Origin of the sequence: Parabacteroides sp. HGS0025 (genome assembly GCF_000969845.1) — a bacterium.
GTDB classification, from domain to species: domain Bacteria; phylum Bacteroidota; class Bacteroidia; order Bacteroidales; family Tannerellaceae; genus Parabacteroides; species Parabacteroides gordonii.
The window spans coordinates 4,078,112-4,135,782 of record NZ_KQ033902.1 but is presented as its reverse complement, the minus strand read 5'-3'; the positions used below and the strand labels follow the sequence as shown (position 1 = coordinate 4,135,782).

Below are 57,671 nucleotides of genomic sequence, written 5' to 3'. Positions count from 1 at the left end.
GAAGAAAAGTCGCAGTTCGCTATGGCAGGCGACCATAAGACATTCTGGTTGCCGGGCGATTACGATACACAGGAATACAGTACTATGACCTCTCGCCTGAGCGAGATCCGCGGTTTGATGAAAGAAGCTGTTACTCCCAACTCATCACAAACACCTTTCTCGCAGACCGGTGTACAGACTCCGTTAATGATGAAATCGGATAACGGATTATATATCAACCTGCATGAGGCCGCTTTGGTAGACTATTCCTGTATGCATCTGAATCTGGATGATAAAACGATGACGTTCGAGTCCTGGTTGACACCGGATGCAAAAGGCGATAAAGGATATATGCAGACACCTTGTCAGTCACCGTGGAGAACGGTTATCGTAAGCGATGATGCCCGTAATATCCTGGCATCCCGCATCACCTTGAACCTGAACGAACCGTGTAAGCTGGACGATGTATCCTGGATCAAGCCGACTAAATATATCGGTGTATGGTGGGATATGATTACCAACAAAGGAACATGGGCTTATACCGACGAACTGAGCAGCGTGAAACTAGGGGAAACCGATTATTCAAAAACAAAACCCAACGGCCGTCACTCTGCCAATACAACGAACGTAAAACGGTATATTGACTTTGCGGCAGCCAATGGTTTCGATGCCGTCCTGGTGGAAGGTTGGAACGAAGGTTGGGAAGACTGGTTCGGCAAGAGCAAAGATTATGTATTCGACTTTGTTACTCCCTATCCTGATTTTGACGTACAGGAAATCCATCGGTATGCAGCCAGCAAAGGTATCAAGATGATGATGCACCATGAAACATCCGCTTCCGTCCGCAATTATGAACGTCATATGGATAAAGCCTATCAGTTTATGGTAGACAATGGTTATACCAGTGTAAAGAGCGGTTACGTAGGCGATATCATTCCCCGCGGTGAACATCATTATGGACAGTGGATGTGTAACCATTATCTGTATGCCGTGAAGAAAGCTGCCGACTATAAGATCATGGTAAACGCCCACGAAGCAACACGCCCGACCGGCCTGTGCCGCACCTATCCGAACCTGATCGGTAACGAATCGGCTCGCGGAACAGAATATGAATCATTCGGCGGTAATAACGTGGATCATACAACGATTCTTCCTTTCACTCGTCTGATCGGTGGCCCGATGGATTATACGCCGGGTATCTTCGAAACACATTGCAGCGCGATGAATCCGTCGAACACTTCACAGGTTCGTTCGACACTGGCACGCCAACTGGCACTTTATGTAACGATGTATAGTCCGCTTCAGATGGCAGCCGATGTTCCCGAACATTACGAACAGTATGCCGATGCCTTCCAGTTTATTAAAGATGTCGCTCTCGATTGGGACAAATCGCTTTACCTGGAAGCAGAGCCGGGTGATTATATCACGATTGCCCGCAAAGCAAAAGGAACAGGTAACTGGTTCGTTGGCTGTACGGCCGATGAGAACGGACACGAGTCCCGCCTGTCTTTCGACTTCCTCGATCCGGGAAAGAAATATGTGGCCGTAGTTTATGCCGATGCAAAAGATGCCGACTGGAAAAATAATCCGCAGGCATATACTATAAAGAAAGGTGTGTTGACAAGCAAAAGCAAATTGAATTTGAACGCAGCCAGTGGCGGCGGCTTTGCCATCAGTATTCAGGAAGTGAGTGACCCGAAAGAATTAAAAGGGTTAAAAAATCTATAAGGTAAAAGGATTGTTTAGGTTATTAAGTAAACTTGTAAAGAACTTAAATTTAAGTACATGAAACATTTAAGGTTTAAAGCTCTGTTGATGTTGATCACAGGCTTATGTATGTCCCTTTCTGTTTTTGCCCAGCAGATAACAGTGAAAGGTGTTGTGAAAGATCCTACAGGAGAGCCGGTTATCGGGGCGAATGTTATTATAAAGGGAACGACGAACGGGACCGTTACCGATATAGACGGCCAATTCATTCTGGCTGCATCCAAAGGGGATATCCTTTCGGTTTCGTTTATCGGTTATAAGGCAATGGAACTTCCGGCTGCCGCCAACATGAATATTTTGTTGGAAGAAGACTCCCAGATGTTGGAAGACGTAGTGGTGATCGGATATGGTACGGTAAAGAAGAATGATGCCACCGGATCTGTTACAGCCATCAAACCGGATGAAAAGAACCGGGGATTGCAGGTGAGCCCGCAGGATATGTTGATGGGTAAAGTGGCTGGTGTGTCGGTTGCTTCTTCTACCGGACAGCCCGGTTCATCGTCGACGATCCGTATTCGTGGCGGTTCCTCTTTGTCTGCTAAGAATGATCCGTTAGTGGTTATCGACGGGGTGATCATGAGCAACAGTGCCCCCGATGGGTTAAGCAACCCGTTGAGTACGATCAATCCGGCTGATATCGAGTCTTTTACTGTCTTGAAGGATGCTTCGGCTACAGCTATCTACGGTTCGCGTGCATCGAATGGTGTTATCATCATCACGACGAAGAAGGGTAAGAGCGGTAGCGTGAAGATCAATTATAGCGGAAATGTATCGATCAGTACGAAACGTAACACGATCGATGTGATGAGTGGCGATGAGTTCCGCGATTATATAACGAATTCACCGAATACGACCGAAGGTATGCTGACTGCATTGAACCTGCATCCGGGTGTCAGCACAGACTGGCAGGATGAAGTGTTGCGCACGGCAGTTTCTACCGATCATAATATCAGTGCCTATGGTTCTGTAAAAGAGTTTATGCCTTACCGTGTCTCTTTCGGATATACCGACCAGAACGGTATCCTGAAAACATCCAACTTCCAGCGTTATACTGGTAGCGTTTCGTTGACTCCGACCTTCTTCAACGATCACCTGCATGTGAACCTGAACGGTAAAGGTGTATATATCAAGAACCGTTTTGCCGATACAGGCGCCTTAGGTAGTGCCGTTTCTTTCGACCCGACCAAACCGGTATATAATAACAGTAAATTCGGCGGTTTCTTCACTTGGACAGGTGATTATACACCCGATGGAACAAGATCCACTTCAGCCGGCGTCAATCCGGTATCCATGCTGGAAATGAGAGACGACCGTTCGACAGCCAAGTCATTTATCGGTAATGCACAGTTCGATTACAAACTGCATTTCCTGCCCGAACTGCGTTTCAATATGAATATGGGTATCGATTATGCCACTGTGGACGGTACGAATTATGTCGATCCGAACGCTCCCGGTTCTTACCAACCGGACGATGATGCCACCGGAAGCAACCGCATCTATGGCAGTTCGCACAACAACAAACTGTTTGACTTCTATGCACAATATGCGAAAGAATTGCCCACCCTTGCCAGCCGTTTCGATATCATGGCAGGATATTCTTACCAGAGTTACCAGAGCAAGACGGATAATGTAACTTATTATCTGTCGCGTAAGCCTGAAACATTCGGACAGAACACAACGGTAAGCAATGAGTTTAAGGAAACCGATACGAAATATGTACTTGCTTCTTTCTACGGACGTATGAATTATTCGTTGATGGATAAATACCTGTTGACATTCACCCTTCGCGACGATGCTTCTTCCCGTTTCGCCAAAGACAAACGCTGGGGGCTGTTCCCTTCACTGGCTTTGGGTTGGAAGATCAATGAAGAAGGTTTTATGAAAGATTTCAGCAAGCTGGATGAACTGAAGCTGCGTTTAGGCTGGGGTGTTACCGGACAGCAGGACATCAACCAGGGCGACTATCCGTATCTTTCTTTCTACCGTGACGGAAAAGGCGGAGCGATGTATCCTTCTTATGATGCGGCAGGAAACGTGACCTGGGTAAATGTAATGGCTCCGACAGCAGCCAACCCGAACCTGAAATGGGAAACAACGACGACTTACAACGTCGGTTTCGATTATGGCTTCCTCAACGGACGGATCACCGGTGCTATCGACGGTTATTACCGGAAGACGAAAGACCTGATCAATGCCGAGGTAAACGTTCCCGCCGGAACGGACTTTGCCGAGTATGTGGTTTCAAATATCGGCTCACTGGAAAATAAGGGCGTTGAGTTCTCTATCAATACCCGTCCGGTCGTAAGCCGTGATTTCAGCTGGGATCTGGGCTTCAATATCGCCTACAACAAGACAAAGATCACGGAACTGACCTACAACGATAACTCGGACTCTCCGGGTAAACGTTACGAGTCGACCGGTGGTGATGGCGGTTTGCGCCTGAAGATACACAGTGTCGGATATGCTCCGGGTTCTTTCTATGTGTTCGAACAGGTGTATGATGACGCCGGCAATCCGATCGAAGGAGAATATGTAGACCGCAATGGCGACGGCGTGATAACAGACAACGACCTGTACCGTTATAAGAATCCGGTGGCAGATGTCCTGATGGGCTTCAACTCGAAGTTTACTTATAAGCAATGGGATCTCGGTTTCAACGGACGTGTCAGCCTGGGTAATTACAACTTTAACGCAACGGCCGCCAATGCAGCATTGGGCGTCAACGAATTGTTCGGTAACAATGCGTTGAGCAACAAACCTGTATCAGCGTTGAAGACCGGTTTCCAGTCGCGCCAGCGTCTGTCGGACTACTTCATCCAGAATGCCTCATTCCTGAAGATCGATAATATCACATTAGGATATAATGTCGACAAGTTTATCAAGACCGGTTGGAATGCTCGCTTCTACGCCACCGTACAGAACCCGATCATTATCACTAAATATGACGGCCTGGATCCTGAGGTAAACGATGGTATGGACAACAACGTCTATCCTCGTCCACTGACTGTATTATTCGGAGTTAACATTAATTTCTAAAACGTATCGATCATGAAACTGAAAAAATATATATCGTTAGGTATTGCTTCATTCTGTTGTGTCTGGGCTACTTCCTGTCTGGGAGACCTCGATCAGGAGCCTATCCTGGATAAATCCAGCAATTCTATTCATAACGAAGCCGATTGCCAGTCGTTCCTGGCAAAGATATATTCTGGCTTCGGCCTGTCGGGTAACTCGTCCGATGCAAGTGTCGAACCTGACTTGCAGGGGGGAGACCAGGGATCGCTCGTATTCCTTCGTGGATTGCTTTCTTTACAGTTGTTCCCGACCGATGAGGCTATCTGGAACTGGGCGGACGAAGGTATCGTGGAATTATGCCAGGTCAACTGGGATTATACGTTGCCCTATGCCTATTCTTTCTACCAGCGTGCCATGCTGAACATTCGTTACTGTAAAGAGTTTCTGGATGTTTATGCCGACGACAGCAACATCCCTGATATTCAGAAATACCGCGATCAGGTACGTGGCCTGCGTGCTATGAACTATTATTACCTGATCGACCTTTACCGTAATCCGGGAGTGGTTTGGGACGACAGCCCTACGGACGACAAATCATGGAAACCGTCACAGATAGGAGCAGAGGCTCTTTTTGATAAGATCGTTGCCGAACTGGTCGATCTGTCAGAGAACGGTAACCTGGATGAAACTCCTTCTATGGCTACTTATGGCCGTGTAACGAAACCGGTTATTAATACGCTTCTTGCTAAAATGTATCTGAATGCGGAAGTGTACACCGGCACTCCGATGTACGACAAGGCAGCCGCTTATGCAAAGAAAGTGATCGATGCGGGCTTCGGTCTGGAAGATAATTACGCCAACCTGTTCTGTGGTGAGAACCATCTGACGGGTACGCATAAGAATGAGATCATCTATGCCATCCCCTTCGATAATGTGAATGCAAAGAGCTTCGGTAGCACAATCATGCTGACGGCTGCTGCTTATGGTGGCGATATGGATCAAACCTGGTTCGGGATGTCTTCTTCATGGACTTGCCTGAAGCCGACACAGCAGATGATCGAATTCTTCAGCGGAAGCCCGGATGCAGGAACCGACAGCCACGGCAGTCTCATCAAGAAAGATAAACGGTATGCCTTCTTCGACGGTGCCGGTACACGTACGCCGGAGTCGAAAATGCAGGACTGGAATACCGGTTACCTTTGCTATAAGTTCACCAATTTGGGATGGGACGGTGCAGCTGTAACGCCCACACCCGATCCGAACACTGACTTCCCGTTGTTCCGCCTGGCGGATATCTATCTGATCTATGCCGAGTGTGCAGCCCGCAATGCGGCCGGAACCAATAAGGAGCAGGCTGTTGAGTATGTCAACCTGCTTCGTGAACGTGCCAATGGCGATAAGAGTGCCAACATCACAGCATCCGACCTGTCTCTGGATTTCATCCTCGACGAACGTGCCCGCGAATTATATTGGGAAGGCCAACGCCGTTCCGACCTTGTCCGCTTCGGCAAATTCACGAAAGATTATGCCTGGGCTTATAAAGGCGGAACACTGGAAGGCGTAGCCAATGTCGATAGCCGTTTCAACATCTATCCGATCAGCGACCGCGACCTGACAGCCAATCCGAATCTGGTGCAGAACCCGGGTTACGAATCATTGAAGTAATAACATCTAAATCTGTAAACAAATGAAGAAACTTAATATATTAGTTCTTCTCCTGACCGGTTCCCTGTTGTGGGCCGGTTGCGGAGACGACAGAGACGATAATCCGGTATTCCAGGAACCGACCGAGTTTAACCTGAATACTCCGGCGCAGGCTACCGATGTGTATGACCTGGAAAATCTTTCAACCATCGAACTGACCTGTACGCAGCCCGACTATGGTTATGTGGCCGCAACAGCCTATAAGGTTCAACTCTCTTTGGAGAATACATTTAAGGAAGCCGACGAAGCTGCCGGAACAACAGCTAATTATGCCACCCTCTCTACCACTTATACGCTACCGCAACTAAAAGTGGATGCCGTAGAGTTCGCTATGGCCATGCTCTCCTTATGGAAAGCATCGAACGATAATGCCGACCTGCCGGAAACACCTATGCCGGTCTATATCCGTCTGAATGCCGCTTTATCCAACAATGGCATGGGACAGATCTACTCCAATATCATCGAGCTGCCGAAAGTCTTGGGATACAACGTAGAGTCGCCTGTGACTTTGCCTGCCCGGATGTTCCTGGTCGGCGACTTTGCTTCGGGTAGCAGCTGGGGCAAATGGGTCGAAATGATTCCGGTAACGGATACGCCGGGTAAATTCTGGTCTGTACAGTATTTCGGAGGTAATAATGTGATGAAGTTCAATGCCCAGCCAACCTGGGACGGTAACCAGGTCGCTTATTCGGAAGGCCTTGTTCCTGCTGCATCGGCCTCTTATGCCGGTGTGTCCGGAGTGGATGACGGAAGCGGCGGACAGAATATCGGTGTGAAGAATGCAGGCTGGTATATCATGGTGGTTACAACCGAACTGGAAGGAAAGGACTTGAATTACACCCTTGAATTCCTTGCTCCCGATATTTACCTGACCGGTGATCCTTCCGGCGGCTGGGACACATTTGACGATGCCCGCAAGTTTACCGTACCTTCCGGTGAAGGCGAATTTGTTTCACCCGCTTTCGTAGCCGGCGGCGCTTTACGCATGTGCATTAAATTACCGTCAACCGACTGGTGGCGCACCGAGTTTGCTATCCTGGCTAATAAGATCGAATACCGTAAAAACGGAGGTGATCAGGAAGCTGTGAATGTTTCAGCAGGCCAAAAGGCTTACCTGAACTTCCTGGATGGCACAGGACGTATCAAGTAAAAGCTCCCTGGTGGGGTGTGAAATTGTCGATAGCCGTCAGTAATGTTGCTGACAGCTATCGACAATTTTGTTTATAGCTATTAATAATAATTTACGAAGGCATCTGATTCTTTCTATCCTCCAAATTAAAAGAGATTAGTAGCGTATCCTGAGACGGATAGGACTTTATGAATAAAAGCAAACAGATATTAAAATGCTGAGTTTCTGTGCTTTTTTTAATTGTAATTAATCAATTGTATGTACAAATAAGCTACCTTTGTATACATTAAGACCACAGTTTTGATTGTAAAATCATAAGAGTGTTTTGTGGATATGACATGGGTAGAGACCATATATAATGAATAATGTTATAGATCACGATTAAAAATTGCAGGTGAAAGCCGGAAAAGTATCAGTGCGTTTTCGTACGGATATGATTAGTCAGGCTCTGTTTTTTATGTAGGCGTCACCGAACGGCTATACGAAATGAAATCTCTCCCATGATTTATGAGGAATAATTATTCATGGCCTTGAGTGGCTGTGTGGAGTAAAAACTATGATGAGAGCTTTAGTTGGAAAGGAGATTATTATAAAAATTATATCTATTAAAAAGGTCGTTTTGGCTATTTTGACAGGAGGACTGATCTTTACATCCTGCTTGGACTATTCCCACGAATATGAGGATAAGGGCAATGCGGGTGATAAAGATGAGCTGGAGGGGTATATCTCCCTTACATTCATCAACGGTAGCGGAACTGGCATGAAGACAAAAGCGGATGATGACCTGCATTATGGAACTGCAAATGAAAATAAAGTAAATTCAGCTCTTGTTGTTTTATATAATGGCGACGATCCTGCTACTAGTGAGGTAAAGTATCAGATTGAATTTACAGATATAGGTACTCCGGCTATGCCTGGTAGTGATATGCACAGTATAACGTTGGGGACGAATACTACAACTTATAAAACAAAGGCCAGGAAAATTAAAAAAGATAATTATAAACTTGCGGTATTTCTTAATCCGCCTGCCGTTCTGAAGGACTTAACGATCGAGGGTCAGAAACTGGGGGTTATGACGGCTGCTGCAAAGGTCACTGTCGACCTGCTTACCAAAGGGAAGACTGCAAGAGACAATTTTCTGATGAGTAACTTTGCGGGATTGGCCGATGTGGCTAGAAACGATATTTACGATACCGAAGCCAAAGCTGAAGCTGCTCCGGTAAAACTAGATGTTGAGCGTGCAGTAGCCAAAGTGACTTTGAGTGTTGCGGATAATCTAGCCGCTGCTTCAACGAGGCTGGGGGCAACTATTGGTGAAATTAAGTGGGATGTCGATGTGGTAAACAAAAAAACATTCTGGATGAGAAACGCGGCTCCCATGCTTGACAAAACTACTATTTCGTCAGGATCTGCTACCCAGACCACCCAGGAAGTAGCAACAGCCGAGAATCGTATCTATATGTATGCCACGGACCCCAATTGGGATGGAATCAGCCATAGCCGCAATCCAACTCTTATAACTTCGCTTACAAATGAGTTTACTTATAAAACCGGAACTATTGCTCTTACTTTAGTACCTTCAACATCCAGTGATCCTGTCGATGCATACGTCACAGAAAACACAATGACCGATTTGGAGCAATGGGAGGATGTAACTACCTGTGTGCTGATCTCTGCGGTCATTACTCCAAAAACAACATATTTTGGAACATCGTTGGGCTTAGGTTCTCCATACTTCTTATTCCGTAATATGGCTTTCACTTTCACGGATATACAGCAGATTTATGCTGCTTATAGTAATCCGGCAACGATTATTACCAGTGCGGGTAAAACATGGGAAGTTCTTACGGAGGAAGCTGCAAATACCAGGATTATTGCTTTACCTGATATTTTAAATGGAATGAAAGGCTCTGAGGATTTTAATGGATATACGGACATTCCCGAGACCTCGAAAGATGTTGTTAAATCGAATGGAACGGTCAGTTTCTTTGCTGCAAACGCCCCTAACTATTACTATGTGCCTATTCGGCATTTCAGAGACGGGCTTCAAAGTAAACCCATGGCATACGGTCGGTATGGCGTTGTCCGCAATAGCTGGTATAATCTATCACTGACCAGTATAAGGAATTATGGCACGGGTGAGATACCGAAAGACAGGCCTGATCCGGATGACAAAGAAGACTCCTGGTTATCCGTTGAGTTTACAATCCTACCCTGGGTGGAGCGGGAGCAGGGGATAGGGCTCTGAGAGCATATTCAGGGAGGTGTCAAATGATTAAATAGAGTATAAGAAGAATGAAGCAGTATATGTATCGTATTTTGGTAGTATGGGGATTAGCCGTATGGCTTGTCTCTTGCACGGGCACAGAAACTCTTATAGATGATGGTCCCGGAAACATACCCGAAGAAAGCACCCCCAACGGTACCGGGAATATCTTTTCATTGGCAATGAGAATACCTCTACCCAAAGATTATATGGATACAAAGGCCTATAATGGGGTGGACAGGGGAAGCATTTCGGAAATCCTGATAGATGGAATAAGAATGGTACTCTATGAAAGTAAAGTGGTTAAATACTGTCTGGATTTGGATATACAGGTACAACCTGAAAACAGTGGCTTTAAAATAACCGGTGGCGACCTCTACAACTGGGCTACTGATGGGAACAGGATATTTATTCAGACAACAGCCCGTACGTTTGAACGGGGTAACTATGATATGCTTGTTGTAATCAATCCGAATGATTCGATCGAAGCCAAAACGGAAGTGGGGCAAGCGTTCACAGCGCTTGATGCTGCATTCAATACTGCCGGTATGTATCGTTCCCGTACGGTAAGCGGCGTAGAGGGAACATACGAAGAACCTGCTTATTTCCTGATGATGAATTCTCAGAACCTTGTCGAATTGGTACCGGGACACTTTTATGCCACCAAAGAAAAAGCAGTGAATAGCCCGGCCTTCATCAATCTGGAGCGTGTTGCGGCTAAAGTCACCTGTGATTATAAGGGAGGAACGAGTACCAAATCTACGGCGGTAGCTCCATACGGACGATTTGTGATGCTACTGGATTATAATAACCAACTTGCCGCTCCCTGGGGAGACGATTACGATATACCGGAAGATTGTATAGACTGTCCGGTACAAGGTTGTAACGGTAAGTTTAACCGGAAAACGAAACAGTGTAGTGCCAAACCTTATCTTCATACGTATGACGGCCTGGGACTTGTTTCCGACCGGGTACGTTACATGGTGGCAACCGACCTTACCTGGGAGGTCGATGTTATCAATAAAAAAAGCTATTGGCTCAGACATCTTACGTATAAAGCCGGAGGTACCGAAATGGAAGAGCAGGGACACATAGATCGGGAGTATTTTTATGCCGAAGACCCTAATTTCTCCGCTCTTTCTGGGACAGGGGAAACCAACCTCAAGAATAATTTCAGGTATATATCAAACAGCAACGAATTAATTCCGGGTGCATCCGGCAGTACGGCCAAAAAGCTGTATCCCCAACTCTCCGGTTATAAATACTATAACTATTGGTCATGGAAACAAGGAGATACCCAACCGGTGTATATCCCTGAAAATACTATGACTCAGAATGAACAAAAGAAAGATGTCGTAACCCGGGTTATCTTTAGAGCGGTTCTAAAAAGAGAACAGTTTGATATGAGTGAAACGGAAGAGAATCCGACACTTCCGTTAAAGTCGGTCGAAGGTTTTTTCGTCTTCAAAGGAGGGAATACGGATATCGAAAATTATAAATACAATAATTATAACAAAGACAATACCACATTTTTTATTCTCCGTCCGGAAGATGTGGCGATCTATGCTTCAGCTACTACAACGGAACACATCCATATATATCTTCGGGATGGTATTCTGGAAGCTATCAACCAATTTAAAGTAGATAATCCGAGCTTTAATTTCTCCGACTGGAAAAACGAGGAGCCGGCACAATCGGCCAATCTTTCATTTTATAAAAACGGTGAAATATATTATGAAGTGCCGATCGAGCATTTTTCCGTCTCCGAAGCACAAGGTGTCGGAAAATACGGACGTTTCGGTGTGGTGCGGAATAACTGGTATAAACTGAATATAGAAAATATGATCTCAATCGGAGCACCAGTCTTGCCGGAACCCAAATCTGAGTTTATAGAGGATGCTACCCGGTCTGCTGTACCGGAGACAAAAAGTAACGCGAATATTCTGATCAGAAATCAGTCAATCATATTCTAAATAAGTATAAGGGCTATGACAAATATTTCAAAAAAGACAATCTGTTATAAGCAGATACAATTCATCATATTCCTGGGACTATTATTGGTAGGTGGACAGGTGGAAGCACAGCAGGCAACCAAAGTAAACGTTGTCAATGAAGATTTTGAGAGACCCGGGTTTAGTGGTAATTATATAGATCCGAATCCGGACATATGGAATTTCTATGATTTCACCTATGCAACCTCTGTACCGATGGCCGATGATGCCGGAAAATGTATCATCACTAAAAATTCAAACCTTGTCGGTCATGGTGAACCTCCGCAATGGCCTCATCCTGATCATACTACAGGATCCGGCTATTACCTGTTTGCCGTAAAGGAAGCAGGCACTAATCCCAAAAAAATCTATGCTGCTACAATACCTTATGTAAAAAAGGGAGAAACTGTTCAGTTCGGTGTTTATTATGATGATGTGGACGGCGGATATAATTTTGAAATACAGGCCACGGGAACGGGACTTGGCGGTCAGACAAAAACTTCGGCTAACTATGCGAACTCGAATGGCGGCTGGGTGTTTTGGTCTCATTCTGTTACGGCAACACAAGATGGAGCCATTACTTTTAGTCTTGTTGATAAATATGGGTATGATAATAAGAAGCACAAATTTGGGGTTGACGATATTACAGTGAGCATGAAGGCTATACAGATGGCTTCGCCTGCTTCTTTATACACCTATACGAAAATCAATACACGGGTTACTGATCCTTTTCAGGCAAAATACAATAATCCTTTAGGTAATGAAGCATATTCCTATGTATGGCAGAAATACAACGGTAGTTCTTGGGTACAGGCCACCGGTACGGGAGTGACAGGAGGGGCTAATGGAACATCTTTTACAGCAGAGTTCGTCCCGGCGGCAGAAAGTGCACCAGGTCCGGTCTATTACCGGCTTGTGGTCGCTGCCGGTAGTAAAACTTTGTATTCGGACATAATAACAGTAGAGTACACTGCGACCGATTATCTGTTTAAAGAGGACTTTGGCGGAAGTTGGCCTTCTACCGATTCGACAAACCAAGCAGGAGCTTCGGGTGACTGGTGGATCACTGCTGGCCCGCACCCGACAATAACAACGGATTTTACTTATGGAGACCCGGATGACAGATTATACAACAGGGACAAAGCCGAGCAAGCTTACGGTGAAAGACCGATCAAACTGGATATAGGAGGAGCAGCCACTTACGCAATCACAAAACTGGCCGGATGGAAGTTGCCTATTCCTGGTTTTCCGGGTATAGAATGGAATTGGGGAGATGGAGATGGTGGTGGCAAAGGAGGCTTTGAGGATCACAGTATCTCAGGTGACAATTCAAAAGGTTATTTTATGTATGCTGTGAACCGTACAAATACAGAGAAGACTGTTTATGAAGCCAGTATTCCGGTAACAACGGACATGTTAGGACAAACCTTTTCTCTCAGTACATGGCAGGTAGCCTTGTGGGGAAGGGTCGATACTCTTCCCTATCAATTTAAGCTGGAGGTTGAAGATGCTGCAGGTGTTGTGATGGACTTCGCTAAGTTTAAGGTTAGCGACGAATGGGAGGAAAGAAAATTGTTGTTTTACATTCCCGGTAATTACCAGGACGATGCTATTAAAATACGTATATCATCCGTGGGCGATAACTTATGGCTTGGATTGGATGATATCTCCCTTACCGGATATGAATCATTTATAACTATCAAATCTCCTGTGTCGGGAAGTATTGTCGGTTTCAATGTGGATTTTACGGTCGATTATAAATATATCAGTCCTACTATCAATTACAGATGGCAAAGAAGTGCCGACGGCAATGGATGGGCCGATATTGCCGGATCTGACGGTACGGCGACAGGTGAAAGCGGGACTTTTACTGTGACTGTACCTGCTGTGGTAGACGGTTACTATTACCGAGTCCTGGCGATCAAGGGAAACGACGATAATGCTGATTTTACAGATGCTTTGGCTTCAGCACCTGTGCAACTGTTTCGGGATGCCAACTACCTGGTCAGAGAAGATTTTGGAGGGTGTGGTTCTACACAGAATTTTATTTATAAAGCCGACAATCCATACGTTATTCCCGGGTATGAATATACTCCGGCATCGGAGGGAACCGTAAGGCCTAACCCCGGTAGTGGTAATTATATAATAACGAATCAGGTATATCTGAATTACTGGACAAATGAGGATCACTCTGAAAGCACGACAAACTGGAATACGGATGTAACAGATCATTCCAGTTGTAAAGACGGTTACTTTCTGCTGGTTCATGCCAGCGGAACGTCGGACGGTGAAAATATGCCATTTTATAAAACGATGCTTTCTAATCTCTGTGGTGGTTCGAAACTTTCGTTTAAAGCCTGGATTGCTAACCTGGAGAAAAACAGCAATACCAAGCAGAATTTCAAATTTCTTGTCAGTTTCGACAACGGGAATATCCAGGAATATACAACCGGAGATATCCGCGGAGGTAGTAATTCTCTTTGGATACAATACGGATTTGATTTTTTTGTACCGCAAGGTGCTACTACCGCCACACTCTCCTTGTTTGCGGAAGGAGCCTGGGACTGGGGGAAGGGGTTTGCGTTGGATGACATTGAAATAAAGCTATTAAGTCCGGCACAGATATTTACACCTGCAAAGACGGAAATAATTGTGTTGTCCGGTAAGAAAGAAACCCTTACAGGATCTTATGCATGTGGCAGTTTGACAGGTTCGCTTACCTATCAATGGCAGCAACGTACCGAGACCGGGGAATGGGTCAATTGTAGTGGAACCGGGGCTACCGGTACTGTCGCAAATGGAAATTTTATGACCGATTATACTACAAATGCCATTAATGAAACTGTCTATTATCGTTTTATAGTAACAGGGGAAAATGGGCCGACCCATTCTGATTGGGTTAAATTTATACCGGAAGATGCATCTAAATCGAAAACCTATTTCGTATGTCCGGACAACATGACGGAGGATCAGGCTGGATCTTACAGAGGAAGCAGTGTGTATCTTCCCGGAATGGTGAGTCTGGGTGAACCTGGCTATTTGCCTTCGCTCATCCATATGGAAGCACCGGAAATAACTGGTGTTACGTATAAATGGTATACCAGTGAATTCGGAGGTTTGGAAGATCTGTTGCCTGATCAGGATGAGTATGATCATGATCAGAAATATTCTTCAGTGGAGGCTATTAAGGATCCCATAATATTGTCCGACGGAATGACACATACTTTATCTGTCCAGAACGAAAGAAATACAGACGGACAGTTTAAAGCAAGAACCTATTGGGTAGAGGTATGCGATATGAATGGAGTTCCTATTTTGGACAAAAGAGTTGCGTACTATTTGTTGCCGGGTTATCTGTGCGGCAGTGTAGATGCTGTTATTTCTCCGGCAAATGCCCGCCGTATTCATAGGGAGAACTTTGGAGGAACAGCTCCCGGAGATCCAAATGTTAAGCAAGAACCAATCGATTATATAAAGATTGATTACGAACTGTATAAATCCGGTGACGGTAATTTACCAGAAGGTGGTTATATGATTACGAAGAAAAGTCCAGCAGGGAGCTCAAACGGATGGATGGCTATGCCAGACCATATTTATGAAGACCTTCCGAATGAGACTCATGGTTATTTGGTAGCTGTGAACGCTACGGAAACTCCCGGACGTTTTTATACTCATCAATTAACGAACCTGGGTGCATGCCGTAATATCGAATTAGTTATTACAGGTTGGTTTACCAGCTTTGTGAAATGGAACGGACTGGAAAAAGTAAATCTTAAATTTATATTGACAAACACAGATACCGGAGAGACATTAGCCGAATATCTTTCCGGTAATATGCTCGATGGGGAAGGTAATAATTGGAGACAGTTCGGATTCAGATTCCCTGTCCCGGATGAAGTAACCGGTATAACTCTGGAAGTCGTTAATAACAATTTTGGCACCGGAGGGGGAAATGATGTGTTAATGGATGATATTGAAATCTATCTGGTTATCCCACCCGTTACCCTCGTACCCTCCGTAAACGGTTATGTTTGTGGAAAAGATGAGGGAGTGCTTACCTTGCATGGTACCTATACCGATGACGGAACCTTGGGTAATTACCTCGATTATCAATGGGAGTACAGCTCTATTGGCAAGGATGGCCCGTGGCAACCCCTTGCCAGTGTTATCGGAGAAGTTACTTCAGGTGTGATAACAACTGATAAATCTAAATTCGAGATATATCCTTTTACTGCAGCCAATAATGGATATTATCGTTTGGTGGTGGGGCAGTCGAGATCTTTTGACGGTACTCCGAATTATGCCTGTATGGCTATATCAGAGCCTCGTGAGCTGCTTTTTGCCGCTTCCGTAGATAAGATTCCTGCTCCTTCACTGTCCGACAATCGAACAGCTTTCTGTTATTCAGATGTGGATGAAGACGGGTATATAACTATTACAAATCAGGATACGCAAGTCAGTGAAAATAATCCTTACGCAAGTTACACCTGGATGGTGGGGGGGACAGTAGTCTCTGATACTACGGCAAAAGCGGTGAAATTGAAGTTGGAAGACTATGCTCCCGGATTCTATACCGTTTCGTTGACAGCCAATAACTCGGTGGGGTGTACCGAAGCTTCCATGCATGAGTTTGTCTTATTTCCTAAAGTAACCACCTGGACCGGTAATGGCGAGACAAACAACTGGAACGATTTCCGTAACTGGGATAACGGAGTGCCTGGTTACTGCACCAATGTAATTATCCCCAATGAATCGATCACTGTGGATCAGACTACCCTGTTAGACCATTATCCTTTACTGATAAAGCCGACGGTAGATTCATTGAATATAGTAAATAATTATACCCGGAATCAGTCTAATCTGAATCTACAGAAAGAAAAGCGGAATGATGGCGGTTTTTCTCTCCGACCTGCTTGTGATACGATAACTTTTAAAATGGGAGGCGGAGTGGCCCGTACGAATTATCTGAATTATAGATTTGCTGAGGTGGATCTAGATGTAAAGCATGGTCGCTGGTATACGGTTTCGGCTCCTTTGCGTGCTATGTATTCCGGTGATTATTTTGTCGAAGGAAGTGTGAAGCGGCAGAATCCGGCAGTCTATATGATGAAATATAATACATCCAATCCACAGACAGGAGAAAATCCGGCAAAAGTGACAGGTGATTTCTCGAACCCTTTCAATACGCTAACCGAAGAGCTGTCTCCGGGGTTGGGATATGCTATCGGAGTTTATAAAGGAGAAGATATTGCTGCCAAACTGCAATCTTTCCGTTTTCCCAAAGACAGTACTGCTTATTCAATTTGGAACTACCATGGTGTTTATCTGGGTAAAACAACGACAATAGACCGTTCCGGTCTGGGGCGGTTTATTTATGAACAATGTATTAGTATGGATGGTAACTTGCCTTTGAACAGGGATGTCACTGGTTTTGATGTGATTGTAAATAATGATCAATACAGCTATACGACTGCCCTGCTGGGTAACCCTTTTATGTCGCATTTGGATTTTAGCCAATTTAAAACAGCCAATCCGGAAATAACAGGCGGCTATTATATATGGTCGGATAATGAGACATTTGAAGCGTATAATCCGGGAGTATTTTCAAGTGATCCGAAGCTTATTGCACCTATGCAATCTTTTATTGTAGAAAAGACAGGTCAGCTATCCCGTCTTCAGTTCGACTTCATGATGTCGACAACAACCTCTGGCGTTACCCTCCGCTCTACCCGGAATATGGAAGAGGCGATACTACAGATGGATGTGTTGCGGGATCAGGTATCCCAAAGCCATATCCGCCTGAAATATGTTCCGTTTGAAGATAATCGGTATAGTGCACGTAAAGATATGTGGACTCTCTTCTCGGAAGAAAAGACGGAACCGGCTGTTTTATATACGTTGTTGGATGGAAAGGCGGCTTCTATACGTACGCTGGGGGATTTGTCGGAACCTGTCGAACTGGGTATCCGTACCGATGTCAAAGGTGAGCTTACTCTTCGTTTGTCAGGAATGGAGACTTTTGATGCGTCTCAGGATATCTATCTGCAGGACACTTACACTGGGACGTTACAAAATATGAGGGAGAACCCTGAATATACATTCGATAACCACTCCGGCCCCGTGAAAGGAAGATTATTCCTCCGAATAGGAGAAATAGATAAGGACGATATTCCGGATGCTGGTATACGTATTACTACCTACAAGGGACGGGTCATAGCGAGCAGTCCTGCGGACGATCCGATCGAGTCTGTAAAGATACATGCTTTGAGCGGTAGATTGATGTATAACAAACAATCCATCCGGCAGAGTTCTGTTTCACTTAATGTATTAATTCCCGAACAAGTAGTTCTGATAACTGTAACTACTCGTAACCGACAAAAAACCGAAAAGGTGATTATACGGTAAGATCGGAATGTTAACAGATGAACTCATTTGAACTTCTATGTAAAATAATTGAATAAAGTTATATCTTAAACTGTAGTAACTATTATATTTGCACTATAAAAACATAAAGATATGATAGTCAGAATGCTTTGTTTGTTGGCATTTGCGTTGATATTTAATTCATGTCACGGCCAGCAAACTGCAAAAACAGAGAAAGAGGATACAACGCCGCGAACCTTTGAAATGGTTCCTGTCCCCAGTATGATCACGGAACCGGGCGAACGTGCTAAATATTTAGTGGAGCATTATTGGGATAAATTTGATTTTACCGATACAGCATATGTTCATATGCCGGAGGTAACGGAACAAGCCGTTTCCAATTATATCGATCTGATGAAGTATGTAACTCCAGAAGTCGCTTCGTCTTCTATCAAAGGGATGATGCACAAGGCAGAAGCCGACAGTACCGTGTTTACTCATATGGCCGGTCTGTATGAGAAATATTTATACGATCCCAATTCACCGATGCGCGATGAATCTCTGTATATTTATGTGTTAGAGTCCATCTTGTCTGCCCCGGTCTTTGATGAGGTGAACAAGATCCGTCCGGCTCATTTGCTGGAATTAGCATTGAAAAACAGGGTGGGAGAGCCGGCGGCGGATTTCACCTATACGCTTGCAGATGGGAAAACAGGTACACTGTATGGGGTAAAAGCTCCTTATGTATTGCTGTTCTTCTATAATCCCGATTGTCATGCCTGTAAAGAAATAACCGGACAGATAGCGGGATGGCCGTTGCTAGACAAAATGCAGGCGGATAAGACGTTGAAGATACTGGCAGTTTATCCGGATGAGGACCAGGAAGCCTGGAAAAAGCATATCCCAGATGTTCCAGCAAGTTGGATAAATGCTTATGATCAGTCGATCTCTTTAAAAAATGATGAAATATATGACCTGAAAGCCATACCCACAATTTATTTACTGGATAAAGACAAAAAGGTCATTTTGAAAGATATTACTTTTAACCAGTTGGCAGAATTCTTACAGATGCAAACAAACTAAGTATGCAATAAACAAATAGAGTATGAGAACAACGTTATTATCATTCATGTTTCTGGCAGGTGTCAGTCTGACGGCGTCTGCACAGTTTAAGATCGGAGGGAAAACGATTAACACCAAAAAGGTGGTAAATGCAGCAACCGATGTTGCTAAAGCTGTTACACTGAGCGATGCCGATATCGTAACTATGAGCCGGGAATATATCGAGTGGATGGATACCCATAATGAAGTGGCCGGTTCCGATACGGAAATGGGGCAACGTCTGGAACGATTGACCAAAGATATCAAGGTAGACGGATTGAACCTGAACTTCAAAGTTTATAATGTCATTGATGTGAATGCTTTTGCTTGTGGTGATGGTAGTGTTCGCGTTTGCGGCGGATTGATGGAAGTGATGGACGACAATGAAGTGATGGCAGTTATCGGACATGAGATAGGGCATGTGCTTCATTCCGATTCAAAAGATGCCATGAAGAATGCTTATCTTACTTCTGCTGCAAAGAATGCCGCCGGAGCGACAAGTGATGTTGTCGCTAAATTGTCTGATTCACAGTTGGGTGACCTGGCAACAGCGTTGGCTGGTGCACAATATTCGCAAAAACAGGAAAATGAAGCGGATGATTATGGTTTTGAATTCAGTGTGGCCAATGGTCTCGATCCGTACAGCATGCATAATTCATTGAATAAACTGATGAGTTTGAGTGAAGAAGCACCGAAGTCATCGAAATTCCGTCAAATGTTTTCAAGCCATCCGGAAACAGCTAAACGCGTGCAACGGATGAAGGAGAAGGCGGATGAATATATGAAGGATAAGAATTAATTGTTAATACACCTTATTAAGCGAGGTGTTTTACTGAAATATTGCTAAATAGTAGTTGTTTTATGCTGCAAAACTATGCTGAATAACATAAAGTGCTTATATTTGCACTGTGTTTTTCATGGTATTAGATTTAAGGTTAGCAATGAAGATTGGTTGTCGGGAGACAACCTTTTCTTTTTTATACACCTTACCAATCATTTTATAACTTTCCCTCTTTTAATTACGAAATAATATTACTTTTGTATAGTTACTATAAAATTATATGGTGTGGATACAAAAATAAAATTACGGGTTCAGGGCTTGACTAATAGTCAGATCCAATCGGGTGCGTATGCACTGATATTGGCTGAAGAAGAAGGAGCCCGTCGTATACCTATTATAGTAGGGACATCGGAGGCACAATCTATCGCAATCGCGTTGGAACATATTACCCCCCCCAGACCTCTTACTCATGATCTGTTTGTCACTTTCGCACAGGCTTTCGGCATTCAGTTGCGTGAGGTCTTTATCTATAAGTTTGAAGATGGGGTATTTTATTCCGAATTGTTATTCGATGATGGAATTACGCAGGTACGCCTGGACTCCCGTACTTCGGATGCGATCGCTATCGCTTTGCGTGTGAAATGTGATATTTATACCACCGACCAGATCGTTGCCGAATGTGGGGTCGTATTGGAAGATGCTTCTTCTATGACCGATAAGGATGATGAAGAATATGCTCTATTGGATAAAGAACCCGAAGATATCGAAGACGCGGAAGAGCTGAAGAAATGGCTCTCTTTGCTGGATGAAGACGAATTGACCGAACGGTTGGACGAAGCCGTCTCCGATGAGAATTACGAATACGCAAAGATGTATAAAGACGAAATTCGTCGGCGGGAAGAGGAGGACGAAGCAGAATGATAGAACAACAGAGTGGAATAAGCCTTGAATCGCTTTTGCGTGGAATATTGGGTATTATAACGGTTCTGGCTGTCGCATATGCCCTGAGTTATAACCGTAAACGGATCGACTGGAAACTGATTGGCGGTGGGCTTTTCATGCAATTAATATTTGCTTTGGCTGTTCTGTATATTCCGTTTATCGGGACAGCACTTGAGTTGATGGGAAAGGCTTTCATTAAACTGATGGATTTTACCCAGGCTGGGGTTGGTTTCCTATTAGGCCCGTATGCCACGAAAAGTAATGGCTTTATATTCCTGATCCACTCTTTGCCGGTTGTTATTTTCTTCTCGGCTTTGGTCTCTTTGTTTTATCATTGGGGGATTATCCAGCGTGTAGTAGGGGCTTTTTCCTGGCTACTGCGGAAGTTTATGAATATTTCAGGAGCGGAAGGTCTTGTGACTTCCGGTAATATATTTATGGGAATGACAGAGTCGCCGGTGTTGATTAAGAATTATCTGCCGGCTATGAACCGCTCTGAGATCTTTCTGGTGATGGTATCTGGAATGGGAACCATTGCCGGTACGGTGATGGCTACTTATATCGGTATGTTGTCCGGTGGTGATCCGGTGGCAAGGGTTTTATTTGCCAAACATTTGATTTCAGCCTCTTTGATGGCGGCTCCCGGATCGATCGTACTGGCCAAGATGCTTTGTCCGCAAACGGAACCGGCTGTCGATCATGCTGCCAGCCTAGAAAAGAAAAGTGCTCATCCGACGGCGTTGGACGCTTTGGCTGCCGGTACTTCGACGGGTATCCGGCTGATGGTGAATATCGCAGCTATGTTGCTGGTCTTTATTGCATTGGTCGCTTTGGCTAATTATATATTGGATGGCCTGATCGGACGGTATACCGGTTTGAACGACTGGATCGTTTCGATAACGGATGGAAAAGCGCAGGGGTTGACATTCCAGTTCATACTGGGAGTGATTCTGGCGCCGTTCATGTGGCTGATAGGTATTCCGTCTTCCGACATTATGCTGGTTGGTTCGTTACTGGGACAGAAGACGATACTGAATGAATTCGTGGCTTATTTCCAGTTGCAGGAGTGGAAGGATGCCGGTATGTTCATGTATCAGAAATCCATATTGATGTCTACCTATATATTATGTGGCTTTGCCAATATCTCGTCTATCGGGATTTTATTGGGCGGAATGGGCGTATTGGCTCCTGAGAAGAAGGAAATGATAACCCGTTTCGGGTTTCCGGCCATGATAGCGGGAGCTTTAGTCTCTGTGTTGTCAGCCACGATTATAGGCATGATATTAGGTTAATTGAATATTGATAATAGAAAACTAAATAGTTGTGCAGATATTTTACACGCCGGATATTGCAGTAAATCCGGAACTACCGGAAGAGGAAGCAGGTCATTGCATCCGTGTACTTCGTCTGACCGAAGGCGATGAAATTTTACTGACTGATGGTAAAGGGGCTTTTTATAAGGCGGCTATCAGTCGTGCCCATCATAAACATTGCGAAGTGTCCATTCTGGAGAGTTGGCAGCAACCGGCTTTATGGAACTTCCGTCTTCATATCGCAGTTGCCCCGACAAAAAATATGGATCGGATGGAATGGTTTGCAGAGAAAGCGACCGAGATCGGTATTGATGCTATTACCTGCCTGAACTGTCGTTTTTCAGAACGCCGGGAGATAAAACCTGCCCGTCTGGAAAAGATCCTGGTCAGTGCCATGAAGCAGTCGCAAAAGGCTACATTACCTCTACTGGAAGGAATGACTGATTTTAAATCGTTTGTGAGCCAACCTTTTGACGGTCGTAAGTTCATCGCTCATTGTGAGGATGGAGATAAAACATTATTGAAACAAACGTATCGCCCGGGTGAAAACGCCTTAGTGCTGATCGGCCCTGAAGGAGACTTTAGCCCTGAAGAGATAGGGCTGGCTTTACAGCAGGGTTTTGAACCTATTTCATTAGGAGAAAGCCGTCTTCGTACGGAGACAGCTGCGCTGGTGGCTTGTCATACGATACATGTATTGAATCAGTGACCGGCGGGAAAAAGGATCCGGTTGTAACAAATAAAATAAACAAGATGACAGAAAAAGAAAAGTGCCACCTTGGCCTGTTGTACGATGCCAATTATGATAAAGAATTGTTGGCAGACCGTGAAAGAGTAAAAGAACTGCTTTACGATTACAACCGTTTGCGTCCTTCTCAGCAGGAAGAAAAGACGCAATTACTGAAATCCTTTTTGGGTAAGACCGGAAACAGTCTGATCATCGAACCGCCTTTTGCTTGTGATTACGGATATAATATTGAAGTAGGAGAGAATTTCTATGCCAATGTAAACCTGGTTATTCTGGATGGGGCTAAGGTCTGTATCGGTGACAATGCTTTTATCGCTCCGAATGTCGGCATTTATACCGCAGGCCATCCGTTGGATGCAGAGCAGCGAAACCGTGGTCTTGAATATGCCCGTCCCGTAACTATCGGACATAATGTCTGGATCGGTGCCGGTGTAAATATCCTGCCGGGAGTAACCATCGGTGATAATACCGTGATCGGTGCCGGCAGTGTGGTAACAAAAGATATTCCATCGAATGTACTGGCGGTAGGGAATCCTTGCCGGGTGGTCAAAGAGATAAAGTGATTTCAAAAAAACATCGTTCCGGTGATACTTGATGATCAGCGGAACGATGTTTTTTTAGATGGAGATATAAAAACTTACAGTTAGCGTATCAGCGGTTGCCATTTCATATAGGTTCCCGTTCGCCACAGCCATTCCATTGGGCCATAACGGAAACCTTTCAGCCAATAATGACTAATTACGATTTGTATGCCTGTATAAGCAAGGCAAACCAATACGCTCAGGAAAACTCCCAAATGACTCCAATCCAATCCGAAACCGGAAAAGATGAAGACACCGGCCACGGACTGTACGATATAGTTTGTCAACCCCATACGGCCGTAACTGACCAACGGTTCTACGGCCCGTTGTACTTTTTGTGAACGATAAACTTCTATTACAATAATTACCCACAGATAAGCGGTCAGCAGATTGATCAGATTGGTGGTAGTTGATCCCATCCATGAATAGAAAGAAACTTCTCCCCTGGCAACTGCCGGAATATAAGGTCTCGCTACGTAAAGCAGACCTAATAATACGAGGGCAGCCAATGCCCAGCGATTTAACCGTTTCCGGAATTCATCCATGCGTTCGAATAAACGGATACGTCCAACAATAAGCCCTAAGATAAAAAGTCCTAAAGTCTGGTAGATACGTCCGCTCGATACCTGGAATCTCATTTTACTGACCAGTCCGTTCCAGGCGTTATTCTTTATCGTTTCAGATAAAGTAGGAACTTGCCGGGGACCAGCCGGACGGGATGCAGGTCTGGCAGTAACCTGTTCCACTTGCTCTATAGCCGGTGCCGTCAGACTTTTATAGACTACCGGTACAAGTGAGGCGCCTCCCAGGAAAAGAAACAAGGTGATACCTGCCAGTAATTTCGTCGGCCATTTATACATTAATACCAACACGAAACCTAATATCGCATATATCAGCAAGATATCCACACGAACAATCAAACCATGCAGATAGCCAATTACCGCCAGCAGCAATAACCTCCATAAGAAACGTTTCCGGAAATCAAGTCCTTTCTTTGCCGCCCGGTCCATCTGGATAAAGAAACTTAAACCGAACAGGCAAGAGAAGATAATGAAGAATTTGCCGAAAACCAGATAATTTATAAACCACCTGAAAATCTCATTCAGCGTTCCTTCCCACGGAAACATTGCTTGGGGGGCCATTGTCCCTATCGCTCCAAAATGTTGCATGGCATGAATCAGGCAGATACCGATCAGTGAAAAACCACGCAGGGCATCAATTACTGTAATACGTCCGCCGGGTGAGGTTGATGTCTTATTTATTTCCATTTTATTCGTTTGTAATTAATTTTCATTGACTCTGTTTGATTCTCAACAACCATGCTTCTACATCACCTGGACCGTTCGGCATATCTATCCCGGCATCATCATTTTGTGGTTCACGGATATTTTCGGGATCGAGATCTTCGGGTAATGTTGCCGGTATATGAATAGCCTCAGGCGTTACCTTATAAATCTTTTGCATCGATTCGTTCAGGTAAGTCGTAGCACCGTAAGTAAAAAACGGAATGATTACCTTATTGCCTAAATCATAATTTTCGAGGAATGTACAGACCACCATTGCCGGTTGATGCCACCAGCAAGGCGATCCGACGAATATCGTGTCGTATTGTGCAATCGCCTCTTTGTCGGGAAGGTTTGCTACACCGGGGCGCAGGTCGTTATATGCTTCGTTTTGTATCCGTTCGGTATCATCATAAGGATTCGTCGCATACGGATCGGCTGCATTAATACGGTATATGTCAGCTCCGGTCAGTTCGGTGATACGTTCGGCTATTGCTTGTGTTGTGCCGGTTGCCGAGAAATAGGCCACTAATGTTTTACTGTTCCCGGAAGGCAGGTCGGAAGACTCCGGCTGTTCCGTATCCGGAAAAGAGATATCATTATTCTCCGAGCAGGCACCTATGGTTGTTGCGGAGAAAAGTAAAAGCGAGATTAATAATAAGTTTTTCATACTGTTCTATTGGGATATTATTTGTCTAATTTATTTTCATGTAACCATTCAGCCAATAAATCGGCTATCTTGACATTATTGAGATCGGACATCATAAAATGTGTATTCCCATAGATGCCGATTTCGGGAAGTTCAACCAGTCTGGCGTTTCCTCCGTGGCGGTTAATTGCTTCAACAAACTTACGTCCCATTTGAAGTCGTACGCGCCAGTTTTCACCGCCCAGTTTATCTGTCATTTCTTCCGGTATGTAATCGCCAAAATAGAGTACGATGGGGATTTTCGTCAGTTTCATAAAGTCTTCCATCGAAACGCCTGTTCCGGAAAGTGTTCCTGTGAGGCTTGGCATAGGGTTGGGGACTTCATTTTCGGGAAAGACATATCCTCCCGGTTCGTAAGAAACGACAGCCTGAATATGCTGGTTCTCTATAGCAGCCAACCATCCCGGAAAACCTCCGGCCGAATGTGTTACGATAATCCCGTTACCGATTCGATCGAATAATGCATCAAGCGCGGTAAGATCGGTTTTCATATCATGTGCACTGATGTCGGGCGTCATTTGACGGAAAAACTGGTCGAGCGATAACGAATCGGTAGGGAACTGTACGCCGGGATTGAACGAAGGCCACTCGCCGATACGGAAAATATCGAACCAAAGCTGTTCGTCGGCTTTCGGTTTCAATACCGTTTCGGCAGTTGTCCGTCCCGAACGTCCCCGACCGGGCATATCAACTACGTAAGAACCGAATCCCTGCCGCAGCATCAATGTCTGAAAGCTTTCCCGACCATCGGGTGTCATCTGCCAGCAACGTCCTGATTGTCCGTAACCATGTACGAACACCAGCGGAAGTTGACGGGCTTCTACCGGAATCTGAAAATCTACGACAGCATGGTCTGCATGGTATGTTTGTCCCTGTTCGACAGGGGTTCCCCAACCGATGAATTTATGGTTGTCGTATGTCCCCGGACGTTGTAAAACTGTTCCGCTGACAGCGAAACTACCTTGTTTGGCGATAGTGAGCGGTCTATCGGTTGTTGTATCCTGTCCGTGAACTCCTATCCATGCAAATGCTGCCAACAAACTTATATATATTCGTTTCATACTATTATTCTTTATAATCATTATATTCTTCATCTGTCACCGGATCATACCATTCGGTCGCACCCAGTGAAACCTTTGTGTTGATGGCAATATGTGTAAATCCGCTGTCGGGGGCCGCACCGTGCCAATGTTTCACGTCAGGAGTAATAGCTATAACATCTCCGGGTTTAAGAACCTGAATCGGTTTCCCTTTTTCCTGATAATACCCTTTACCGGCAGTTGCGATCAGAATCTGGCCTCCCGGATGTGAATGCCAGCTGTTACGGGCTGACGGTTCAAATATAACATCGGACACTACCACGTCAAATGTTTCGCTGTCGGTCATCAGACGTTGCAGATAAGCCGTTCCGTTGAAATTTGCTCCTTCTATGGCATTTCCCTTCGGAAATATCGCTGTCGCCGAAGATGTTTCCAGGACTGCCGTTTTATCGGCTTCATTGCGTCCGACCAGTTTCTCGACAATGGCAAGCAGGTTACGCAGTTCGTCGGGAGTAACGCCCACATTCAAAGCGATATTCATATGTCCTTTCATCATCGGTTCAACGTTGCCGATCGCGGCTAATACCGATACGGTGGCAATCTCCCGTTCAGCATAGGTCAGTACATCCCGTTCAAAGAGATCGGCAAAGAGATGCTCTTTCAGAAATACTTCTATTTCGGGAGCCAGCACAGCGTAATCAGCTTTCGGAGCATCAGCAGGGACACCTGATATTTCGGCAAGAATATCTCGTCCGCGTTCATATTTACTGCGTGAATCGGTTATCGGCGAAGTTGCCCGTCCGGCTTTATCTTCGATACCTTTTGCCTTGCGTTCGTTGAGAACACCGACAAAGGTCTGCAAGCCACGCAATGCCCGTGGAAATCCGCAATAAGCATGTACGTGTACCATCGTTTCTTTGATCTCATTGACGGTCATACCGTCTTCCAATCCGGCAATGAGGGCCGTCTTCAATTTATCGAGGTCGCCTTTGCCGGTCAGGGTGGCAATCTCCACAATGTGTTGTCGTTTCTTATCCATCATTTGTTCTGTTTGGGGAGCTTGTGCTACCATATTTCCCGCCAACGACAGGATATATAATAATGTAGCAGCGAATCCGAGTCTTACTTTCATTTATTTCTACTTTTATTTATCTGGTACAAAATTACTAGGTGTAAACCATCCGGAACAGGCATAAATTACTGATTCATGTATAATTATTACTGATATGAGTAAATGTGTCTAGTTTGCCTGATTACAAAAGCGCACGCAGTAATTGAGTAGCAACTCGATATGCGAAGCGATGATCGATGCGCTGTGGCGGTCGATGGCATGATGCAATTCTGCCCTGATCTTTTGAAGACTGTTCGATATGACCTGTTGCTCATGTGCTGATAGCGGTTCCCGGCAGCGGCAACGTGTCGGATAACTATCGATACGCCCCTCCAATGATGTCTCATATAACAGATCGGGATGGAATATAATGCCCGTATAGCCATTGGTTGAACGATGTTCGAGTGATGGGATTTCTACCAGTTCTCCGGGATGGATGAGGCGGAGTTTGTCTTTCCCAGAATATTGATTTCCGTCTAACGTTACATAATACAAAAGTCCGTAAAAATCACACATCATGCGGATATCGCGGTTCAGATTTGCGTTCGACAGGTCAATAATACTAATCAGCGGATGCAGGGTTTCCCGCCCCGTCAATTTGTTAAACTGATCGATCGTCATAAGTCCCCTATTATTCATTTATTCTATTGTTATTTAATTATTATTTAGCATACTACAAAATTACCGTACCCGAAAAGATTCCGTATGATACGAATTACGGATATACGTATAATTATTACTGATCGGATCATATAACTAGCAGATATTTATTACATTTGTCGAAAACATAAATCACGCACCGGCATGGATAAAATCATAAAACTGAATACGGTTAAAGACTATAATGACTTTCTGGGTATCGAAACACCGCATCCGTTGGTTAGTGTGATCGATGCGTCAAAGATCAGTCCGTTACGTCATGTACGTAAGAATATTGGTTTTTACGTCGTTTACCTGAAAGATATTCAATGTGCCGATCAGATCAAATACGGAAGGAATTATTATGATTTTCAGGAAAATACCCTGGTGTTTGCGGCTCCCGGACAAGTGATCGGCAATGACGATACAGGAGAAGAATTTCAGCCAATGGGATGGTGGCTGACCTTTCAGCCCGAATTATTGCATGGCACGCATCTCGGGCATCATATGCAGGACTACACTTTCTTTTCCTACGCTGTAAATGAAGCGTTGCACCTCTCAAAGCAGGAACGCCAGACCATAATAGATTGCATGATGAAGATCGACGAGGAGATCAGGGAGGCGAAGGACAAACACAGTAATTTAATTATTTCTTCGGCCATCGAGTTGTTGCTTAACTATTGTGTCAGGTTCTACGACCGGCAATTTATCACTCGTAAGAAGGCGAATAAAGATACGTTGACCGATTTCGAAAAGTTGCTGAATGACTATTTTACGTCCGGAAAACCTTTATCCTTAGGAACTCCTACCGTTGCTTATTGTGCGGATCAGTTGCATTTGTCTGCTAATTATTTCGGTGACTTAATCAAGAAAGAAACCGGAACGTCCGCCCAGGAATATATTTTGGTAAAAACAATGGCTGTTGCAAAAGAACTATTAGCCGATCCGTCCAAGTCGATCAGTGACGTTGCTTATGCGTTGGGTTATCAATATCCCCAATATTTCAGCAGAGCGTTCAAACGAATAGTTGGATGTTCTCCGAAAGAATACAGGATTTAATGCAGCCTGTAGCCAAATGTAATATTTTTTGCAATGGTAAGATACTAAATTTAACTGAAATGAACAATAGTAAAAGGGCTATCCAACTTTTGGATAGCCCTTTTACTATATATTGGGAACCAAGTCCCATGTTGCAATGTAATAGAAATTATTTTGCCAATGTTTCGTTGATAGAATCAAGGATCTTTTTGGCGTTGGCATTTGCTGCATTCAGGGCAACAGCCTGTTCGATGTATTCTTTTGCTTTCTTCATCTGAACGTCAGCTTTGTCTTTTTCTGCTTCGTATTTAGCAGGGTCGGTAGCAGCAGCCAGAATCTTTGCACCTTCGTTGTAATACATAGCACCTAAGCTGTACAGCGCATTTTCTTTATACTTCGCGTTGCTAACGATTAATACATCTTTAAACAACTCTTCTGCATCAGCAGTTTTTCCTGCCTTTTGCGCAGCCTGTGCCTGCTTCATGCAATATCCGTAAAGCAGTTTTTCCAGATTTGTATCACCCGGTTTAACTTTCAATCCGGCTTCTACAGTAGCTGTAAACTCAGCGGGTTTATTCAGGTTACGTAATGCCATAGCCTTACCGGTGTAAGCGTCATCTACGTTTTTATTTTTCTGGATGGCCAGATCGTAATATTTTACGGCATCTTCATATTTCTTGGCCTGGAAAGCAGCGAAACCGCAATTGAAAACGCGGTCGGCATCTTCGTTGTTCGTCTGTTTAAGGAATGCATCGTACTTTGTAAAAGCTTCCGGATAGTTTTTCGCTTTTAATGCTGCATCGCCTTCATCACGCAGTTTATCAGCGTCTTGTGCAAATAAGTTTCCAATACTCAGGCAAAAAGCCAATAACAAAACAATTTTCTTCATGGTTGTTAAACGATTTAAATTTAATTTTATGATGCGCTAAGTTAGTAACCATGATAAAAGTATCAAAGCAATTTTACATCTTTTTAGAATTAAAAGGGAATGAGAATTCTTTTAGGAGGAAAAGAATGTGCAGATTATGGCCGCCTTACAACTGAAGGTTTCCACATAATCTGCACCTTTTTTGTTTATAATACAGCCGGATAACAGGGTAATCCGAACGCTTCGGCTACAGCCGGATAAACGATCTTACCTTCGATAATGTTTAATCCGAGCAGCAGGCTCCTATCTTCCTTGCAGGCTTTTTTCCAACCCTTGTCAGCCAGTTTCAGAACATAAGGCAGCGTGGCATTGGTCAATGCCAGGGTGGATGTTTGCGGAACGGCTCCAGGAATGTTTGCCACGCAATAATGAACGATACCGTCGACCGTGTAAACCGGGTCGGCATGAGTGGTCGGATGCGAAGTCTCGAAGCAACCGCCCTGGTCGATGGCTACGTCGGCCAGCACACTGCCCGGCTTCATAAGCTTCAGCATATCTTTAGTGACCAGGTGGGGAGCTTTGGCTCCGGGGATCAATACGGCACCGATCACCAGGTCGGTAGCCGGAAGCTCTGTTTCTATATTATGTGTAGATGAATACAGTGTCTTTACATTTGCCGGCATAACCTCGCTTAGGTAACGCAGGCGGGGAAGTGAGATATCCGCTATCGTAACGTCTGCTCCTAGTCCGGCAGCCATTAAAGCGGCATTATAGCCGACAATACCACCTCCCAGAACCAATACGCGGGCAGGTTTTACTCCCGGTATGCCGCCCAGCAGGATGCCTTTTCCTCCCTGGGGCTTTTCGAGGAAGCGGGCTCCTTCCTGTACCGACATACGTCCGGCGACTTCACTCATGGGAATAAGGAGTGGGAGTGAAGCGTCCGGTTTCTCTACCGTTTCGTAAGTCAGGCAGATCGAACCGCTATCCATCATGGCTAGTGTCAGTTTTTCATCTGAGGCGAAATGGAAATAAGTAAAGACCAGTTGCCCTTTCCGTACCAACGGATATTCTACGGCAATCGGTTCCTTTACCTTTACGATCATTTCAGCAATTTGATAAACGTCATTGATCGACGGGAGTATCTGTGCTCCTGCTTTCTCATAGGCTGAATCAGGAAAACCACTGTTTTCACCCGCTGTATGCTGTACATAAACGGTGTGCCCTTTTTTTACCAACTCTTTTGCCCCGGCAGGCGTAAGTGCTACCCGGTTCTCATTGTTTTTGATTTCTTTGGGAATTCCGATGATCATAATGTTAATGTTTAATAGTTATTATGCTGCAATATACAGAAAAGTATGACATTATGCTCTGGAAAAGCTTCTTTTTTTACTATTTGACTAAAATAAGTAGTGTTTGACAGATTTGTTCCATTGTCCGTTTGATGTTGCGGACGGCGTAAACGGGCTGCATGGCCTCTTCCAGGCTGACAGGAGACGGATGGATAGGGAAGATGGCGGATATACCGGCCTGTTTCAGTTCCTGATCGACATCCACTTGCCCGGTGATAGCGATGACCGGAATATTTTGTGCGGCAGCTACTCCGGCTATTCCGACCGGGACTTTGCCGAATAAGGTCTGCCGATCTATTTTACCTTCTCCCGTAATAACCAGGTCTGCACCTTTGACCGTTTCGCTGAAATGAAGATAGTCCATGACCAGGTCTATGCCCGGGGAAATGCTTGCCTGCAGAAAGCCTACGCATCCCCCTCCCATACCACCACCGGCTCCTGCCCCGGCGAGGTTGTCGATTTCCTTACCGAAGGTTTGGCGGATGAGGGTTGCCAAGTGTTTCATACCTTTGTCCAACTCTTCAATTTGTGTTTCGCTGCCTCCTTTTTGGGGGCCGAATATACGGGCGGCGCCCTGTGGCCCGTAGAAAGTACTGGTAACATCGGTAGCGATATGAAAGGTGCATTCCTGTAGTTGCGGAAGCTGATTACGGGTATCGATTCGTTGAATGGAGGAAAGACTTTTACCACCTTTCTCTATTTCGTTGCCAGACTGGTCGGTAAAACGGAAACCTAATGCCTGCATCATCCCGACACCTGCATCGTTGGTGGCACTGCCGCCTACGCCGATTATGAAGTTATGGCAGCCGCGTTGGATGGCGTCTGCTATCATTTCCCCGGTACCATACGTGGTAGTATGCATGATGTTGCCCGCTTTCGGGGGAATCAGGGCAAGGCCGCTGGCTGCCGACATTTCGATAATAGCTGTCCGGCTGTCTCCGGTTATGCCGTAGCTGGCCCGGATCGGCTGCATCAGCGGGTTATGGACAGGGATCGTTATGATACTTCCCCGAGTCGCTTCGGTCAGTGCTTCCACCGTCCCTTCGCCACCGTCGGCTATGGGGACTTTTACCACTTCGCATCCGGGAATGACATTCCGTATCCCTTCTTCCGCTGCGTCTGCAATGGCGGAGGAGGAGAGGCATCCTTTAAATGAGTCAATGGCGATAACTATCTTCATGATACTTTCATTTGAGAGGTAAAGATACAAAAAAGGGCAGCTTTTTTACGGCTACCCTTTTCTTATCTGTTATCCTGTCAGGTATTATAAACCTTGTCCGTGACAGTTTTTATATTTCTTTCCACTACCGCAGGGGCAAAGATCGTTACGGCCTACGCGTTTTTCGGCACGAACCGGTTCTTGTTTGGGTTGTTGCGGAGCACGTTCTTCCGGATCATTGTTTCCGCTGATATCCGTTTTTTCAGTACGGTAACGGCTCATGTCCTGGCGTTGTTCCGGAGCAGCCTGTCTTACTTCGATGCGCTGACGTTCGGCAGCTGCGGCTGCGGCAGCCTGTTGTTGAGCCATCGCCTGTTTCTGCTCTTCAGTCGGTTCCTCGCGAACAGGGATCTGACCGCGCATCAGGACAGCAGCAGTTTTACGGTTCATAACGTCAACCATTGTCTTGAACAGGTTGTAAGATTCCAATTTATAGATCAACAATGGATCTTTGTTTTCGTAGCTGGCATTCTGTACGGAGTGGCGCAGTTCGTCCATTTCGCGCAGGTGTTCTTTCCATGCTTCGTCAATGGTATGCAGTACGATTGATTTCTGGAATGCTTTCGTGATCGCCTTGCTTTCTGTTTCGTATGCTTCCTTCAGGTTACATGAAACATTATACATACGTTTTCCGTCTGTAACCGGGATCATGATATTTTCATACATGGCACCTTGGTGTTCGTAAACCTGTTTGATAACCGGATTAGCAACCTGAGTCATACGTTCCATACGGCGTTTGAATGTATGCAATGCGGTTTCAAACAGCTTGTCAGCCAGTTTGTCGGCCTTCAGGCTCTTGAATTCTTCCTCATCGAACGGACTTTCCATAGCGAATGTCTTGAACAATTCCAGTTTGAAACCTTCATAGTCCAGACCGTCGGAATGCTGTTCGGCAATAGCCATAGAAGTATCGTAAATCGTGTTCAATACGTCCAGACCGATACGTTCTCCCATCAGGGCGTGACGGCGACGGGTATAGATCACGTTACGTTGTGAGTTCATTACGTCGTCGTATTCCAGCAAACGTTTACGGATACCGAAGTTGTTTTCTTCCACTTTCTTCTGTGCACGTTCAACAGATTTGCTCAGCATGTTGTGTTCCAGAACTTCGCCTTCCTTGAAGCCCAGCTTATCCATCAGTCCGGCAATCTTGTCGGAAGCGAACAGACGCATCAGGTTATCTTCCAGTGATACATAGAATACAGAAGAACCCGGGTCACCCTGACGTCCTGCACGACCACGCAACTGGCGGTCTACACGGCGGCTCTCATGACGTTCCGTACCGATGATAGCCAAACCACCTGCGGCTTTCACTTCAGCCGACAGCTTAATGTCGGTACCACGACCGGCCATGTTGGTTGCGATAGTTACCGTTCCGCTCTGACCGGCTAACGATACGATCTCGGCCTCACGCTGGTGCAACTTCGCATTCAATACATTATGCTGGATCTTACGCAGGGTAAGCATACGGCTCAGTAATTCCGAAATTTCTACGGAAGTCGTACCTACCAGTACCGGGCGTCCGGCTTCAACCAATGCGCTGATCTCTTCGATCACAGCGGCATACTTTTCGCGTTTGGTCTTGTAGATGCGGTCGTTCATATCGTTACGGGCGATCGGACGGTTAGTCGGGATCACTACGACATCCAGTTTGTAGATGTCCCAGAATTCACCGGCTTCCGTTTCTGCCGTACCTGTCATACCTGACAGTTTATGATACATACGGAAATAGTTCTGCAAGGTTATGGTAGCGAAAGTCTGTGTGGCAGCTTCCACTTTTACACCTTCCTTGGCTTCGATAGCCTGGTGCAGACCGTCTGAGTAACGACGGCCGTCCATGATACGTCCGGTCTGTTCGTCGACGATCATTACCTTGTTATCCATCACAACGTATTCATCGTCCTTTTCAAACAAAGTATAGGCTTTCAATAACTGGTTGATCGTATGTACACGTTCGCTTTTGACAGAATAGTTTGCCAGGATTTCATCCTTCTTAGCCTGTTTCTCCTCTTCGGTTCCCTGGAAGTTTTCCAACTGGGAAAGTTCGGATGTGATATCCGGCAATACGAAGAACGTCGGGTCGTCCGTACGTCCGGTCAGCAAGTCGATACCTTTGTCGGACAGTTCGACGCTGTTATTTTTTTCGTCGATCACGAAATACAACTCGTCGGTTGCTTCGTGCATGTGGCGCATGTTTTCAGACATGAAGTATTCTTCAGTCTTTAACATCTGTGCTTTGATACCTTGTTCGCTCAGGAATTTGATCAACGCTTTGTTACGCGGATATCCTTTGAATGAGCGGTATAGTTGGATAGATCCTTCTTCTACTTCTTTCTGATCGCTGCTGGCCATTTTCTTTTTAGCTTCGATCAGCAGTTTTGAACACAGGTCTTTCTGTGCGTTAACCACCACTTCCACGTTCGGGCGGAACTGTTCGAACAACTGTTCTTCACCACGGGGGATTGGGCCTGAAATGATCAACGGTGTACGGGCATCATCGATCAATACAGAGTCGACCTCATCGACGATGGCGTAATTATGTTTGCGTTGTACCAGGTCGTTCGGGCTGATCGCCATGTTATCACGCAGGTAGTCGAAACCGAATTCGTTGTTTGTACCGAAGGTGATATCTGCATTATAAGCGGCGCGGCGCGCATCCGAGTTTGGCTGGTGTTTGTCGATACAGTCTACGGAAAGTCCGTGGAACATATAAAGCGGCCCCATCCATTCCGAGTCACGTTTTGACAGATAGTCGTTCACGGTTACAACGTGTACACCGTTGCGGGTCAGTGCATTCAGGAATACCGGGAGGGTAGCCACCAATGTTTTACCTTCACCGGTTGCCATTTCGGCGATTTTACCTTTATGCAGAACGACACCACCGAACAACTGAACGTCGTAGTGTACCATGTCCCAGGTAATTTCGTTACCACCGGCTTTCCAGTGGTTCAGGAAGATGGCTTTATCGTCTTCGATACGTACGAAGTCATGTTTGGTAGCCAGGTCGCGGTCGAAATCAGTAGCAGTAACAACTACTTCTTCATTTTCAGAGAAACGACGGGCTGTTTCTTTCATGATAGAGAATACTTCCGGCAGAGATTCTTCCAGAACTACTTCCATCTTATCGGTGATCGCCTTTTCAATTTTATCTACTTCTGCCCAGATGGCTTCACGTTCTTCCAGCTCTTTATCGTCGATGCCTTTGCGGAGTTCTTCAACCTGCGCGCGCTCGTCGGCTACATAGTCCTGGATACGTTGTTTGATCTCATCTGTTTTTGCTCTCAGTTCATCGTTAGAAAGCTGTTGGATTGACGGATATACGGCCTTGATCTTATCCACATACGGAGTAATCTCTTTCAGGTCTCGCTGCGACTTGTTGCCGAACAGCTTCGTCATAAATTCATTAAATCCCATGATATATATTAATTTATTTTATTTCGTAAAGTGTTTATTTGTTGACGATCGGATTTAATTGATCACCGGAATGATATATTGCTATCAAATACCGTGCCAGAATTAATCCCATCTGATATATGCGACCGGTCAGAGGTCTCATCTTTTGATTGTCAACTCCCAAAGTGGTAGATTTTGGGATGCATTCGGTGGCCGTATCCTCAGCACATGGGTTACCGTAGGGGCTACCTCTGTGGCTTTCACTTCACGGTAGATATGTTCCGGTTTGAGACCGTTACCCATAAATACCAATGGGGTAATTACTGCATTATTACGAATTATTTTTACTTTTTCTTTCGGATTGTCGTTGTTGATGATCCAGCCGGGTTGCAGCTCGATGATCAGGTCGCCACGTTTCAGGTGATGGGTTCCCTGACGGAACTTGACTGTACCTTCGTTCCATTCGCCGGCAAGCAGGGCGTGGTCGGTAGTGACATGCTGTACACCGCTGAATTCCATCAGGAAGGCAGCCGCTTTATCTTGTATGGTTACCAGATCGAGCTTTGCATCTTCGATAGCCTTGCGGTTCAGGTATATCTGGTTGTTATAGAAACCTTTTACCCAACTGCTTTGCTGCCCGTACATGGCCATCAGGTACATGTTTAACAAGGCTACGCAACGTTTCGGATGGAATTCGCCGCCGTTGATAAGTAATCCGTCGGCATATTCTTCCTCGCTCGTGTAATATCCGGAACCGGTAAATACGACCAGTGTGTTTGCCAGGCCGATCTTTTTGTCAATGGCATCGAGCAGTTGCTCCAGGTCTTTATCCAGCTGATAATAAGTATCCTGGATCTCGCGGGTATAGTCCTTGCTCATTGTCCCCTTATAATTACCGGCATAATAGGTAACTGACAGCATGTCCGGACAACTTCGTGTACCGAATGCGCCATATTCAAGGAACTGCAGGGCTAACCTGTTTATCTCTTTATTAATGAAAGGTGTCGTTTTCAGCTTCGGAAAACAATCGTTTGTCTTTTCATTAAAGGTATATTTGAAAGGAATTTCGTCCAGTACATAGGGGAAAGCGTTATACTTCTCCAAGGGGAGGGAAGGAGTCCACACCATCTTGTCCAGACGTGCCGACAGCGATTCTACTCCGTTGTTATAACGGTCAACATACCAGGGTATACCTTTATAATAGGTTGTTGTTGCCCATTTACCGTTTACATCGTCCATCCAGAAAGCACCGTTCGCCGCATGTCCGGCCGAAAGGATCGCACTTTCCGCATCGGGGGCGATGGCATAAACGTCGCTTCTTCCTTTGGAAGCTATTTTCAGTTCGTCTCCGATTGTGGAGCTGAATAACTTTTTAGGAGAATAATTCTCACGTGTATAGTTGCCGAGATATTCTGCATCATACAGGATGGAAACTTCCTTGTCCTTGTCAAAATCGTAGTATTTACCGCCGCTGACGCCATTGAAGCAGGGATTGCTTCCGGTAAACAAGGTGGCAAAGGCACTGGCCTGGTCAATGTTGGAAAATTCGAATTTGATGTTGTTATACACCAATCCTTCGTTCATCAACCGCTTGAAGCCGCGTTCGCCGAATGTGTTGTAAAAGTATTCCACATAATCGCCCCTTAATTGATCGACGGTAATGCAAACCACTAACTTCGGGGTACGTTGTTGTGCCTCCAGGTTAGTGACTACCAGGATCGCAATAAGCGACGTTATTATTTTTCTCATTCGATTGTCCATATCTTCAAATGTGCATCCGCCCTCTGTAAACACCGAATCCTGAACGTAGCCAAAGGGTGGCGACAAGCGGAATAAAGGCTATATTTAAGTGTTGTGGGATGAAATACCAACCCGCCAACAGCAGCGTAAGCGCCGCAAAGTTAATAAAATGATAATAATATGCAGCCTTTCCGTACTTTTTTACTGCAAACAAAATAACAGCTACCAGGTCAAACGGCTGCAACCACACGATCGACCAGTTAGGCCAGATGCAGGGATGGGTCGATATAAAGCAAAGGAAGAACAATACCGTACCGGCCACTCCTGCAAGGAGAAAGAGGATACAATCCACCAGGCGGAAGTATGTTTTTTTCTTCCATTCCATATAAGTGATCAGTGATACCAGCAGGAAAATAATCATGCTGCATAACATAGGAGTGAACCATTCTTTTTCCCCCTGATCATCGTCTGTCAGTTCTTCTGCCAGGCGGGTGGTCGACTTCACCAGCTTTCTTTCTGTTCCGTCCGGGTTGACGATCGTTGCTTTGTCGAATTCTTCTTTCAGATAGACAGGCAGGAACATCATTTCATGGGGAGTGGCTACGCGGTCTGTCGGACTTCCCAGTGCCAGGTCGCATCCGAAGGTTAGCCATGAGTTATTGCGCGTACAATAATTAATAAGATCGCGGAACGTTTGCGGTTCCGGCGGATCATTATATTTTATCTTCCCGTCGACCTGTTCTTCCACGATGGCGACAGGACGGGTGGCGCAGTTGTCGAAAAAGAAGTTGTAACGGTAAACGCAGTTCTCCGGTTGTACATTAATATATAATGCATTCCAAATCTTGTTTATCTCATCGGGTGTGAAGTTTAATACCTGTTCGGTCACTTCGCTTCCGCGCATCTGATATTCGATTATATAATGCTGAAAGTTATAGGCGGCGAGCTTGTAATCGGTTTCCCCTTTTGTAAAGCGGTAGATGAAATTCGGTTTGGAGAAATCGAATATACCATAATTAAATACCAGATCTATTTTATGTAAACTATCTTTAACCCGTACGGCTGTATGTCCGTACAGGGTAAAGACTGCTTCATCAGACGGAGCAGCTGTTAATATACTGATCTGAGCTTCGTCGCTTAATTTGATCTGTGCCTTTGCCGGAACCAGCAAAAGGAGCAAAAAAAGCAGAAGCAGGTACTTCTTCATACGATAATTGTTTTACCGCACAAAGGTAGAGCTATTTTTTGAATAGTGAAACGATCCATAATAAAACGATAGCACCGATGGTTGACATAACCAGACTTCCGATCACTCCGTTTACGCTCAGTCCCAGCAAACCGAATAGCCATCCACCCAGTACACCGCCGATTATACCGACAATCAGATTGACGATCAACCCGAATCCACTCCCTTTCAAAATCTTTCCTGCCAGAAAACCGGCCAGGATCCCAATAACGATTGAACCAATAATTCCCATAATCTCTTATTCTTTAGTTTGTAGATAGAACAAACGGGTACGGGCTTTTGTTTGTCCGGCCTCGCTTTTAATTAGAACTATCCGGCTCTTAATTTCAATCAGCCCTGATGTAAAGTTGCCAACCCCCGAGATATTCTTTGTCCGACGGGTGTCAGACAGCTGTCCCACACTCGTCGAACAGCTGTCTGACAAAGGTGGGACAGCTGTTCGACCCTTGTCGGACAAAGAATATGTCAAGGGGGAATATCATTCTCTGCCGGATAATTCAATTTTTCCGGGCAGGTAGTTGTAATTGGAACCCGGGAAAGGAGTTGGACAACAGTAGAATTAGCAGTTGTCGCTTTCATTGATAAAGGAAAAGTTTCAAAGAAATTTAGCAGGTTATCCCTTGGTTATGCGTGATATCTCGTCAATTTTGTTTTTCTTTGCGGAAAATTTCAGTCACGTGAATTTAATAATAGAACAAGGAAACACCTCTTCAAAAGTTGCGGTATACGATAAGAAGCATATGGTAGCCTCTTTCGTATACAAGAAATTCGATGTTGATGAATTGGAGTCTCTCTTTGGGAAATACGATTTTAAACATGGAATATTGTCGACTGTGATAGGCAAAAACGAAGTGCTGAATGATTACCTTCGGGGTAAACTTCGGCGCTTTATCTTTTTGGATGAAACTGTAAAGTTGCCTATTTCGGTTCAATATGAAACGCCCGAAACATTAGGGAAAGACCGGCTGGCGGCGGCTGTCGGTGCGAATTACCTGGAACCGGGAAAAGACCTGCTGGTCATTGACGCTGGCACAGCAATTACTTACGAATTGATCGAAGCATCGGGTACTTTCCTCGGGGGAAATATTTCTCCGGGTATGACTACGCGTTTCAAGGCTTTGAACTTTTATACAAAAAAACTACCTTTGGTGGCGGAAGAGGAGATAATACCTCTGATAGGCACCAGTACTGAGAGTGCTATTCAGGCAGGAGTAGTAAATGGAATTGTTTACGAGATGGATGGATATATCGAAATGTTACGGATAAAATATCCTAACCTTTTGGTTTTTTTAACAGGCGGTCATTCGTTTTATTTTGAAAGACGGCTAAAAAACTCCATCTTTGCAGACATTAATTTAGTGTTGACAGGATTAAACAGAATCTTAGAGTATAATGTTGAAGATTAATAAGCTACTAATAGCAAGCATTCTTATATTTACACAGTTGTCGCTAGCGGCACAAAATAACACTAACTCGCCCTATACCCGTTTTGGGTATGGTGAATTAGCTGATCGTTCATTCGGAGCCGGACGGGCAATGGGTGGTGTTGGTTTCGGACTGAGATCGTCGAGCCAGATAAACCCCATGAACCCTGCGTCTTACAGCTGTATGGATTCGTTGACATTTCTTTTTGATTTCGGAGCATCCGGCCAGCTTTCGTGGTTTGATGACGGGATCAATAAGCAAAATAATGTAAATGGTAATGTTGAATATATCGCTTTACAGTTCCCTATTCATAAGCGTATTGCCATGAGTGTCGGGCTTTTACCTTATTCTTATGTAGGATATAGCTTTGGTGCTTTGAGGACAAATGATGAAGGAACTTATATAGAATCATATAATGGTTCAGGCGGATTAAACGATTTGTATTTAGGATTGTCTATAGATATATGGAAGAAGCGTCTTGCTGTCGGAGCAAATGTCGGATATCTTTTTGGTACAACCAAGCACGAACAGGCTAATTCGTTTGTAAACAGTTCCGGTTTTAATTCTGTTCGGGCTCAGAGTCTGGAAGTCAGAGATATTAAGTTGGATTTCGGTGTTCAGTACACTCATCCGATTAGTAAAACTGAAAATGTTACATTGGGTTTGGTCTTTTCTCCGAAAAACCGTCTGAACGCTACATATATTAATATGGCTTATAAGACGAATAGTTCAGGTTCTGCGGAAGTGGTTGCTTCCGATACTACGAAGAGTAAGGCTTTTGATATCCCGAACTCAATCGGATTTGGTGCATCATACGTGAAAAATAATAAAATGACATTGGCTGCGGATGTACTGTACGAAGCATGGGATAATGCGAATTATGATGATTCGAAAGACAATTTCAAAAACCGTGTCAGGGTTGCTGCCGGGGGTGAGTTCATTCCGAATTATCAGAATCGTAATTTTTTCAACCGGGTAAGATATCGCGTCGGAGCTCATTATAGTAACTCTTATTTGATGATTAATAACACAGATGATGCCGCTTATAAAGGTAATGGATATAACGAATATGGAGTGAGTTTCGGTATGGGGTTGCCGTTGATTGATAACCGTTCTTTGGTAAATGTATCTTTTGAATATACAAAGATTAAGCCCGGAGGTGTGAACATGATTGATGAACAGTATTTCCGTTTTACTGTTAATTACACATTCAACGAAATGTGGTTCTGGAAGAAAAAAGTGGATTAATTTAAATTGCTAACTTAAATTAAAAACAGATATGAAAATAAAGGTATTATTGATTACCGCTGCATGTTCCTTAGGAGCATTTGGCGCTTATGCACAGAAAGGAGTAGATAATGGTACGCAATTCGGATCAGGTGAAGACAGTATCCGTTGTATTACCAATATCAGCTTGTTCGTTCCTTATGCGAAAGCAGGAAACTTTAAGGATGCATATGATTTTTGGAAGATTGTGTACGATGAATGTCCTGCAGCAACAAAGGATATCTATCTGCATGGTGTAAAGATCATGGCGTGGAAGATTGCCAATGAAAAGGATCCGGCAAAGAAAGCTGCTCTGGTAGATGACTTGATGGCTGTATACGACAAGCGTGTGAAATATTTCGGCGACGACAGACGTTATGGTAAAGACTGGATCGTTTCACGTAAGGCTCAGGATTATATTGCCCAGATGGGTGAAAAGGCTGATTATAAGAAACTGTATACATGGTTGGGCGATATCATCAATGAATATGGTGATAAAACCGAAGCATTAGGTGTTTCTTTATATATGTTCGCTTCTTACCAGATGATGGCAGACGATCCTAATCATAAAGGACAGTATGTAGAGGATTATCTGAAAGCTTCTAAAATTCTTGATAGCCAGTTGCAGGCTGCACAGGCTGCAAATAACGAAAAAGAAGTAAACAACCTGACTACATTCAAAACAAGTGTAAACGGTGCGTTTGCTAACAGTGGTGCTGCCGACTGCGAAACTCTGCAGAATCTGTATGCTCCTAAAGTGGAAGAAAGCAAAAGCGATCTGGCTGCTTTGAAAGAAATCGTTACTTTGCTGAGACGTGTTCGTTGTCAGGAAATCGACGCATTCTTTGCTGCTGCAGGTTATGCTTATCAGTTGGAACCGAGTGCTGACGCAGCTATCGGTATTGCAAAACAAGCTGTGAAGAACAAAGATTACGATAAAGCTATCAAATATTTCGAAGAAGCTGCCAACATGGAAACAGACCCTGCTTCAAAAGCAGAAGACTTTTACATGATCGCTTTGCTTAACTTCGACCAGAAGAGCTATTCAAAAGCAAGAGAATATGCTTTGAAAGCTGCATCAGCCAACGCAAGCTACGGGCAGCCTTACATCCTGATCGGACAGATGTATGCAGCAACAGTTAAGTCTGTATTCCCGAATGACGGTGTATTGGCAAGAGCCGCTTACAATGCAGCTATCGATAAGTTTGAAAAAGCAAAACAAGTGGACGAAAGCTGTATAGATGAAGCAAATAAATTGATCGGTACCTATCGTGCTCATTTACCTTCAACAGAAGAAATATTTATGCACCCCGATTTGGAAAAGGGTAAAACATTTACTGTTGGTGGTTGGATCGGCGAGTCAACAAGAATCAGATAATTATGATAGAAACGCGTTTTCTTAGTAAAACGGGAAAATATGGCATAACAACTACCTTTGTGGTGGTTGTTATGCTTCTTTTATTTATGGCTTCCTGTCGCAATTCAGATAAAGAAGTCGTAGTGGTGGAGTTTGCACCTGAAACTACCTACACAATGAAAACAACGGACATCACTAGCTTGATATCAGACTCCGGTATTACTCGTTATCGGATGAAGGCAAAAGAGTGGTTGATGTTTGGCAAGGCAAAAGAGCCTTATTCCTATCTTCCTCAAGGTGTTTATGTGGAGAAATTTGATTCTTTGTTCAATGTGGAAACCAGCATAAAAGCCGATACGGCTTATCATTGGGACAAGAAAGGTTTGATTAAGTTGATTGGTCATGTGAATATTTTGACTCAGGATAATAAAAAACTGGATACTTCGATCTTGTTTATTGATCAGACCGAAGATCGGGTTTATACGGATGAATATTTCGAGTTGCAGGAAGAGGAGAAGATCATTACCGGTATTGGTTTTGAATCCAACCTGAATATGACAAAATATAAAATCTTTAACTCGCAGGGAACTTTCCCTGTCAGCGAATCTGCCCCCGACTCATCCCGGGTAAATACATCTGCAGATACCACCGTAGTGGCTGTCTCAAAAGTAGACTCAATAAAAAAGGAGTAGTGTGAATGCATTAACGTACATATTAATTTCATTGGCTTTTTCCGCTTTTTTTTCAGGGATGGAGATCGCATTTATCTCCTCAAATAAGCTTCGGCACGAACTGGATAAAAAGAACAAAACTATTGCCGGTAAAATACTGGATATCTTTTATCGGAATCCGAACCAGTTTATTTCTACAATGCTGGTCGGTAATAATATCGCATTAGTTGTATACGGTCTGCAAATGGCAATCATACTGGAGCCGTTTATTGCAAAGTTCGTAAACAATGAAGCGCTGATCGTACTCGTTCAATCGATCATTTCGACTCTCCTGATCTTGTTTACCGGAGAGTTTATCCCTAAGACGATATTTAAATTGAATCCGAACTTTTCTCTGAATCTGTTTTCGGTTCCTTTATTCATTATATATATTATTTTATATCCGATATCCAAATTCTCCGCTTTGGTTTCTTATCTGTTTTTGAAGCTGGTTGGGGTTAAAGATGTATCGAAGTCTTCCGCACGTACGCTGGGGAAAGTCGATCTGGACTTTTTTATACAACAAAGTATAGATGATGCCCCGTCTAATTCGGATATGGATACGGAAGTGAAGATCTTTCAGAATGCGCTCGACTTTTCGAACGTACGTTTGCGTGATTGCATCGTACCGCGCACAGAGATCGTAGCTTGCGATACGACTGTCAGTATGGAAGAACTTCGTTCTAAATTCATTGAAACCGGTTTGTCGAAGATATTGATATATAACGAAAATATAGATGATATCATCGGTTATATCCATTCTTCGGAGTTGTTTAAGAACCCAGAGGACTGGACGCAAAATATAAAAACTGTTTCCATTGTTCCGGAAACAATGGCCGCTAATAAGTTGATGAAGATATTGATGCAGGAGAAGAAAAGTCTGGCAGTCGTAGTCGATGAATTCGGTGGTACATCCGGTATCGTTACATTGGAGGATCTTGTGGAAGAAATATTCGGAGAGATTGAAGATGAACATGATATGAAGTCGTATGTCGCCCGGAAAGTATCGGATGACGAGTATCTCGTATCTGGCCGTATGGAGATAGATTCGTTGAATGAGAAGTTCAATCTGGAGCTGCCGGAATCGGACGACTATGTAACGATAGCCGGCTATATTTTACATTTCTATCAAAAATTTCCTAAATTGAATGAATCAATCGTAATAGATAAGTATACTTTCAAAATAATGAAAGTGACAGCGACAAAAATAGAACTTGTGCGAATGAAAGTGGGTGGTTAATGAAAAAAAATGAAATAAAAGATGTAACAAATCCTTTTTTTCGTATCTTCGTGCCCTTAAACTGTAAAATATAAACTTTAAAAATAAATAACGATAAATGGCTACGCTGGAAAAAATCAGAAGCAAAGCAGGACTGCTCGTACTCGTTGTGGGTTTGGCATTGTTCGCTTTTATCATTGGAGACTTTTTGAACTCCGGTTCTACTTATTTCAGACAAACTCAGGAGAGAGTTGCTAAGGTTGACGGGGAAGTAATTAAAATTCAGGATTATCAGGGACGTATTGATGAAATGACTGAAATGTATAAGATGCAGTCAGGTTCAAGTAGTCTGCCTGAGGAATACATGAATCAGATCCGTCAGTCCGTATTCGACGCTATGGTACAGGAAATTGTATTGGACGAAGCAACTGATAAATTAGGTATGCAGGTCGGCCCGGAAGAACTGTTTGACATGGTACAGGGTGAAAATATTTCACCGATGATCCAACAGATGCAGATGTTCGTAAATCCTCAGACCGGACAGTTTGACAAAACAGCATTATTGAACTTCCTGAAATCGATCGATGATGATAACATTGCAAACTATCCTGCAGAACAACAGGCACAGTTGATCCAGGCTCGTAATTTCTGGTTGTTCTGGGAAAAGAACATCAAACGTCAGCGTCTGGAACAGAAATATACCACCTTGTTGAGCAAAGCAGTTTCTGCTAACGTTCTGGATGCTAAAGAAGCATTTAATGACGCTGCAGAAAGTTCAGATATCGTATATGCTATGCAGTCGTATGCAAGCATCCCCGATTCAACCGTGGAAGTTAGCAAGAGCGAAATCGAAAAACTGTACAATCAGCGCAAAGAACTTTACAAACAAAAAGAAGGTAAAGTAATTAAATATATCGCTGTTGATATCCGTCCGAGCCAGGAAGACTATGACAAGGCCAGTGCAGATATCGAATCTTTGAAAGAAGAGTTCAAGACTTCTGAAAAGGTGGCTGACATAGTAAATGAAAACTCAGAAGTTCCTTATATGGATGCTTTCTTTACAGAAAATGCATTCGATCCGGAAATGAAACAATTTGCAACAACAGCCGAAGTAGGTGAGGTTTATGGCCCTGTATTCGACAACGACAAATACAGAATGTTCAAGTTGGTAGACAAGACTGTCGCTCCCGACTCTGTAAAAGTTAGTCACATCATGTTGGCAAACACAGGCGACGAAGCTCGTACAACAGCTTTGGCCGATAGCTTGATGAACGTATTGAAGAATGGTGGTAACTTTGCTGAGCTGGCAAAAGAATTCTCTGCTGACCAGGCTGCTGAAAATGGTGGCGAACTGGGATGGTTTACTGAAATTACTGCGTTGAGAGGTGTAAATGAAGAATTTAAGAATGCCGTATTCTCAACTCCGGTGAACAACATCGCAAAAGTTAAATCTTTATATGGAACTCACCTTGTAAAGGTTACTGAAAAAACGAATAACGTAAATAAGTATAAGGTTGCTGATATTGACATGACAGTATCTCCAAGCTCTAAGACTTACAGCAATATCTATAACGAGTTGAACCAGTTTGTATCAAAGAACAGCGATTTGGCTAAGTTGGATGACGCTGCTAAAGAAGCAGGCTATAACCTGATTTCCGGTGTAACTGTTACAGCTGACAACCAGACGTTGGGAAGCATTAAGAATTCTCGTCCGGTGATCCGTTGGGCATTCCAGAACGACAAAGGTAAAATCTCCGAGATCTTCGAATGTGATGATAAATTTGTAATTGCAGGCGTTGAAGGTACTTTGAAAGAAGGTTACCGTTCGGTTGCTTCTGTTACTCCGGCTTTGAGAGCCGAGATCGCTGCTCAGAAGAAAGGTGAAAAGATCGCTGCCGACCTGAAAGCTAAAAGTCTGACTTCTGTTGAAGCTTATGCGGATGCAATGGGATCAAGAGTTGACTCTGTTAAGTTTATCAACTTCGGTACACGTCGTATCGCAGGTATCGGTGTAGAACCGAAAATGAATGCAATGGTTTCAATTGCAGAAGTTGGTCAGGTAAGCGAACCGGTAGCAGGTAACAATGGCGTATATGTATTCAAAGTATATGACAGAAACAAAGACGCTAAAGAATTCAATGAAGCTGAACAAATCCGTACGCTGGATGCATCCAACGCTTATCGTTTCGGATTCCAGGCTATTCAGTCATTGGTAAATAAAGCAGATGTAGAAGATAACCGCGTACGTTTCTTCTAAATAAATAAAGATAACAAAAGGTAATAACGATACCTTTATCAGAAAGCTGCCGGACTTATTCCAAAAAGTCCGGCAGCTTTTTTTATCTTTGTGCCGGATTAATCGCTATATAAATAAAACAATGCAAGAGAAAAGACGATTGTTGGGCATGACGCTGAACGAGTTGAAGGAGGTGGCTGCAGAGACCGGTTTGCCGGGTTATGCTGCTATGCAGATAGCTGACTGGCTGTATAAGAAGAAAGTTACCTCTATTGCTGAAATGACCAATATTGCGGCTGCTAAACGTACATTACTGGAAGAGTCTTTCGAGGTAGGAGCAGTTCCTCCCATAGACTGTATGAAGTCGGTAGACGGAACGATAAAATATTTATTTGCAGCCGGCCCCGGTAATTTTGTCGAATCCGTTTATATCCCAACAGACGATCGTGCCACTTTGTGTGTATCTTCCCAGGTGGGATGCAAAATGAATTGCCTGTTCTGTATGACGGGCAAGCAGGGGTTTACTAAGAATCTTACTGCCAACCAGATATTGAATCAAATACAATCACTTCCCGAATCCGATCGTTTGACTAACCTGGTCTTTATGGGGATGGGGGAACCGCTGGATAATGTGGATGAACTCTTTAAAGTACTTGAAATCCTGACCTCTGCTTATGGTTATGGCTGGAGTCCTAAAAGAATAACCGTTTCGACCATCGGTGTGGCAAAAGGCTTAAAACGTTTTCTGGAGGAAAGCGACTGCCATCTGGCTGTAAGTCTCCACTCTCCGTTTCATGAAGAAAGACTGTCGCTGATGCCTGTGGAAAAGGCTTATCCGGCGCAGAGTCTCATCGATATGATCAAGGAATATGATTTTTCTCATCAACGTCGTGTCTCTTTCGAATATATAGTTTTTAAAAATTTAAATGATAGTCCGCAACATGCTAAAGCTCTGATTTGTTTATTGAATACATTGGATTGCCGGGTTAACCTGATTCGTTTTCACGCTATTCCCGGTGTATCGCTGGAAAGTTCGGATTTGGCAAGAATGGAGGTGTTTCGTGATACACTGAATAATGCCGGGATAATCTGTACGATCAGGGCTTCACGAGGGGAAGATATCTTTGCTGCTTGCGGAATGTTATCCACTGCTAAAAAGCAACAAAACGGATAGAAGACAAGTCATTTAATAGAAAAGAATTATATTTGTGTATTAAAAACGAATGGGTATGAAAAAGATTTCTTTACTGATCAGCTTTTTGATGTTTCTGGTATTGCTGGGAGCATGTAGCTCAGGGCCGGTTGGAAAACGGGCCACAGGCCTCGCTTATGAGGTTGTTGTCGTAATGAAAAAAGCAAACTGGGATGGCCCTTCGGGAAAGGCTATCAAGCAAGAACTGACATCTGATGTCCCAGGCCTTCCTCAATCTGAACCTGCATTAAAAATAACTTATGTAGATCCTTCGCAATTCGACGGGTTATTGACTTTTGTACGTAATATTTTGATTGTAAACGTCGATCCAGCTATTTATACAAAGGTATCAGTTAATTATGAAAACGACCGTTGGGCAAAAGGACAGGTTGTAGTAACGTTGAATGCACCTTCTCCGGAAGCTATTCTCGAATATGTGCAAGAACATCCGAGGGCATTGGTCGATTTCTTTGTAAAGGTAGAAATGAACCGCGCCATAGCACAGTTGCAGAAAGATTACAGTTCGGTAGTCATGGAAAACCTGAAGGATAAATATGACCTGATGCTGAATGCGCCTGCCAACATGACTTATTACCGGGATACGACCGATTTCTTCTGGGCGTCCAATAATGCCAATACAGGTCGTACGGATCTGATCGTATATACATTCCCTTATTCCGATCCGAATACGTTTACAGCCGAATATCTGATAGCTAAACGTGATTCCGTATTGAAGGTGAATTTGCCGGGCGCTTTCCCTGAATCTCATATGGCCACCGAAACCCGTGCTGAAGTAACTTATACCCCGATCACTGTAAACGGAAAATATTGCGGTGAAATGCGTGGTTTGTGGAAGATGGTCGGCGATATGATGGGAGGGCCGTTCGTCAGCCATGTCCGTCTGGACGAAAAGAACAACCGCGTAGTGGTAGCCGAAGGTTTTGTATTTGCTCCTGAAACAGATAAACGTAATTTTATCCGCCGTATCGAAGCCGCTTTATACACACTTCGTCTGCCGGGCGAATTCGATAAATCGGTAGAAGAAAAGCTGGATATTCCGGAAAGTAAGAAATAAACAAACATAATACATGGAAGAACGATTGATAAAGGTGGGCATTACCCACGGAGATATAAATGGCATCGGATATGAGGTGATATTGAAAACATTCTCGGATGCCAGGGTTGCCGAACTTTGTACTCCGATCATATACGGATCGTCAAAGATCGCAGCTTATCACCGGAAAGCATTGGAATTGCCCCCTGTGAATATGAACATCATCTCTCAGGCTGAAGATGCCGGTATAAACCGCGTGAATATCATTAACTGTGTGGATGATGAAACTAAAGTAGAGTTGGCACAATCGACGACTATTGCTGGCGAAGCCGCTTTTCTGTCATTGGAAGCAGCAGTAGCTGATCTGAAACGTGGTGCAGTAGACGTTTTGCTGACGGCTCCCATCAATAAGCACAATATCCAGAACGACCAGTTCCATTTTCCGGGACATACGGAATATCTGGAAGAACGTTTTGGCGGAGTAGGGCGGAAAGCCCTGATGATCCTGATGAAGGATAACTTGCGGGTTGCTTTGGTGACCGGGCATATCCCTTTGTCGGAAGTACCGTCCAAAATAACGGTGGAGGACATTGTGTCGAAACTGCGCATATTCAATCAATCGCTCAAACAGGATTTCGGAATCGTTAAGCCGCGTATCGCTGTCTTGTCATTGAATCCGCATGCCGGAGACGACGGCCTGCTGGGAAAGGAAGAAGAAACGATCATTATTCCGGCTATGCAGGAGGCGGAGAAAAGAGGTGTCATGTCTTTCGGCCCTTATGCAGCGGATGGATTTTTCGGTTCGCAAATGTACGATAAGTTTGACGGTGTACTGGCTATGTACCACGACCAGGGATTGGCTCCGTTCAAGACACTGGCAATGGACGATGGCGTAAACTATACAGCCGGCCTGTCTATTGTACGTACATCTCCTGCACATGGAACGGCTTATGATATTGCCGGGCAGAATTTAGCCTCTGAGGAGTCTTTCCGCCAGGCTTTGTACGCCGCATTGGATATTTACCGGAATCGGTTGATTTTCCGTGAAGCAACAGCCAATCCGCTTCGTAAGCAATACTTTGATAAAGGCGGAGATAATGAAAAACTCGACCTTACCAGGGAGGATGACGATACGGATGTTTGTTCACAGTAATTTACGCTTTTTGACTTCAATCTTTTTTTGATAGGAAAAGTTTGCGTAAGTTTGTGGTTTCAAATTGCAACATGAATTATGTTTAAAGATAAAACGATCGTATATACCTCAGGAACGTTTGATATGTTCCATTATAATCACCTGCGGATGATCAATTATGCCCGTAGTCTGGCTGATATCCTTATTGTCGGCGTGAGTACGGACGAGTTAGTCTCTTCTTATAAGGCAAACCCTATTATACCGTTCAACGAACGTCTTCAGATCATCGAAGCGTTGAAGACTCCGGATATTGTCATACCGCAACATACGCTGGATCATACGGAAATAGTAAAGAAGCTGAATATCGATGCTTTTGTTGTGGGCGATGACTGGTTTGGTAAATATGATTATCTGAAAGATCTGGGTGTACAGGTTTTTTATTTCCCGTACGGAACAGGGGTTTCTTCTTCCAACCTGAAGAAAACCATTCATGACTCTTATGAAGAAAATCTGAAATATCAACGACACGCTAAACCCGCAACTGTAAAAGGCCAGGGAGAAGAATAAAAACGACTCATGGAAAAGTATGCTTTAATTACCGGTGGAACGAAAGGTATAGGTAAAGCGGTGGCTTTCTGTTTAGGTAAAGCCGGGTATAACCTTGTGCTTACATATGCTTCAGACGCGAACGCCGCGGAACAAGCCTGTGAGGAGTTGCAGCAGCAATTACAGATCAAGGTATTTGTGTTGCAGGCTGATGTTACGGATAAAGAATCCATAGAAAAAATATATACTTATCTGCAGGCAAAAGATTTACGGCTTGACGCAGTAGTCTTTAATGCCGGCCTGACCTGTCGCGACTCTTTTGAAGATCTGTCGCTTGCAGACTGGGAACGGGTCTTCTTTGCCAATATACATTTTCCAGTATTTTTCCTGCAACGTATCGTTGGCCGGATAAATAAGGGAGGCAGTGTTGTCTTTACGGGCTCCCTGATGGGAATCCAACCTCACTCGGTTTCTCTTGTTTATGGGGTGACAAAGAGTGCGGTGCATGCCCTTGTGAAGAATCTGGTTAAGTTCCTAACCCCTTACGAACTGCGTGTGAATGCAGTCGCTCCCGGATTTGTGGATACGGAATGGCAGAAAACAAAACCTGCGGAGATACGCCGGAATATAGAGAATAAGGTCTCTCTCGGTCGCTTTTGCGATCCGGATGAGTTGGCCGAAGTATATAAGATGTTAATTGAAAATAGTTATTTTAATGGCGAAGTGGTCGTTGTAGACGGCGGTTATTCGTATAAATAATAAATAGATGAGTAATTTGGATAAGGAATACGAAGCATCGCTGAAATCGATAGAAACAGAAAATGTTGTCGACCGGGCATTCTACCGTCCGATCGGTTTCCGTATAGCTCGTATGTTGCGTGGTACAGGAATTACCCCGAATATGGTAACGGTAATTTCTATCTTTGTTGGAGCGGCCGTAGGTTTTATGTTTTACCATGATAATCTGGTCTATAATATTTGCGGTATATTGTTATTGGTATTTGCCAATATCCTCGATTGCGTGGATGGGCAGCTGGCCCGCCTGACCGGTATAAAGTCCGCTATCGGACGAATACTTGACGGCTTTGCCGGTGATATATGGTTCGCATCTATTTATGTAGGTTTCGCCCTGCGCCTGTCACACGATTACGGAACCCACTGGTTCTTCGCTTTGGCCGTTTTATCAGGGCTGTCCCACTTGGTACAGGCTAATATTACCGACTATTACAAAACACTTCATCTTTATTTTATCAGCAAGGATAAAGGAGCCGAGTTCCAATCGCTGGAACAGGTGATAGCCCGCCATAAAGAGATGAAGCTCGGTATTAATAAGACATTTTACTTTCTTTACAGAGGATATACTTTACTTCAGGTGAAGGCAACTCCCGCTTTGCAGCGTATGTTGCAAAGCCTGCACGCTAAATATGGGGATGATATTCCAGAAAACGTGCGGGTCGCTTTCCGTAAACAAAGCCGTGAGTTAATGCGTTATATAGACCTACTCACATTCAACGGACGTACGATTGTTATGTTTATCGTTGTGTTGATAGGAGAAGTCTGGATTTATTTCCTGTATGAAATAATAGTATTGAACATTGTTTTATTGCTGGCTATGCGAAAGCACGAAAAGATGTGCGCATCGTTTATAGAATAAAAAAGTATGAAAAAGAGCGTAGTAGACATTAATGATTTGCAGGAAGCTGCCCCGTTCTTCAAAAGCCGTATAGGCACCTTCCTTGGCAAATTATTAATTAAAGGATTGGGGGTAGATAAAGTAAACAGGGTACATGCCAACAATTGCCATTTGCGCGGGTCGGCTTTTACATCTGCGTTATTAAGTGATCCGTTGATCGATATCAGGTATAATCTGCACAACGCAGAGGTATTGGATCACTTACCGGAAGGAGCATTTATCACCATCTCCAACCATCCGATCGGTTCGGTGGACGGCATTATGCTGATCGACATCATGGCATCCCGTCGTCCCGACTTCAAAGTAATGGTAAATGGTATCCTGACAAAGATCGGAGCCATGAAGGATAATTTTGTATCGGTCATGCCCGATTCAACAGGCAACGGGCCGAATCCGGCTAATATAAACGGTGTCCGTTATTCACTTCAGCGCCTGAAAGAAGGCCATCCTATGGGCTTTTTCCCTGCAGGAGCCATCTCTTTTTATAATAAGGAAGATAAAGAAATCCATGATTTACCCTGGACGCATAGCGTGATCCGTTTGATAAAGAAGGCGAATGTACCAGTTTATCCGGTTTATTTTGATTTCCTTAATTCCCGTTTCTTTTACTGGTTAGGGAATATAAGCTGGAAGATCCGTACACTGCGTATTCCGGCGGAAGCATTTAACAAAAGAGGTAAAACGGTCGATGTCTATATCGGGAAACCGATCTCACCGGAGGAAATAAAGAAGTTTACCGACGATACTGCGCTTGCAGAATTCCTGTTCAACAGGACGTATGGTGCTAAAAAATGAGAAACCGCCGATAGAATCTACTTCGGATAGCTGGAATTTGAATTAAGATTTGTAATTTTGGCAGACAAACTGAAATAATTACAGATATTCAACAGATATGATGATAAAGCTAGACGTCCAGCAAATAAAGCAACGTTTTGGAATTATAGGAAATAGCCCTGGCCTGAATAGGGCTATCGATGTGGCTCTCCAGGTGGCTCCGACAGATTTGTCTGTCCTGATAACCGGTGAGAGTGGTGTCGGTAAAGAAACATTTCCACAGATTATACATCAGAACAGTCCGCGTAAACACGGACAATATATAGCCGTAAACTGCGGTGCCATTCCTGAAGGAACGATCGACTCCGAATTGTTCGGACACGAAAAAGGCTCTTTTACGGGGGCATTGGCCGACCGGAAAGGTTATTTTGAAGTGGCCGACGGCGGAACAATCTTCCTGGATGAAGTGGGGGAGTTGCCTATACCAACCCAAGCCCGTTTGCTGCGTGTGCTTGAAACGGGGGAGTTCATTAAGGTCGGTTCTTCCAAAGTGCTGAAAACGAATGTGCGGATCGTGGCTGCAACAAATGTGAATCTGATACAGGCCGTGGCCGATGGAAAGTTTCGCGAGGACTTGTATTATCGTTTGAATACGGTTCCCATCCAGATTCCGCCTTTGCGTGAACGCCCGGATGATATTATCCTTCTGTTCCGTAAATTTGCGGGCGACTGTGCGGAGAAATACCGTATGCCGTCGATCCGTCTGGATGATGAAGCCCGCCAGTTGCTCACTGCATACCGCTGGCCGGGTAACGTCCGTGAACTGAAGAATATAACAGAGCGTATCTCTGTCATTGAAGAAAACCGTGATATAACAGCTGATGTTTTGCGTTTGTATCTTCCTGACTTGAATATGGAAAAATATCCGGTGCTGGTCAAGCAGCAGGATAACGACCAGAAATTCTTCAACAGCGAACGTGAAATCCTTTATCAGGTTCTTTTCGATATGAAGAAAGATGTGAACGAGCTGAAGAAGCTTGTCCACGACATAATGGGAGGAAAGATGCAGATGCCGGTTGCCGAAGAGACAACCTATGCACATCCTATTCATCCGGTTCATACCTCTTCCATACAGGAAGTGGAAGCGGTGGAAGAGGAGGAAACCTTGTCGTTGGAAGAGGTAGAGAAAGAAATGATCCGTAAAGCACTCGAAAAGCATAACGGCCGCCGTAAGAATGCCGCCGCCGACCTGAAGATATCAGAACGTACGCTTTACAGGAAGATTAAAGAATATAATTTGGAATAATATGTTGAAAAAAAATGTGATCTGGCTTTGCCTGCTGATAGGAGTCGTGCTGACTGCTTGCTCCATCTCCTATAAGTTCAATGGAGCTTCTATCGACTATACAAAGGTAAAGACCATCACGATCAAGGATTTTCCTAACCAGGCACCTTTGGTTTACCCGCAGTTATCGCAGGAGTTTACCGAAGCACTGAAGGATATATATATTCGTCAGACACGTCTCCAGCTGGTCAACGATAATGGCGACCTGGAGCTGGAAGGTGAGATAACAGGTTATCAGTTGACGCCGATGGCAGTCAAGGAAGATGCCTGGTCTTCGCAAACGAAGCTGACGATCACGGTACGTGTGCGTTACTCGAACCGTACGAACCCGGATGAAGATTTTGAACAGACATTCTCCGCTTATCAGGAGTTTGACGCAACACGAATGCTTCAGGATGTAGAACCGGAGTTATGTCCGCTCATTATAGAGGAAATAGTCGATCAGATTTATAATGCAACAGTAGCGAACTGGTAAAAAATGAAAGCGGCAGATTTATATCAACTGATAGAAGATCCCTCTCTGCTGACGAAGGAAACCCTTCCTCAACTAAAGCAGATAGTGGACGAATATCCTTATTTCCATATAGCCCGGATGCTTTACCTGAAGAATCTGGCTGTATTGAACGATATGCGTTTTGCCGCCGAATTGAGGAAAATGGCTGTCTATATACCAGACAGGAAAAAGTTATTTACATTGATAGAAGGGGAACGTTACGGTATGCATCTTAAAACTGCGTCGGGCGAAGAAACAGAAACAGCCGACGCCTTTTCTCTGATTGAAGCCTTCCTTGCCGACCGTGAAAGTGAAGGGGAGCAACAGGCAACAGATTCTACATTATTATTCCAGCCATCCGTTTCGTCGGATTATATCTACTGGTCGCTGACAAAGGATTCCGAAACGGAGGAAGAAGATCCGTCCGTTAAATTGCAGCACCACGATCTGATCGATTCTTTCATTAAGAATGACGAACAGCGGGCGCCGGGCAGTGGCCTGGGTATTAACCTGGAGCCGGGTGAAGACAACCCGGTTTCGCCTTTGAAGCCGGAGGAGGAGGAACAGTCTCGTTCTCTGGAAGATGATTCTTATTTTACCGAGACATTAGCCCATATTTATGTTAAACAGAAGCGATATGAGAAAGCTCTGCAAATTATTAAAAACTTATATTTGAATTATCCGGAAAAAAATGCTTACTTTGCAGACCAAATAAGATTTTTGGAAAAATTGATTATTAACACTAAAAAATAAAACAAAGATGTACGTATTTATTTCTATTTTGATCCTGATTGCGTCATTACTATTGATCCTGATAGTATTGATCCAGAACTCAAAGGGTGGAGGTCTGGCTTCGGGGTTCTCTTCTTCTAACCAAATTATGGGTGTACGTAAGACCACAGATTTCCTTGAAAAAGCAACTTGGGGCCTGGCAGGTTTCGTTATTGTTTGTAGTATCGTTATTACTGCATTCATCCCCAGAGCAACAACAACTGTTCAATCTGAAATCAAACAACAGGTAAACGAAGCTGTTACAATCGATCCGAATACGGTAGCGCCTAACTTCGGTACAGCTCAGCAACCGGCTGCTGCTACAGAAGAAGCTCCGGCTGAAGAACCTGCACAAGCACAATAAGTTAGATATTTATCAAATATTTAAATGCATATAAAAAAGCATTCCGCAAGGGATGCTTTTTTTATGGATATAAGCCTGCTTACTATATTGTTTCGGCAAATTAACTATCATACTATCACGAATTTGTTTTACGCTGTAATAATCAATGTTTACATAAGTGATGGTTACTGTTTTCAACTATCACTCATCTATCACTAACTATCACAAAATGCCTTGTTTTAACTGTATATTAACTTATTGACAGCGTTTTTATCTCCCAAAAACACCGTTAAAAGGAGATTCTTTCCATCTGCATATTCATCTTTCCCCTTATATATTTACACTGAATAGGTAAGTTTTTTTCATCAAAATACTTACTAATTGTTTCTAAAACCCGCATTTCAACCTGTTTTACACCCCCATGTTGACGATGCTCACACCCGGGTGTCAGGGTGGTTGATACCCGGGTGTCAAGCGGTATTTATAACTATATATCTGATAATTAGTAGTGTACTTTGTGTAATAAGACAGGCATGTATTGTTTTTCAGGACAAGATAAGTGATAGTTGGTGATAGATGAGTGATAGTTGAAAACAGTAACCATCACTTATGTAAACATTGATTATTATGGTATAAAGTAGAATCGTGATAGTGTGATAGTTGTTTTTTCAAAATATATATAGTAAATATTATCGGTTTACTTTTTCTGATAAATACACCTGTTTATTCTATTGTTTGGTTAAATCAATGATTATACCATCACTTCCTTGTTTTCAATGGATATATAAAATAGTTTC

At 44.1% G+C, this 57,671-nt stretch carries 43 protein-coding genes and 1 pseudogene (1 of these 44 cut by a window edge); 31 read left to right on the top strand and 13 right to left on the bottom strand.

Annotated features, from left to right (window positions below; all coding sequences use genetic code 11):
* The 13 genes from HMPREF1212_RS16055 to HMPREF1212_RS15995 all read left to right on the top strand — a co-directional run.
* Positions 1-1,707, top strand: the 3' portion of a protein-coding gene (locus tag HMPREF1212_RS16055; protein ID WP_046150015.1) for a glycoside hydrolase family 97 protein. 504 nt of this gene lie to the left of the window's left edge; the window shows 1,707 of its 2,211 coding nt (coding positions 505-2,211); its start codon lies off the left edge, out of view; the stop codon is at positions 1,705-1,707.
* A gap of 57 nt (positions 1,708-1,764) precedes the next feature.
* On the top strand, positions 1,765-4,782 hold the full coding sequence (locus HMPREF1212_RS16050) for a SusC/RagA family TonB-linked outer membrane protein (RefSeq protein ID WP_046150014.1): 3,018 nt from the start codon (positions 1,765-1,767) through the stop codon (positions 4,780-4,782).
* Between the two features lie 12 nt (positions 4,783-4,794).
* The gene (locus HMPREF1212_RS16045) at positions 4,795-6,426 is read left to right on the top strand and encodes a RagB/SusD family nutrient uptake outer membrane protein (RefSeq protein ID WP_046150013.1); all 1,632 of its coding nucleotides are present in this window, start codon (positions 4,795-4,797) and stop codon (positions 6,424-6,426) included.
* A 22-nt stretch (positions 6,427-6,448) separates the two neighbouring features.
* Positions 6,449-7,615 carry a SusF/SusE family carbohydrate-binding protein gene (locus tag HMPREF1212_RS16040; protein WP_028730527.1) on the top strand — a complete coding sequence of 389 codons (1,167 nt, stop codon included), beginning with the start codon at positions 6,449-6,451 and terminating at the stop codon, positions 7,613-7,615.
* Between the two features lie 535 nt (positions 7,616-8,150).
* Positions 8,151-9,842, top strand: coding sequence for an Mfa1 family fimbria major subunit (locus HMPREF1212_RS16035; RefSeq protein ID WP_232430116.1), 1,692 nt, complete (start codon positions 8,151-8,153; stop codon positions 9,840-9,842).
* A 47-nt stretch (positions 9,843-9,889) separates the two neighbouring features.
* A complete protein-coding gene (locus HMPREF1212_RS16030; RefSeq protein ID WP_046150012.1) occupies positions 9,890-11,833 on the top strand; it encodes a fimbria major subunit in 1,944 nt (647 codons plus the stop codon).
* A 15-nt stretch (positions 11,834-11,848) separates the two neighbouring features.
* Positions 11,849-18,256 carry a hypothetical protein gene (locus HMPREF1212_RS16025; RefSeq protein WP_046150011.1) on the top strand — a complete coding sequence of 2,136 codons (6,408 nt, stop codon included), beginning with the start codon at positions 11,849-11,851 and terminating at the stop codon, positions 18,254-18,256.
* Positions 18,257-18,367: 111 nt separating this feature from the next.
* Positions 18,368-19,297: a DUF5106 domain-containing protein gene (locus HMPREF1212_RS16020; protein WP_028730531.1), complete on the top strand. Its 930-nt coding sequence runs from the start codon at positions 18,368-18,370 to the stop codon at positions 19,295-19,297.
* 22 nt (positions 19,298-19,319) lie between these two features.
* On the top strand, positions 19,320-20,114 hold the full coding sequence (locus tag HMPREF1212_RS16015) for a M48 family metallopeptidase (RefSeq protein ID WP_028730532.1): 795 nt from the start codon (positions 19,320-19,322) through the stop codon (positions 20,112-20,114).
* A gap of 267 nt (positions 20,115-20,381) precedes the next feature.
* Positions 20,382-21,017: a bifunctional nuclease family protein gene (locus HMPREF1212_RS16010; protein ID WP_028730533.1), complete on the top strand. Its 636-nt coding sequence runs from the start codon at positions 20,382-20,384 to the stop codon at positions 21,015-21,017.
* Positions 21,014-22,330: a NupC/NupG family nucleoside CNT transporter gene (locus tag HMPREF1212_RS16005; RefSeq protein WP_028730534.1), complete on the top strand. Its 1,317-nt coding sequence runs from the start codon at positions 21,014-21,016 to the stop codon at positions 22,328-22,330. Before HMPREF1212_RS16010 ends, HMPREF1212_RS16005 begins: the two co-directional genes overlap by 4 nt.
* A gap of 31 nt (positions 22,331-22,361) precedes the next feature.
* Positions 22,362-23,060: a 16S rRNA (uracil(1498)-N(3))-methyltransferase gene (locus HMPREF1212_RS16000; RefSeq protein WP_028730535.1), complete on the top strand. Its 699-nt coding sequence runs from the start codon at positions 22,362-22,364 to the stop codon at positions 23,058-23,060.
* A gap of 44 nt (positions 23,061-23,104) precedes the next feature.
* Entirely contained in the window at positions 23,105-23,662 is a 558-nt protein-coding gene (locus HMPREF1212_RS15995) for a sugar O-acetyltransferase (RefSeq protein WP_028730536.1), read from the top strand.
* An 80-nt stretch (positions 23,663-23,742) separates the two neighbouring features.
* On the opposite strand, the gene HMPREF1212_RS15990 is transcribed toward HMPREF1212_RS15995, so the two are convergent.
* The 6 genes and pseudogenes from HMPREF1212_RS15990 to HMPREF1212_RS15970 form a co-directional block, all read right to left on the bottom strand.
* Positions 23,743-24,948, bottom strand: a complete 1,206-nt coding sequence (locus HMPREF1212_RS15990; protein WP_046150010.1) for a DUF418 domain-containing protein — start codon at positions 24,946-24,948, stop codon at positions 23,743-23,745.
* 22 nt (positions 24,949-24,970) lie between these two features.
* Positions 24,971-25,633: a flavodoxin gene (locus HMPREF1212_RS15985; protein WP_046150009.1), complete on the bottom strand. Its 663-nt coding sequence runs from the start codon at positions 25,631-25,633 to the stop codon at positions 24,971-24,973.
* Between the two features lie 17 nt (positions 25,634-25,650).
* Positions 25,651-26,733: an alpha/beta hydrolase gene (locus HMPREF1212_RS15980; RefSeq protein WP_046150440.1), complete on the bottom strand. Its 1,083-nt coding sequence runs from the start codon at positions 26,731-26,733 to the stop codon at positions 25,651-25,653.
* Positions 26,734-26,737: 4 nt separating this feature from the next.
* Complete coding sequence (locus HMPREF1212_RS27365; protein WP_369800841.1) at positions 26,738-27,184, bottom strand: cupin domain-containing protein; 447 nt, start codon at positions 27,182-27,184, stop codon at positions 26,738-26,740.
* Positions 27,161-27,784 (bottom strand): annotated as a pseudogene (locus HMPREF1212_RS27200) (carboxymuconolactone decarboxylase family protein); the annotation flags it as partial. The pseudogene HMPREF1212_RS27200 and the gene HMPREF1212_RS27365, both read right to left, overlap by 24 nt.
* Before the next feature lie 168 nt (positions 27,785-27,952).
* Positions 27,953-28,462, bottom strand: a complete 510-nt coding sequence (locus HMPREF1212_RS15970; protein ID WP_046150008.1) for a hypothetical protein — start codon at positions 28,460-28,462, stop codon at positions 27,953-27,955.
* Positions 28,463-28,627: 165 nt separating this feature from the next.
* Here HMPREF1212_RS15970 and HMPREF1212_RS15965 point away from each other — a divergent pair, with 165 nt between their 5' ends.
* The gene (locus tag HMPREF1212_RS15965) at positions 28,628-29,521 is read left to right on the top strand and encodes a helix-turn-helix domain-containing protein (RefSeq protein WP_028730541.1); all 894 of its coding nucleotides are present in this window, start codon (positions 28,628-28,630) and stop codon (positions 29,519-29,521) included.
* 148 nt (positions 29,522-29,669) lie between these two features.
* Here the strand turns inward: HMPREF1212_RS15965 and HMPREF1212_RS15960 are convergent, their stop codons facing one another.
* From HMPREF1212_RS15960 to HMPREF1212_RS15930, 7 genes are all read right to left on the bottom strand, one after another.
* Complete coding sequence (locus HMPREF1212_RS15960) at positions 29,670-30,389, bottom strand: tetratricopeptide repeat protein (RefSeq protein ID WP_028730542.1); 720 nt, start codon at positions 30,387-30,389, stop codon at positions 29,670-29,672.
* Positions 30,390-30,574: 185 nt separating this feature from the next.
* Positions 30,575-31,681: an alanine dehydrogenase gene (gene ald / locus HMPREF1212_RS15955; RefSeq protein ID WP_046150007.1), complete on the bottom strand. Its 1,107-nt coding sequence runs from the start codon at positions 31,679-31,681 to the stop codon at positions 30,575-30,577.
* A gap of 79 nt (positions 31,682-31,760) precedes the next feature.
* A complete protein-coding gene (locus tag HMPREF1212_RS15950; RefSeq protein WP_046150438.1) occupies positions 31,761-32,903 on the bottom strand; it encodes a glycerate kinase family protein in 1,143 nt (380 codons plus the stop codon).
* 81 nt (positions 32,904-32,984) lie between these two features.
* Positions 32,985-36,353 (bottom strand): preprotein translocase subunit SecA, encoded by a 3,369-nt coding sequence (gene secA / locus HMPREF1212_RS15945; protein WP_046150006.1) that lies wholly within the window; start codon positions 36,351-36,353, stop codon positions 32,985-32,987.
* A gap of 138 nt (positions 36,354-36,491) precedes the next feature.
* On the bottom strand, positions 36,492-38,081 hold the full coding sequence (locus HMPREF1212_RS15940; protein WP_028730546.1) for an alkaline phosphatase family protein: 1,590 nt from the start codon (positions 38,079-38,081) through the stop codon (positions 36,492-36,494).
* Positions 38,082-38,097: 16 nt separating this feature from the next.
* A complete protein-coding gene (locus HMPREF1212_RS15935) occupies positions 38,098-39,279 on the bottom strand; it encodes a lipoprotein N-acyltransferase Lnb domain-containing protein (protein WP_028730547.1) in 1,182 nt (393 codons plus the stop codon).
* 31 nt (positions 39,280-39,310) lie between these two features.
* Positions 39,311-39,550, bottom strand: a complete 240-nt coding sequence (locus HMPREF1212_RS15930; protein ID WP_028730548.1) for a GlsB/YeaQ/YmgE family stress response membrane protein — start codon at positions 39,548-39,550, stop codon at positions 39,311-39,313.
* Between the two features lie 445 nt (positions 39,551-39,995).
* On the opposite strand from HMPREF1212_RS15930, the gene HMPREF1212_RS15925 reads away from it, so the two are divergent.
* The 17 genes from HMPREF1212_RS15925 (at position 39,996) to secG (ending at position 56,895) form a co-directional block, all read left to right on the top strand.
* Positions 39,996-40,724 (top strand): type III pantothenate kinase, encoded by a 729-nt coding sequence (locus HMPREF1212_RS15925; protein WP_028730549.1) that lies wholly within the window; start codon positions 39,996-39,998, stop codon positions 40,722-40,724.
* Positions 40,711-41,991, top strand: coding sequence for a membrane protein (locus HMPREF1212_RS15920; RefSeq protein WP_046150005.1), 1,281 nt, complete (start codon positions 40,711-40,713; stop codon positions 41,989-41,991). Before HMPREF1212_RS15925 ends, HMPREF1212_RS15920 begins: the two co-directional genes overlap by 14 nt.
* A gap of 31 nt (positions 41,992-42,022) precedes the next feature.
* Positions 42,023-43,387: a tetratricopeptide repeat protein gene (locus HMPREF1212_RS15915; protein ID WP_028730551.1), complete on the top strand. Its 1,365-nt coding sequence runs from the start codon at positions 42,023-42,025 to the stop codon at positions 43,385-43,387.
* Positions 43,388-43,389: 2 nt separating this feature from the next.
* Positions 43,390-44,058, top strand: a complete 669-nt coding sequence (gene lptC, locus HMPREF1212_RS15910) for an LPS export ABC transporter periplasmic protein LptC (RefSeq protein WP_028730552.1) — start codon at positions 43,390-43,392, stop codon at positions 44,056-44,058.
* Between the two features lies 1 nt (position 44,059).
* The gene (locus HMPREF1212_RS15905; RefSeq protein ID WP_028730553.1) at positions 44,060-45,316 is read left to right on the top strand and encodes a hemolysin family protein; all 1,257 of its coding nucleotides are present in this window, start codon (positions 44,060-44,062) and stop codon (positions 45,314-45,316) included.
* 97 nt (positions 45,317-45,413) lie between these two features.
* Positions 45,414-47,552 carry a peptidylprolyl isomerase gene (locus HMPREF1212_RS15900; RefSeq protein ID WP_046150004.1) on the top strand — a complete coding sequence of 713 codons (2,139 nt, stop codon included), beginning with the start codon at positions 45,414-45,416 and terminating at the stop codon, positions 47,550-47,552.
* A gap of 121 nt (positions 47,553-47,673) precedes the next feature.
* Positions 47,674-48,705 carry a dual-specificity RNA methyltransferase RlmN gene (gene rlmN / locus HMPREF1212_RS15895; protein ID WP_046150003.1) on the top strand — a complete coding sequence of 344 codons (1,032 nt, stop codon included), beginning with the start codon at positions 47,674-47,676 and terminating at the stop codon, positions 48,703-48,705.
* A gap of 55 nt (positions 48,706-48,760) precedes the next feature.
* A complete protein-coding gene (locus tag HMPREF1212_RS15890; protein ID WP_028730556.1) occupies positions 48,761-49,798 on the top strand; it encodes a DUF4837 family protein in 1,038 nt (345 codons plus the stop codon).
* A gap of 13 nt (positions 49,799-49,811) precedes the next feature.
* Positions 49,812-50,930 carry a 4-hydroxythreonine-4-phosphate dehydrogenase PdxA gene (gene pdxA, locus HMPREF1212_RS15885; RefSeq protein WP_046150002.1) on the top strand — a complete coding sequence of 373 codons (1,119 nt, stop codon included), beginning with the start codon at positions 49,812-49,814 and terminating at the stop codon, positions 50,928-50,930.
* A gap of 78 nt (positions 50,931-51,008) precedes the next feature.
* A complete protein-coding gene (locus tag HMPREF1212_RS15880; RefSeq protein WP_046150001.1) occupies positions 51,009-51,476 on the top strand; it encodes an FAD synthase family protein in 468 nt (155 codons plus the stop codon).
* 9 nt (positions 51,477-51,485) lie between these two features.
* The gene (locus HMPREF1212_RS15875; protein ID WP_046150000.1) at positions 51,486-52,214 is read left to right on the top strand and encodes an SDR family NAD(P)-dependent oxidoreductase; all 729 of its coding nucleotides are present in this window, start codon (positions 51,486-51,488) and stop codon (positions 52,212-52,214) included.
* A 7-nt stretch (positions 52,215-52,221) separates the two neighbouring features.
* On the top strand, positions 52,222-53,109 hold the full coding sequence (locus HMPREF1212_RS15870) for a CDP-alcohol phosphatidyltransferase family protein (protein WP_028730560.1): 888 nt from the start codon (positions 52,222-52,224) through the stop codon (positions 53,107-53,109).
* Positions 53,110-53,115: 6 nt separating this feature from the next.
* Positions 53,116-53,943 carry a lysophospholipid acyltransferase family protein gene (locus HMPREF1212_RS15865; RefSeq protein ID WP_046149999.1) on the top strand — a complete coding sequence of 276 codons (828 nt, stop codon included), beginning with the start codon at positions 53,116-53,118 and terminating at the stop codon, positions 53,941-53,943.
* Positions 53,944-54,043: 100 nt separating this feature from the next.
* Positions 54,044-55,228 (top strand): sigma-54 interaction domain-containing protein, encoded by a 1,185-nt coding sequence (locus HMPREF1212_RS15860; RefSeq protein WP_028730562.1) that lies wholly within the window; start codon positions 54,044-54,046, stop codon positions 55,226-55,228.
* A 1-nt stretch (position 55,229) separates the two neighbouring features.
* A complete protein-coding gene (locus HMPREF1212_RS15855) occupies positions 55,230-55,742 on the top strand; it encodes an LptE family protein (protein ID WP_028730563.1) in 513 nt (170 codons plus the stop codon).
* 3 nt (positions 55,743-55,745) lie between these two features.
* On the top strand, positions 55,746-56,513 hold the full coding sequence (locus HMPREF1212_RS15850) for a hypothetical protein (RefSeq protein ID WP_028730564.1): 768 nt from the start codon (positions 55,746-55,748) through the stop codon (positions 56,511-56,513).
* Between the two features lie 7 nt (positions 56,514-56,520).
* Positions 56,521-56,895, top strand: coding sequence for a preprotein translocase subunit SecG (gene secG / locus HMPREF1212_RS15845; RefSeq protein WP_028730565.1), 375 nt, complete (start codon positions 56,521-56,523; stop codon positions 56,893-56,895).
* Positions 56,896-57,671 lie beyond the last annotated feature (776 nt).

Coding starts and splice junctions, on each gene's coding strand:
- HMPREF1212_RS16050 (WP_046150014.1), top strand. CDS start 1,765: ATGAAACATTTAAGGTTTAAAGCTCTGTTGATGTTGATCACAGGCTTA.
- HMPREF1212_RS16045 (WP_046150013.1), top strand. CDS start 4,795: ATGAAACTGAAAAAATATATATCGTTAGGTATTGCTTCATTCTGTTGT.
- HMPREF1212_RS16040 (WP_028730527.1), top strand. CDS start 6,449: ATGAAGAAACTTAATATATTAGTTCTTCTCCTGACCGGTTCCCTGTTG.
- HMPREF1212_RS16035 (WP_232430116.1), top strand. CDS start 8,151: ATGATGAGAGCTTTAGTTGGAAAGGAGATTATTATAAAAATTATATCT.
- HMPREF1212_RS16030 (WP_046150012.1), top strand. CDS start 9,890: ATGAAGCAGTATATGTATCGTATTTTGGTAGTATGGGGATTAGCCGTA.
- HMPREF1212_RS16025 (WP_046150011.1), top strand. CDS start 11,849: ATGACAAATATTTCAAAAAAGACAATCTGTTATAAGCAGATACAATTC.
- HMPREF1212_RS16020 (WP_028730531.1), top strand. CDS start 18,368: ATGATAGTCAGAATGCTTTGTTTGTTGGCATTTGCGTTGATATTTAAT.
- HMPREF1212_RS16015 (WP_028730532.1), top strand. CDS start 19,320: ATGAGAACAACGTTATTATCATTCATGTTTCTGGCAGGTGTCAGTCTG.
- HMPREF1212_RS16005 (WP_028730534.1), top strand. CDS start 21,014: ATGATAGAACAACAGAGTGGAATAAGCCTTGAATCGCTTTTGCGTGGA.
- HMPREF1212_RS15995 (WP_028730536.1), top strand. CDS start 23,105: ATGACAGAAAAAGAAAAGTGCCACCTTGGCCTGTTGTACGATGCCAAT.
- HMPREF1212_RS15990 (WP_046150010.1), bottom strand. CDS start 24,948: ATGGAAATAAATAAGACATCAACCTCACCCGGCGGACGTATTACAGTA.
- HMPREF1212_RS15985 (WP_046150009.1), bottom strand. CDS start 25,633: ATGAAAAACTTATTATTAATCTCGCTTTTACTTTTCTCCGCAACAACC.
- HMPREF1212_RS15980 (WP_046150440.1), bottom strand. CDS start 26,733: ATGAAACGAATATATATAAGTTTGTTGGCAGCATTTGCATGGATAGGA.
- HMPREF1212_RS15970 (WP_046150008.1), bottom strand. CDS start 28,462: ATGAATAATAGGGGACTTATGACGATCGATCAGTTTAACAAATTGACG.
- HMPREF1212_RS15965 (WP_028730541.1), top strand. CDS start 28,628: ATGGATAAAATCATAAAACTGAATACGGTTAAAGACTATAATGACTTT.
- HMPREF1212_RS15960 (WP_028730542.1), bottom strand. CDS start 30,389: ATGAAGAAAATTGTTTTGTTATTGGCTTTTTGCCTGAGTATTGGAAAC.
- ald (WP_046150007.1), bottom strand. CDS start 31,681: ATGATCATCGGAATTCCCAAAGAAATCAAAAACAATGAGAACCGGGTA.
- secA (WP_046150006.1), bottom strand. CDS start 36,353: ATGGGATTTAATGAATTTATGACGAAGCTGTTCGGCAACAAGTCGCAG.
- HMPREF1212_RS15940 (WP_028730546.1), bottom strand. CDS start 38,081: ATGAGAAAAATAATAACGTCGCTTATTGCGATCCTGGTAGTCACTAAC.
- HMPREF1212_RS15935 (WP_028730547.1), bottom strand. CDS start 39,279: ATGAAGAAGTACCTGCTTCTGCTTTTTTTGCTCCTTTTGCTGGTTCCG.
- HMPREF1212_RS15930 (WP_028730548.1), bottom strand. CDS start 39,550: ATGGGAATTATTGGTTCAATCGTTATTGGGATCCTGGCCGGTTTTCTG.
- HMPREF1212_RS15920 (WP_046150005.1), top strand. CDS start 40,711: ATGTTGAAGATTAATAAGCTACTAATAGCAAGCATTCTTATATTTACA.
- HMPREF1212_RS15915 (WP_028730551.1), top strand. CDS start 42,023: ATGAAAATAAAGGTATTATTGATTACCGCTGCATGTTCCTTAGGAGCA.
- lptC (WP_028730552.1), top strand. CDS start 43,390: ATGATAGAAACGCGTTTTCTTAGTAAAACGGGAAAATATGGCATAACA.
- HMPREF1212_RS15900 (WP_046150004.1), top strand. CDS start 45,414: ATGGCTACGCTGGAAAAAATCAGAAGCAAAGCAGGACTGCTCGTACTC.
- rlmN (WP_046150003.1), top strand. CDS start 47,674: ATGCAAGAGAAAAGACGATTGTTGGGCATGACGCTGAACGAGTTGAAG.
- HMPREF1212_RS15890 (WP_028730556.1), top strand. CDS start 48,761: ATGAAAAAGATTTCTTTACTGATCAGCTTTTTGATGTTTCTGGTATTG.
- pdxA (WP_046150002.1), top strand. CDS start 49,812: ATGGAAGAACGATTGATAAAGGTGGGCATTACCCACGGAGATATAAAT.
- HMPREF1212_RS15880 (WP_046150001.1), top strand. CDS start 51,009: ATGTTTAAAGATAAAACGATCGTATATACCTCAGGAACGTTTGATATG.
- HMPREF1212_RS15875 (WP_046150000.1), top strand. CDS start 51,486: ATGGAAAAGTATGCTTTAATTACCGGTGGAACGAAAGGTATAGGTAAA.
- HMPREF1212_RS15870 (WP_028730560.1), top strand. CDS start 52,222: ATGAGTAATTTGGATAAGGAATACGAAGCATCGCTGAAATCGATAGAA.
- HMPREF1212_RS15865 (WP_046149999.1), top strand. CDS start 53,116: ATGAAAAAGAGCGTAGTAGACATTAATGATTTGCAGGAAGCTGCCCCG.
- HMPREF1212_RS15860 (WP_028730562.1), top strand. CDS start 54,044: ATGATAAAGCTAGACGTCCAGCAAATAAAGCAACGTTTTGGAATTATA.
- HMPREF1212_RS15855 (WP_028730563.1), top strand. CDS start 55,230: ATGTTGAAAAAAAATGTGATCTGGCTTTGCCTGCTGATAGGAGTCGTG.
- HMPREF1212_RS15850 (WP_028730564.1), top strand. CDS start 55,746: ATGAAAGCGGCAGATTTATATCAACTGATAGAAGATCCCTCTCTGCTG.
- secG (WP_028730565.1), top strand. CDS start 56,521: ATGTACGTATTTATTTCTATTTTGATCCTGATTGCGTCATTACTATTG.